Here is a 55448-nt window from a genome sequence, read left to right on the forward strand (position 1 = left end):
ACGATCTCGGCGGCGTGCATGACGCGATGCCCTATCTGGTGCAGCAGAACAGGCGGGTCGGCGGCGAGCCAATCCAGTCGGTCGCGTGGCCGTCGCATCCGATCATCGCCGGCGGCCAGCATGTCGTCGTCGTCGGCGGCGGCGATACAGCGTCCGACTGTGTCGGCACGGCCTTCCGCCAGGGCGCCGTGCGTGTCACCCAGCTCGACATCCGCCCGCAGCCGCCGGAGAAGGAAGACAAGCTTTCGGTCTGGCCCTACTGGGCGACCAAGATGCGCACCTCGTCTTCGCAGGCCGAAGGGGCGGAGCGCGAATTCCAGGTGGCGACGCTCGAATTCATCGGCGAGGAAGGCCAGCTGACCGGCGTCAAGTGCTGCGAGGTCGACGACAAGCGCAAGCCGATCGCCGGCACCGAATTCGTCATTCGTGCCGATCTCGCCTTCATCGCCATCGGCTTTGCCGGGCCGGCTGCGGCCGGGGTGGCGAAGGAATTGGACGGTGAGATGAAGATCGCCACCGACAGCCGCCGCTCCAGGAATGTCGAGGCCAATGACCGCGACTACAGGACCAGCGTCGACAGGCTGTATGCCGCCGGCGACGTGCGTCGTGGCCAGTCGCTGGTCGTCTGGGCGATCCGTGAGGGCCGCCAGGCGGCACGCTCGATCGACGAGGCACTGATGGGGTCGAGCGTTCTCCCTCGTTAGGGATTGATCGCCGTCGTCGTGTCGGTTGCCGCCGCCGTCGTCGCCGGCCCCGTCTTGGGCGGCCAGGAGAAATCGTCGGCGCGGCCGGGCGAAGGCGAATTACGGTGACAGTGCTGGACTGCACCCCGTAAGTGAGACACGGGAATTGCGGTGACAGGTTTGGACTGCACCCCGTAATTCTACATCAGCCCGACGAAGAGCGCTAAACGTGAGGGATATGTGTTTATTGGATCTCCTAAGCCTCCCAAGGTGAGTTGCATAGCGGTTGGCTTAACCGTTGCTGTTCTGGCGGTTGGCGCATCGTTCTTGGCACCTATGAACGTGCTTGCGGGCGCGGCCGAAGCTCAAGCGGCGTATAGCGCCCAAAATTATGGCGAGGCTTTCACGCAATGGAAGCTGTTGGCGGAGCGAGGGGATGCCGCCGCCCAGTTCAATCTCGGGATCTTGTACGCACACGGGCAAGGAGTTGCGCAAGATAAGACGCTCGCTGTGTTCTGGTGGCACAAGGCTGCCGACGCAGGGAACCCGGATGCCGCTTACTATCTTGGCTCTTGTTATGCCATTGGCGCGGGGGTTGAAAAGGACTTTTCGATGGCAGCGCACTGGTTCGGCGAAGCGGCAGAAAAGGGGCAGGCTCAGGCTCAAAGCCAGTTGGGCAATTTGTATTGGCAAGGTGACGGTGTCGCGCCCGACAATCGGCTGGCATTCAACTGGTGGTCGAAGGCCGCAGCAGTTGGTGTCGCTGAAGCTCAGTACAATGTTGCGGATTCCTATGCTGCAGGACGAAGCGTTGCCAAAGACGACAACCAAGCATTCGTATGGTTCAGCAAGGCGGCGAGCCAAGACTATGCTCCTGCTCAATATGAGCTAGGCGTGATGTATTCAAAGGGCATTGCCGTAGCTGTGGATGAAGTCAAAGCGGCTGCCTGGCAACGCAAGGCAGCCGAGCAAGGATACGCGGTTGCGCAAACGGTGTTGGGGGCTAGGTATGCGCAAGGTGCCGGGGTAGCTCAAAGTGGCCCCGATGCGATCATCTGGTGGCTCAAAGCCGCAAATCAGGGAAATGCCGATGCTCAACTGAGTTTGGGATTCGCCTACGCCACGGGAAAAATTGTGCCTAGAAACGAGGTAACTGCCGTCGCTTGGTGGCGTGCAGCCGCTGAAAAGGGGAATGTCGACGCGCAGTTCAATCTTGGATTTCTGTACTACAACGGTGTAGGTGGTCGCCCTGACTATACTCTTTCCGCGCTCTGGCTCGATAAAGCAGCAAAGAATGGCAGCACAAAAGCGCAATTCTACCTTAATATTATGAAACAGAAGGGCATTTTGTAGGGAATTACGGTGACAGTGCGCTTTTATTCTGCTCGCCGGAATCTGTAATGTCGGGCGTGTCAGCACGCAGCCGCTAAATTATGGATTGATCGCCGTCGTCGTGTCGGTTGCCGCCGCCGGCCCCGTCTTCGGCGGCCAGGAGAAATCGTCGGCGCGGCCCGGCGAAGCCACGGATGCCTTGCCCTCGACCACCAGCCTCTCACCTGGCAGGTCCGGATTTGCCTTCGCTGGCGGGGCCGCGCCAAGCAACTCGGAGCCGCCGTCGAGTGCCGGATCGCTGAGCAGCATCGGCGCGGTGCGGTCGATGACGATGGGTGCCGCGGCAGGCGCCGGCGCCTCGACAGGGGCGCCCGCCGGAGCGGACGGTGTAACCACGCTTCCCGGCGCGGTCAGGCCGAGGATCTTCAGCAGCGGTTTTTCGGTATAGAAAGCGAGCTTGCGCTTGCCCGCCCTCGAGACGTTGATGCCGTCATCGGCGCGTAGCCGCACCGGCTGGCCGTTGATGTCGGGGCCGCTGGTGACGAAAGCACCGTTCTCATCGACAAAGCCGTCCCAGACGTCGACGAATTCACCGCCATGGCTTTCAGCGGCCTGATGATAGATGTCGTTGAAGGCCAGCATGTCGGAGGTCATCTTCGGCACCCGGAACGCCGGCATGCCGACCCATAGGAAGGGTACCTTTGCCTCCGCGATAGCTTTTCCGAACGCTTCGTTCCGGCGCTCATATTCCTTGGTCCAGGTTTCAGAGCGGGGCTGCTCGCGCACGTCGCCCACCTTCATCTGCTGGCGGTCGTTGGAACCCAGCATGACGATCACGGCGGCAGGTTTTTCGGTCTCGATCAGCGATTTGATCTGTTCGGGCCAGTTGTAGAAATCATCGCGCACGAAGCCGGACGAGCCATTGCTGCGAACGACGATCCTGACGCCGGTATTCTCGGCAAAGGCGGTGTCGAGGCCTTCGGCGAGGCCGGCCGCCATGAAGTCGCCGACCACCAGGACGGTGCGGGCGTCCGGTGCCTTGTCGACCACCGGGATTTCCGGTTCCGCGGGCGGTCGCGGGGCGCGGGGTTTTTTCGCCTTGGGCCTGGGCCTTGCCTTCTGGATGTCCTGCGGCGGCTCGATGCGCTCGCTGCGGCGCGGGAACAGAAGGTCGCGCAGCGACCAGCCGCGGTTTTGCTGCTCCTGCGCCATGGCCGGCGCGTGAAAGGCGCCAGCCACACCGACGGTGAGCACGATCACGGCCAGGATGAGCACCGGCATGCGACGAACAAGCCCTGCGATGCGCGCAGCCGAAGCCAATCGTTTCCTCCATCCCTTGGCGCAGCAAATGCCGCGCCAACCAGATTGCTACAGTGTCCTTTGCGCGCCCGAAAGGCCGCGCGGCACCGCAGGCGGCTCTATTTCTGCCGGAGCCACTTCAGCACTTCCATGCTCGGGTAACCGTCCTGGGTCAAGCCGGCCTTGGCCTGGAAGGCCAAGATGGCTGATTTCGAGCCGTCGCCGATCTTGCCGTCGAACTTGCCGTCATAAAGGCCATGTTGGGAAAGCCGCTGCTGCAGCTCCTGCCTTTCCTCGAAGGTGAGCTTGGTGAAAGGCCGCTTCCAGTCCTGCACGAGACCGCTGGAGCCGGCGATTTCGTCGGCAAGAAGGCCGACGGCCAGCGCATATTTGTCGGCGTTATTGTAGGCTTTGATGACCGTGAAATTCTTGATCATCAGGAAGGCCGGCCCGTTGCGGCCGTCCGGCACCTTCAGCGTCGCCTTGTCGGAGCCGTTCTTGAACGGCTTGCCGTTGGCCCTGACCACGCCGAGCGCCTGCCATTGCGACAGTGTTTTCGAGCCGCCGGGAAGCTTTCCAGCGGGCAAAGCAACCTCGTAGCCCCAGGTTTTGCCGGCCTGCCAGCCATTCTTCTTCAACAAGTTGGCGGAGGTCGCCAGCGCATCGGGGATCGAATTCCAGATGTCGCGTTTGCCATTGCCGTCCATGTCGACGGCATAGTGCAGATAGCTGGTCGGGATGAACTGGGTATGGCCCATGGCGCCGGCCCAGGATCCGCTCAGATGGCTTTCGTCGATATCGCCGGTCTGCAGGATCTTCAGCGCGGCGACCAGCTGGGTGCGGGCGAATTTCGCCCGCTTCGGATCGGCATAGGCCAAGGTCGCCAGCGAGCGCACGACATTGCGCATGATGTCGTCGCGCTTGAGGATCTCGCCATAGTTCGATTCCATCGACCAGATGGCCAGCAGGATGTAGCGGTTGACACCGAACCTGGCCTCGATCCGGTCCAGCCACGGCTTCCATTTCCTGGCCATCTGCTGGCCGACGGCGACCGACTGGTCATGGACGCGGTTGTCGAAATAGTCCCAGGCAGGGGCCGTGAATTCAGGCTGCGTACGCGCCTTCTCCAGCACCACCGGATCGATATCCCTGATGTTCCTGAAGGCCTGGTCGTAGAGGGCGCCGGAAACGCCGCTCTGCACGGCGGTGGCGCGGAAGCCGGCGACCCACTGCCGGAAACCGGCATCGGCGAAAGCGGGGCCAGGCATCAGCAGAGCGAGCGATAGGCTGGCTGCCGCCATGACGCTGGTAAAAATTTTTGCGGCATTGCGAACGGACATCTTTTCCTCCTTCTCTGTCTCAGGAAAGACCATTCATCGCCGAACCAGGTTAGGAATTAGTTTACCATAGGCGCCACCGGGAACGAAAAGACGCTTCGAAGCTTTACCGGTGGACATTCCTCTCAGTTGCCCAGCAGTCCCGAATTCCGGCGTGAAAATGTCTTGGAACGGGGATTGCGGAGCTGGCCCTCAAACGGATAATTGAAAGCATGAAGAGAGTTCGCAAGGCAGTCTTCCCGGTCGCCGGTCTCGGCACACGGTTTCTCCCGGCCACCAAGGCTGTCCCCAAGGAAATGCTGACCGTCGTCGACCGGCCGGTGATCCAGTATGTGGTGGATGAGGCACGCGAGGCCGGCATCGAGCATTTCATCTTCGTCACCGGCCGCAACAAGGCCGTCATCGAGGACCATTTCGACATCCAGTTCGAACTCTATGACACGCTGGCCCAGCGCGGCAAGGACGACCAGCTCGCCCGCCTGCAACGGCTGCAGCCGGCGCCGGGGCAGACCAGTTTCACACGCCAGCAGGTGCCGATGGGACTTGGCCATGCCGTCTGGTGCGCCCGCGAGCTCGTCGGCGACGAGCCCTTCGCGCTGTTGCTGCCCGACATGATCATGCAGTCGGAGAAGAGCTGCACGAAGGCAATGGTCGAGCTCTACGAGGAGACCGGCAACAACATCATCGCGGTGCAGGAATGCGCTCCCGCCGAAACCCACAAATACGGCATCGTCGGCCGCGGCGAGGACACGCATCACGGTTTCCGCATCACCGAGATGGTGGAAAAGCCGAAGGCCGGCACCGCGCCGTCCAATCTTTACATCAACGGCCGCTACATCCTGCAGCCGGAGATCTTCAAGATCCTTGAAGGCCAGGAAAAAGGCGCCGGCAACGAGATCCAGCTCACCGACGCCATGCTGAAGCTGGAAAAGCAGCAGCCTTTCTACGGCTACCACTATCGAGGCCGCACGTTCGACTGCGGATCGCCGGAAGGTTTTGTCGAGGCCAATGTCGCCTTCGCGCTGTGGCGCAGCGACATGAACGAGAACATGGCCGGTGTGATCCGCACGCTTCTCGATGAGATGAAGCCATCCGAGCGCCGCGGCGCCGCATCTTAAGTCGATGTCGATGTTCAGCCGGTCCGCGGAGGGCCGGTCTGATCTCAACGCACGTTTGGCACGCAAGTCCTCAGCGCTGCACTTTCACGCCGAGGAAGATGCTGTTGGCGGTGTAGTCCCGGCCCGGCAGATTGCTGGTCAGCTTCTCGGTCCTCACCCTTGTGGTGAGGCCGGCGTAGCGGTTCAGCCACCAGGTCAGTCCGGCCTCGGCGCTCAACACCCTGTCATGGCCATCGATGCCGATGTAATCACGCCAGTCGAGGCCCAGAGCCGCATTGGCGGTGAGGTTGGCGCGAATCTGGCGTTCGCCGGTCAGGCGACCGGAATAGAGGATGTCGCCGCTTTCGCCCGATGTGGTCGTGGGCTCGACGGTGGTCCGCCCGGTCAGGCCGATCGTGGTGCCGCGCTCCGGTGACCATTTGAGGTCGGCGTTGACGGTGGCACCCGAGATCGCATCAAGGTTTTTGTCGTCGATCGCTTCCCTGAGCCAGCCGGCCGAGAATTCGCCCGACAGCTTCTCGCCCATGTCGAGTGCAAGGCCAGCGCGGGCGCCGAGCCGCGTCGACGAGCGCTCGAAGCCTTCATTGTCGATGCGTTGATCATAGGTCCGGCGGCCGACCTCGATTTCAGTGAACGGGGTCAGGGCAGGGGAGATCTCGTAGCCGGTGCGCAACGTCGCTGTGTAGAGTGTGGAGTCCTGATCCTTCTGCGACAGCGAGGTGCCGTCCGAGAGCTTGGCGTCGCCGTAAAAATCGTGCGAGACCGCGCCGGTTAGCGTGTACTGCATCTTGCCGAGATGCTTTTCGACGGCGAGGCTGCCATCGATGGTCTGCCGCAGCGGTTGCTTGCTGACGCCGGCAATGGCGTCCGGTGATGATGCCGATTCCGGCACGGCCTCGTAGCCGAGCTTGGCGATGGCGCGCAACTCATTGTCGAGGTCGACATTGAGCTGGCCTTCGATGCGCCCTTGCGCGTCGTGAACCGGGTAACCCGACACGGTCTCGCGAAAAAGGCCATAGCCGTCGATCGTGGCTGAGTTCTCGCGCCAGTCGGAGGCGGCGGAAAAGCGCAGCGCTGTCTCGGACAGCAGCGCCGACGTGCCGGCACTGCTCGAATCGCCGTTCGAGGTGGCGGTCAGGCCCTGTTCGATCGTCGGCCGGATGACGAAGGAGCCCCATTTCACGCCGGTGGCGGCAAACGGATCATCCTCCGGTTTCTTCTTCTGGCCTTCGATGGCGTCCGTGCGCTCCGCGCCTGGGTCGAGCTTCTGCCTGTCGGCACTGTCGATGGTGAGGGCGCGGCGGTTGGCCGTGTCCGCATCGGTGTCTTCACCATCGGTGGCGTCCGTCGTGGAGGCGGTGATGTCGGAGGTGTCGGCCGTCGATTTCTTCTTCTTTTTCGACTTGTCGGCAGCCTTGTCCTTGGCCTGGTCAGCAGCATTCTGCCCGGCAGTCGATGAGCGGCGGCGAGGCTTGGGCGGCGCCGCGATGTCGGCGGACGTGTCGTCAGTGGCTGCCGGCGGGTCGAAAAGGCTGCCGGTCGCGGTGGCGTCGCCAGTGTCGGCGTCGTCTGGCACGGCACCGGCGCTGGCCGGCAGATAGGTGCGGGCCGGCGCATTGTCCTGCGCGGCATTGGCCGGCTGTTGACCCTGCGCTGCCAGGGCCAGCTGTCTCGCCTTGCGCTGCTGGTCGGACAGGATCGCCGATTCCGAAACCTCGCCGCGCAGTTCGGTTTCCTGGGCATGGAGCGCAGTCGGGCGCAGCAAGGCAAACATGCTGGTTGCCAGCAGCAAGGCGCAGACCGCCTTGCCCTTTCTTCCTGTCGAATTTTCTGGCTGGGCCCCGGACATCGCCACCACTGCTTGCGCGGCGCACGCGCGCCATACTTACCGAACCGTAAATGGGGATGGTTAACGGAGGGTTGAGGCGGCGGCCCGTCAACCAGCTGAAGCGCTGATTTCCAAAGGGATTCATACCGCCTGCGTTAAGCTTTTGGTTTTCGCGCCTGCCGTCGTCAAAACCACCGCGCACGTTCGGGCAACATGCCTTGGGCCATTTCTGTTGGACAGCGCGCCGGCAAAGCGCTAATCGCATCAGCCATGCATGCGGGATCCCTGGATAAGAAACCTTCGGACAGGCAAGCCTCGATCGCTTCGGCGCTGAGGACGGTGGCGACAGAACAGGCTGGGGTTGCAGCCCTTGCCGAGGCCTTGGAGAACGGATTGGCCGCGCCTTTCGCGCAGGCGGTCGAGATGATCTCCGGGATTGAAGGCCGGCTCATCGTCACCGGTGTCGGCAAAAGCGGCCATATCGGTTCGAAGATCGCGGCGACGCTGGCCTCGACCGGCACGCCGGCTTTCTTTGTCCATCCCGCAGAAGCCAACCACGGCGATCTCGGGATGATCGCCAGGGACGACGCCATCATCGCCATGTCGTGGTCGGGCGAAAGCAAGGAACTGATGGGCATCGTCGCCTATTCCAGGCGCTTCTCCATCCCGCTGATCGCCATCACCGCCGGAGAGACATCGGCGCTGGCGCGGGCGGCGGACGTGGTGCTGTTGCTGCCGCGCGCGCCTGAAGCCTGCCCGCACGGCTTGGCGCCGACGACATCGACGCTGCTGCAACTGGTGATGGGTGACGCGCTGGCGATCGCGCTGCTCGAAGCACGCGGCTTCACGCCGGATCATTTCCGCACCTTTCACCCGGGCGGCCAGCTCGGCGCCAACCTGACGCAGATCCGCGAGATCATGCATGTCGGCGACAGGCTGCCGCTGGTGGTTGCGGGCACCGGCATGCATGACGCGATCCTGGAACTGTCGCGCAAGGGATTTGGCTGCGTCGCGATCACCGACGCAGACGGTGCGCTGGTCGGCATCATCACCGATGGCGACATCCGCCGGCACATCGGCAGCAACCTGCTGGCGATGACGGTGGATCAGGTGATGACAAAAGGCCCGAAGACCGCGACGCCGGACACGCTGGTCGCAACGGCGCTGCAGACGATCAACAATTCAGCCATCACCAGCCTGATGGTGGTGGAGGGCCGGAAACCAGTCGGCCTCATCCACCTGCACGACCTGCTGCGTATCGGCGCCGCCTAAGGTGTGCTGATCTTAAGGTGATGCCGGCCTGCAAACGACGGTTTCCTGCGCTTCCGCTGCTCACGTACCCAAAGTACGCTCCGCTCCGGTTCTCGGAACCCACCGTTTTCGACTCGGCCTGACCTGAATCTCAACACACCTTGTCCAAGCGGTGGGTTTCAAGAATTCAGACAGCCTCGACGGTCAATTCCAGATCCGTATCGGCCGCGCCCGTCACGCGCACTTGCGTGCCGGCCGGCAAATCCGGGCCGGAGACACGCCACAGCGTATCGCCCAGCTTGATGCGCCCGCGTCCGTCCCGGATCGGCTCGGCAAGTGTCGCCATCCTGCCGACCATTTGCGCGCCGCGCCGGTTGAGCAGCGGCTGGTCGGTCGGGTCGTTGCGGCTGCCGACCAGCTTCTTGCCGACATAGGCCGAGACCAGCGACAGCGCCAGGAAGGCGAGGACCTGGACCTGCCAGGTCCAGAAGCCGGCGTCCCAGACCAGCAGCGACACGGCGCCGATGATCAGCGCGGCGATGCCGATCCACAGCATGAAGATACCCGGCGCGATGACTTCCATCACCAGCAGGATGAAACCGAGTACCATCCAGTTCCACGGGCCGAGTTCGGAAACGATGCGGTCGATCATTGGTTTCGACCTCAGTTGTCGGTTGGGCGAACGACCGGCGGGCGCGCGGCCTGCCTCTGCGAGCCGGTCGTGCCTTCGCTGCGGAAGACTTCCTTGGCGATTTCGCCAATGCCGCCGAGCGAACCGATCAGCGACGATGCCTCGAAGGGCATCAGCACGATCTTGCTGTTGGTGGCCGTGCCGATCCTGCCAAGCGCTTCAGTGTATTTCAGCGCTACGAAGTAGTTCAGCGCCTGCACATCGCCTTTGGAGATCGCTTCCGACACCACCTGGGTGGCGCGGGCTTCCGCCTCGGCCGAACGTTCGCGCGCCTCGGCATCGCGGAAGGCGGCTTCCTTGCGGCCCTCGGCCTCGAGGATCTGCGACTGCTTGAGGCCTTCGGCGGCAAGGATCTGGGCACGCTTGTTGCGTTCCGCGGTCATCTGCCGGCCCATCGATTCGATAAGGTTGGCCGGCGGGTTGATGTCCTTGATTTCGACGCGGGTGATCTTGATGCCCCACGGGTGGGCTGCCTCATCGACGACACGCAGCAGGCGCTCGTTGATGGCGTCGCGGTTCGACAGGAGTTCATCGAGATCCATCGAACCCATGACGGTACGGATGTTGGTCATCGTCAGATTGAGGATGGCGTTCTGCAGGCCGGAAACCTGGTAGGCGGCCTGCGCCGCGTTGAGGATCTGGAAAAAGGCGATGCCGTCGACACCGACAATGGCGTTGTCGCGGGTGATGATTTCCTGGCTCGGAACGTCAAGCACCTGCTCCATCATGTTCATCTTGGCGCCGATACGGTCGATGAACGGGAAAATGAAATTGAGGCCTGGGCTCAGTGTCTTGGTGTAACGGCCAAAGCGCTCCACCGTATAATTGTAACCTTGCGGGATTGTCCTGATGCCTTTGATCAGCAGCACCAATACCAGAAGTGCAAGTGCACCAATCGCAATATCGAAACCACTGAAATCCATTTGGCTCTCCCTCAGACGAAGGCCGCACAAGCCATTCTCGCGCCGCCGACTTCACCAAAGACTTAAGTGTATTTCAGATGCGTTACAATCAGGTGATGATGGATTGTTTATAGGGTTGCACTCAGCGGTTGAAGGCAAACAATCTTGCATCCATGTCATCCAGCCCGTTGATCGAAGCCGGGACAATCTCGGAAGCGACCTGCGAGAAGGTGATGCCGTTGCCGCCGTAGCCCATCACCGCATGGATGCGCGGGTGGCGGGGAATGGCGCCGATATAGGGCAGGCCGGTGGTCGTGGTGCCGAACGAGCCGGTCCAGGCAAAATCGGGTCTGGTGTCGAGATGCGGAACTATCAGGCCGAGCTTCTCGGCGATGCGTGTGCTCTTGTCGGCGATCAGCGCGTCGCGCCGCGCTTCGTCGATAAAATCCTCGTCCTCGCCGCCGCAAATGACCCGGCCGTCGACCGTCGTGCGCATATACAGATACGGCTCCGACGCTTCCCAGATGAACGCTGCGTCCGGCCAGAGCTTTCGCGGTTGCGGGCGTGTCGCAATCGCCCATGTCGAGATGATCCGGTGGGCCGCGGCCGGCACGATGTCGACAAGTTCGTAGCCGGTGGCCAGAACAACATGTCGTGCGGTTATGGTCGGGCCATCCCTGGTCGCGACGACAACAGCTTCGGCGCTGTCCTCGATCATTGTGGCTTCGACGGGGGCATAGAAGCGTGCCTTGCGCTCCAGGGATTTCAGCAGCAGCCCAGCCGTCAGCTTGCGTGGGTCGAGGGCGATATTGCCGTGGCCGAGAATGGCGCCTTCGCGGTCGATGCCGAACTTCTCGGCTAGCTGTTGTCGGGTTAAGCAGATGGCGCCGATGCCGGCCAGCCGACGTGCCTCGGCCTCGTCGCGCAGTTCCGGCGGACCAAGCATCGTGCCGGCCAGATAGAGTGACGGCATGCGGCTCAGGCCACAGTTGATGCCGAGTTCGGCAATGCGTCCGGCGAGATTGGAGACAGCGAGCCGCGAGCGTCGCCAGGCCTGCTGGGCCGAGGCTCTGCCGACCATCTTCGAGAGCGTGGAGAGAGGCTGGTCTATTTCGAATGCCACCAGTGCGGTGGTTGCGGCCGTCGAGCCCTTCAGCGGGCCGCGCCGGTCGATGCAGATGACCCGATGGCCATCGGCCGTCAGCGCCTCGGCCATCATGGCGCCGCTGATGCCCATACCGACGACCAGCACATCCGTGTTGACGTCCCGGATCAGGCCGTCCGTCGGCACCGCAGGCGCGCGATAGGCCGACCAGACGGGCTGGCCAGTTCTGAGGTCGAGTTTGCGGGGCATCGCATTCTCCGGAGGCGCGCCTTAACGCCCCGGAGCTTGTGTTGTTCCGGGTTAGACCCAGCCGGACAGTTCGCGCCGCACCATCGCCTCGATCACCGCCATCCCTTCCGCGCTATCGTTGAGGCAAGGTATATGGGCGAAATTTTTGCCGCCGGCATGGTGGAAGGTTTCAGCCGCCTCGCGGCCGATCTCGTCCAGCGTCTCGATGCAGTCGACGGAAAAGCCGGGATTGACGATAGCGATCGACTTGACGCCGTCCTGCGCGAGTTTTTCCACCGTCTTGTCGGTATAGGGCTGCAGCCATTCCTGCGCGCCGAAGCGTGACTGGAAGGTGATGATCAGTTTCTTGTCATCCCAGCCGAGCCGTTCGCGCAACAGCCGCGTCGTCTTCTGGCAATGGCAATGATAGGGGTCGCCCTTCTCGAAATACGGTTTTGGAATGCCGTGATAGGAGGTGATGACCACCTCCGGCTCGAAGTCCAGCGTCGCCAGATGCCGTTCGATCGAGCGCGCCAGCGCTTCGATGTAGACCGGCTCGTCATAGTAGGGCGGCACGCTGCGGATGGCCGGTGCGCGGCGCATCTTCATCAGCGCGCGAAACAGCTGATCGTTGGCTGTTGCCGTGGTCGTCGCCGAATATTGCGGATAGAGCGGAAAGGTAAGGATGCGGTCGCAGCCCTGGTCGACCAGACGCTGGGCAATGCTGGCGGTTGAAGGGTTGCCGTAGCGCATCGCCCAGTCGACGACGACATCAGGCAGGTCGCTCAGCGCTTCGGCCAGCTTTTCGGCCTGGGCGCGGGTATAGGTGCGCAGCGGCGACTCGTTCTTTTCCCGGTTCCAGATCCGGGCATAGTTGGCGCCCGACTTCTTGGGCCGCGTGGTGAGCACAAGGCCATAGAGGATCGGATACCAGATCGCCCTGTTGAGCTCGATGACGCGCGGGTCGGACAGGAATTCACGGAGATACCGCCACATCGGCTTGAAATCGGTGCCGTCGGGCGTGCCCAGATTGACCAGCATGACGCCGATCTTGCCCGCTTTGACCGGCGGATGCCCAGCGGGCAACGGGCCGGGCGCCTTTGCGGCCTTGGGTTCGGCAGGGGTGGGAAGCGTCATAAGGGTTCTCCGGAAGACGCGAACCTAACCATCTTGCGCGCGCATTCAATGCAGCGTCTGGCCGCACCTTAAAGCGGATTGTCTGAATGGATTCAGACGACCCGCTTTAAGCCTTTGTTTTTATGCACCTCGTTCTCCCAAAACCGAGGTCACTTTGGGGCGACATGAATTAGCCCGAAAACAGGACGCCCGTCCGGTTTTCGGACGGGCGGTGTCATTCAGGCATATAGCGGGGCTATTGCGGCGGGATGGTCAGCGTTGCGCCAACAGGAAGCCGGCGCGGCTCATAACCCTTGTTGGCGCCCGAAATGACCTTCCATTTGGCACCGTCGCCATAGGCCTTCTTGGCCAGATCCCAATAAGTGTCGCCGGCAACGATGACATGGCTGGCTTCGGCCGGTGCGGCCTCCGCTGGCTTTGCCGGCTCGGCGGCGGGAGCCGGTGCCGCCGGGGCGGGGGCTGCTTCAGCCGGTTTTGCCGCCTCTGCCGGTGGCGCCGGCGGGGGTGGCGCTCCCTCTGTCGATATGGCCGGGGGCGTGTTGGCGATGTCGCCCGAGTTGGCCGGCAATTCGGGCATTGCCGGTGCCGCATCGGCAGGCTTGGCGGCTTCAGCCGGTGCGGGCGCCGGCGTGGCCGGCGCTGCTTCGGCTGGCTTGGCCGGATCGGTTGCCGGGGCCGCAGGCGCCGCGGCGACGGTCGCGGCTATTTCGGTGATGCGGCCGTCGAGCTTCGGCGTGTAGGGCCGGTGGGCGCCGAGGTAGTCGGCAACCACCTGTTCGAGGCCGGGGCCGTAATCATAGGCGTTCTTGGCCTTGTCGGCGAAGACCTTGTAGCCGTCGCCGCCCTGGCGGACATAGTTGTTGGTGGCGACCAGATAGTCCTTGTCCGGCTTGATCGGCGTCCAGGCGCCGCCTTCCATGACTTCCACCGATCTGACGCGGCCGGCATTGGGCGCGACGGATTTGTCGAAGGAATATTTCAGGCCGGCGACCTGGGGGAAGCGCCCGGCGCCGTCCTCGACCTGGCTGAGGCCGCCCTCGAGGCCGTCCACCAGATCCTTGCCCGAAATCTGGAAGGTCGCCAGCGTGTTCTGGAACGGCAGCACGGTCAGCACCTCGCCCATGGTGACGGTGCCCTTGTCGATCGAGGCGCGCAGGCCGCCGCCATTGGAGATGACGATCTCGACGCCCTGTCCCTTGACGCGGTCGAGGATGGCGTCGGAGACGAGATTGCCCATCGCGCATTCGCGGGTGCGGCAGCTCTCACGACTGCCGTCGATGACGTCGGTGGTTTCCGCCACTTCCTTGTTCTTCAACGCCTCGATCGGCGCTCCAAGCTCCTTGATGCGGGCGAGCACGGCCGGGTCGGGGGTGATCGACTTGTCGAGATAGATCGGGTCGCCGCTGGCCGACATGACGACGCCATTGTCGTCGAACACCACCTTGAACTCGCCGAGATATTTCGAGTAGGACGCCGCCTGCACAACCGGCACCTTGTAGCCGTCCGGATTGTCGACCATCGTCGGGTAGGGGCCTTCCGCCTTGGGGTCGGTGTTCGACAGCAGCGAATGGCTGTGGCCGCCGACGACGACATCGATGCCCGGGATCTTGGCAATGACGTCGCGTTCACGCCTGTAGCCGATATGGGTCACGGCGATGATCTTGTTGACGCCTTCGCCCTTGAGCTTCTCGACCTCGGCGGTGATCGACTTGACGTCATCCTCTATTGCGACGTTGGGTCCGGGGGAAGCGAGGTCCGGCGTGTCGTTGGTGATCGCGCCGATGATGCCGATCTTCTGGCCGCCGACCTCGACGACAACAGATGGCTTGACGCGGTCGCCGAGCTTGGATTGCGCGTTGGCCTTCACATTGGCGCCGAGCACCGGGAACTTGATCATGTCGAGGAACGGCGCCAGGGCCACTTCGCCGTCGTCGAATTCATGGTTGCCGAGCGCCATGGCATCGAACTTCATGTCGTTGAGGAATTCGCCTTCGACCTTGCCCTTGTAAGTGGAGTAGAACAGTGAGCCCTGGAAATTGTCGCCTGCGCTGAGCAGCAGCACGTTCTGGCCTTCCAGCTTCTTGCGCTCCTGGGCGATCGCGGTGATCAGCCGGCCCGCGCCACCGATGCACTCGCCCTTGGTTTCCTCGTCCGCCGAGCAGGTCGATTCATATTTGTTGTTGCCTTCGATGCGGCTGTGCCAGTCGTTGATATGCAGGATGTTCAGCGTGTAGTCGGCAAAGGACGCGCCGGCCGACAGACCGAGGGCTGAGGCTGACAGGGCTGCAATGGCGGCAAGCTTCTTCATCTTCGTCTCCCGGAAAGCTGATCAGAGGCCACTAGCGCTCTTGCTTGACTGGAACATAACAGCCGGCGCTTCGGCCATGTTCCCATCGCGTTCTGGATGACGCAAGCGGAATCCGGGACCCTTTGCCGGCATAAAAAAGGACGGCGGCCAACCGGCCGCCGTCCTTGGAAAACGAATGGTCGTGGGTTCAGACGCGCCTTGTCAGCACGAAATTCTGACCGCTGGAGCTGGTGCAGTTGAGCTGGCTTGTCGACACCATCAGGCAGTTGAAGCTGACCGCGGTCTGGCGGATCAGCGAGGTGCCGTTGATCTGCACCGATGTGGCGCCTGTCATCGTGTAGCTGCCGTCGGCAAGCTTCTGGCCGGTGTCGGTGGCCACCGTCGTGAAGGTACCGCCGGCGAAGGTCGACAGGCCGGTGCCTTTGGCGTCGATCCAGGAGCCCTCGACGCCTTTCGGCGCCGCTGCCATCGGCGGTTCATCAGGGCCGCTGGTCGCACAGGCGGCGAGCATCGTCGCAATGGCACCCGCCACGCTCATCGAAAGAATTTTGCGCGCAATGATCATGTGAAAATCCTCTCCTCTCGCATCGGCCCGAAAATCGGAATCGATTTTCGACAAGCACGAGGCGTGCATCCAAGTTTCCAGAGCGACATGCGTCATGAATGCGTGTCGTTGTGGTCCGCATCCCTTCAATCGCCCGATTTCCGGGCGATTGCAAGGCGGTGAGGCAGGTAGGCGGTGCTGCTATCGCACAAGGATGTTGCGGAACTGCCACGGGTCGTTCCGGTCGAGGTCTTCCGGGAACAGGCCGGGACGGTTATCGAGCGGCGTCCAGTCGGTGTAGTAGCCCTTGACCGGTCCGAGATACTGGGACTGCACTTCCAGGCACCGCCTGTAGTCCATCTCGTCGGCTTCGACGATGCCGGCCTCGGGGTTTTCCAGCGCCCAGACCATGCCCGAGAGCACCGCCGAGGTGACCTGCATGCCGGTGGCGTTCTGATAGGGCGCCAGCTTGCGCGCCTCGGCGAGTGACAGCTGCGAGCCGTACCAGTAGGCATTCTTGTCGTGGCCGTAGAGCAGCACGCCGAGTTCGTCGACGCCGTCGATCAACTCGTTCTCGTCGAGCACATGATGCACCGGCTGAGGCTTGCCGGCGGCGCCGAACATCTCGTCGAGCGACAGCATCGCGTCGTTGCAGGGATGATAGGCATAGTGGCAGGTCGGGCGGTACTGGACCTTGCCCTTCTTCGAACGCACGGTGAAGAAATCGGCGATCGAGATCGCCTCGTTATGCGTCACCAGCAGGCCGTATTGCGCGCCGGGAGTCGGACACCACGAGCGCACGCGCGTGTTGGCGCCCGGCTGCTCCAGATAGATGGCTGCCTTCGAGCCGTGCCTGTGCTTCTTGGCGTTCTTCGGCATCCATGTCTCGTGTGTGCCCCAGCCAAGTTCCGCGGGCTGCAGGCCCTCGGAGATGAAGCCTTCGACCGACCAGGTGTTCCAGAACACATCCATCGGTTTCGGCTTCTTGGCGCGCTGGGTGTCACGTTCGGCGATGTGGATGCCCTTGACGCCGGCCTTCTTCATCAGCTTGGCCCAGCCCTCGCGGTCGTCCTGCGCGGGCTCCGAGAATTCCAGGCCAAGATCGGTGGCGAGATTGACCAACGCCTGCTTGACGAACCACGAGACCATGCCTGGATTGGCGCCGCAGGTGGAGACCGCCGTGGCACCGCCGGGCTTGTCGTGCTTTTCCTTGAGCAGCGACTCGCGCAGCGCGTAATTGGTGCGGCTGGCGTTGTCCGCCTTGGCGTCGAAATAGAAGCCGAGCCACGGCTCGACGACGGTGTCGATGTAGAGCACACCGAGCTTGCGGCAGAGCCGCATCAGGTCCACCGAGCCGGTATCAACCGACAGGTTGATGCAAAAGCCCTGGCCGCCGCCATTGGTCAGAAGCGGGGTCAAGAGCTTCTTGTAGTTCTTCTCGGTCACCGCTTCCTGGACGAAGGCGATGCCGCGCTCGTCGAGCAGCTTGCGGTCGGTGTCGCGCGGGTCGATGACCGTCATGCGCGACTTGTCGAACTGGAAATGGCGTTCGATCAGCGGCAGCGTTCCCCGGCCGATCGAGCCGAAGCCGATCATCACGACAGGGCCGTTGATCTCACCGTAAACGGGCCAGTTTTCATTCGCCATTTTATCGAGCACTCCTTCAAAACCCAGGAAACTGGGAAAACATGCGCAAAACCGGGAATTTTTGCCCGGCGGCCATGCGCTACATCACAGATCATTGTCACAAACCAGCGAAAAGCGCCAACCAGCGGCTAGCTGCGTTGGCTACGTGGTTAAGGCTGAAACCGTGGATGAGTGGCTCTATCCGAACCGAAGTTAGCTCATTCGCCAAGCGCAAGCGACGCGCCCCGTCCGTTCAACGGATTTTTGCCCTCGGCGCAGCTGTGGACGCCCGAACGACTAACTCCACGGGCAGAACGACTTGGCGGGGCGGTTGGTTGTCAAGAACCATGCGGGCGGCGAGCCTGCCTTTTCCGATCACGTCTTGCGCGACAGTCGTCAGCGGAGGTGTGGTGCGCGCGGATTCAGCAGTGCCATCGAAGCCAATGACCGACACGTGGCCCGGCACCTCTATGCCGCGACAAACCGCCTCGTCGAGTATTGTGATCGCCTGCCAATCCGACATGGTCAGGATCGCGGTTGCTTCAGGCACATTGTCGAACACCACCGCTCCAGCAGATGGATCGCCGGGCGTCGTCTCGATAATCGGGACATCGTCGATCGACAAGTTCGCCTCCGCCAAGCCCTGTTTGAAACCGTCAAGCCTTTCGTCATCGAGTGAGAAGCCGGCAAGAAGCGGGCGCTTTGCCTGTCCGGGCATGTGCACAATGGGAGGGCCTGGAGTTCTCCGTATGGACAGGATGGCAAAATGTCGGTGTCCCAGCCCGGTCAGATGCCGGACGGCAGCGACCGCGCCCCTCCTGCCGTCGATCTTTATCGAATTGATGTCGGGACCTGCGTCGCTTTCGAGAATGACGAAGGGCATACGCCGTCGTTGTGCCGATGTTATGAGGCCGATATCCGCGCTGTGACCAAGGATGAAGCCGTCGACCAGGGCCTCGCGGATATTGGCGATGCGCGTGTTGTCCGTGCCGTTTACAAGACTGAGCGCCGCTCCGGCCTCGTCGCAGGCGAGCGAAACGCCTAACACCAACTCGCGGAGATAGGGACTTCTGAGCACGTCGGCGATGGCGTAGGCACCAGGCGGCATGAACCCGATGGCATTGAACTTGCCATCCCGCAGCAATCGTCCCTTTGGATCGGGGCCGCCAAATCCGAGCGCTCGCGCGGCCGCTTCGACACGTTGGCGCAACTCAGGCCTGACCAGTTCCGGCCGGTTGAAGACGTTGGAAACAGTGCCCCGGGAGACACCGGCAGCCTTGCCCACGTCGGCTAGCGTTGGCATTGCGATTCACCCATTTCCCTTCAGTTAGACCATTTTTTGGAGCGCTCCAAGAATTTTGTTGACTCGAAAGTGGAAAGGGCGGATCGTATCACTTGGAGCGCTCCAAGTATGTGTATCTGGCATTTTCGCGACTGAAACATCGAAGATCGTCAAATGGCTTGGTCCCAACGGCCACGCCCAGGGAGGGTGTTATGGCAGAAACCAATGTTTTTCCCGCCTCGCTTATCGGTAAGACTTTCGACTGCGTTTTCGGCCCGTTCGTACCCCGGCTGACGTTTTTCTCGCCGGAAGAACTACATGTGCATGCGTCGATCGGAGCCACCAAAATTGACGAGGTGGTCAAGATCGACATGACCAGCGTACGCCCGAACCTCGTGCTCATGAGCTGGACGGAGCAGAGCGGCAACTTCATCGTGCAGTTGCAGGATCATGAGAAAGGGATCGTCCACAATTATGCGCGGCTGGCCGACGGGCAGCTCTTCTGTGCCCAAGGCGTCATTCAAGCCGTTGCGCCTGCGTGACGCTCCCGCGTCGGGGCCCGGCAGAGTGCGGCATCGACCGGCATACTGCTGTTTCCTAGTTGAAGTACTTCGGATTACGATCTGCTGAATTGCCGTCATCGATTTCCCTATTGAAGGAGGAAAGTGCGATGGAACTCGCTTACGACAGTCATCTGCTTGCCCGAATTCTGCTGAGCGTCGCGACCGTGGGCTACGGTGTGGTGACGATCAAAGCCGACCTCAACGCCACCCACGCCACCAATCCGCTGTGGACTCCGCACGCCCGGTTTCACGTCGTTTGGCAGGTGCTGAGCTACACCGGAGTCGCGCTGATTGCGCTGGGGCTTATCTGGATTGGAGGCCCACTCCAAGCCGAGCGGCTCTATCTCGCCGGGGGATTGGGCGTCGCCATGTATGGAGCGTTCTTCGTGGCCATGCTCTCACGACCGATCTATGGCGGCGTGCTCTACGACGAGAACGGCTACCTGCCATTCCGACCGCCGTTCGGACCGGCGGGTTGGCGGTGGGATGTCAACGTCACCGTCTTTACCGCGATGTCCGCGATCCTGCTGCTGGGCTTGGCCGCGATTTAGGACAGCGCCAGCCCCCCGAGCCGGTCGACCAGCCGATCGCGGTCTGCGGTCAGGCCCTTGTAATCGAGCTGGGCGAGATCGAGCGCTTCGAGCTGGGCGGCGAAAGACGCCGCGAGCTTCGCCCGATCAGGGTGCCTGGCCAGCACGGCGAGCGGGTCGAGATGGATGCGGATGGTGAACAGGATATCGCGTGAAACAGGCAGTTTGCGCAGGGTCTGCCGCTCGACGCGGATGAAGGCATGGGCGTCGATGTCGCCATCGGGAAAGCGCGACGGCCGGTTGGTGGCGCGGTCGATGCGCTGCAGGTCGGAGAGCGGATGGTAGAGCGCGTTGTCGGACTGGATCGACCAGTTGTAGCGCTCGACCGCCTGCCCCTGGAGGCCATCGAACATCCGGTTGATGAGTTCCGCCGGACGCGTGCCCGGGCCGAAACCCGGCACCGGCGCGTGGATGTCCTGCAGCGGCTTGCCGAATTTTTCCAGGAGCGACCAGGACGAGGGAAAGCAAAGCGAGCCGGCAACCAGCCGCCAGCCGCTGTCGCCACGGCGCATCAGGATGAGGTCTTCCTGGACGAGCTGTGAGGCCTTGGCCAGCGGCGCATCGGCAAGGGAAGCAGGCAGTCGGTTCGCCGCGCCCGCCACCTCGACGCTTGATCCGCCGAGCCGATGGGTTTCGGGGAACCTCTCCAGGAGATGCGCAGCGAGCAAGTCGAGCACTTCCTGCTGGGCATCGCGCGTGCCGTCCTCCTCGACGAAAACTCGCTCTGGGATTTCGGCATAGAGCCGGTGCTTCTCGGCGAGATACGGCAGCAGATGGCCGTCGACCTCGATCCAGTCCGCCGGATCGAGCGGCTTCAGCCCGATACTGAACAGTTTCGACGAGCCGTCATAGGGCGTGTGGGTGGGGAGCGTATGCTCTGGGGGTGTGTGAGTGGGCACAGTCGTCCTGTTTCAGGTCAGTCTTGCGGGGATCAGTCCGCGTAGCGAATTGCCGACGAACAGGGTCCTGGCGGATTTCAGATCGTCCAAGCTGTAGATCGCTTCGCGGGCGCGGCCTTCATCCAGAAGCTGCGCGCGCAATACACCAGGCAGCAGGCCGCAGTCGAGCCGGGGCGTGGCCAACACGCCGTCGCCGAGATCGGCAAAGACATTGGTGATCGTGCCTTCACAGATCTCGCCGCGCTCGTTGGCCATAAGCACCTCGTCGGCCTGGGTGATGAGGTGTTCGGCGCGGGCACGCGTGTAGAGCTGCCGTCGGCTGGTCTTGTGGCGCAGCAGCGTGTCGTGCGAATCGAGCCTCGTCCGCGCCAGCCGCAGCATCCAGACCTTGTCGGCGGCGACCGGTTCATAAGGCTGCGCCGAGGCCGCCACCTCACCATCGTGCGACAGGACGAGCCGCGTGCGAATGGCAACGCCGGAACCGCTGACCGCGCTGCTCAGCGCCTCGCCGACCTTGCCTGGATCGCAGCGGAAGCCGAGCTCCGCCGCCGAGCCATAGAGGCGCGCAAGATGGCGATCGAAGCGCAGGAAGCCCGGGCCGGGTTCCCAGCGCATGGTCTCGATCAACTGAAAGTCGGCGGTGTTCCCGTCGCGAAGCGCGCTTTCAGCAGACACTCCTGATACTCCTCCTGCGCCGTCGAATCGAAGACGACGCCGCCTCCGACATTGTAGACGGCCTCGCCGCCCGAAAAGAGCGAGATGGTGCGGATCGCCACGGAAAAGCGCATCGGGCCGCCGGGCGCGATCCAGCCTATGGCGCCGCAATAGGCATCGCGGGGCGTGCCTTCCAGATCGCGCAGGATCTCCATGGCACGGATCTTAGGCGCGCCGGTGATCGAACCGCAAGGAAACAGCGCCGCGAAAATCTGGCGGATAGAGAGACCCGGCAGCAGTTTGGCCCTGACGTCGCTTACCATCTGATGCACGGTCGGGTAGGTCTCGATGCGGAACAGCGCCGGCACGTCCAGCGTACCGACCTCGCTGATCAGCGAGATATCGTTGCGAAGGAGATCGACGATCATCCGGTTTTCGGCCTGGTTCTTCTCGTCATTGCGCAGGAAGATCTTCTGCCGTTCGTCCTCGGCTTTGGTGGCGCCGCGCGGCGCCGTGCCCTTCATCGGATGCGTCTCGATCATGCCCTCGGCGTCGATCTCGAAGAACAGTTCAGGCGAGCGCGACAGCACGATGGGTTCACCGAGCGCGATCAGCGCGCCATATTTCACCGGCTGACGTTCCGTCAATGCATCGAAGGCGGCCAGCGGCTCGCCTGACCATTGCGCATGCACGGGAAAGGTCAGATTGCCCTGGTAGCAATCACCTTGCCGGATGTGCTGGTGCAGCCGCGAGAAGCGTTTTTCATAATCCTCCGGCGACCACGTCGCACGGGCGTCGAAGATCGGGCCGTTGGTCGCCGTGGTGTCGCGCGGCGGCACCGCCTCTTCGACCGGGGCATCGAAAACCCCAAGGCACACGAGTGGTGCCCGGCGTCCATTCGGCAGCAGGGGAACGAGCTTGGGTTCGAGCAGGTAGCCCGCCTCATACGAGAAATAGCCGGCAAGCCATTTGCCTGCATCATGCGCGGCTTGTGCTGCTTCCAGAGCCGGTTCGAAATCCTCTGCTTCGTGCGCCACGATGATATCGGCCGGCCGGTCGAAAACGAGCTGGCGCGCGCTTTTGTCATTGCGAAAAATTGCGGCGGGCAGGGACATGGGCACCGAATGCTGCGGTCAATGAAGCATCAACCGCTCTATATGGGGTGCCGCCCGCGCGCAATCGAGGGAACGGCACGCTGCCTCTTAAAGCCGACCTTTGGGCCAACTCAGGAACCAAGAGCAAACGGCGACGCCGATATGGCGCCGCCGCTTGCAATCTTCAGGTCTCGCCTGGCGATCAGCTGTTGCTGGAGGTTCCGGCTGTTGGAAACTGCTTGGCGAATTCCTTCTCGTTGCCGGCTGCGATCAGCTTGGCCTGCTCGATCCAGCGTTCGCGCGCGATGCGGCCGTCGAAATTCATGACGTCCTCGATCCGTTTGATATCGGCCGCGGTCCAGGACGCGATCTGCGCGAAGCTGGTGACGCCTTGCGCCTTGAGCAGCTTCTCGTTGACCGGACCGATACCGATCAGCCGGCGCAGATTGTCGGGCTTTCCGGATGCTGGGCCGGCTGCTGGCTTGGCTGTTGCAGACTTGGTTGTTGCAGGCTTGGCTGTTGCAGGTTTGCTCGTTGCAGGTTTGCTCGTTGCGGATTTGGCTGGAGCCGAGGTTTTGGTGGCGGCGGGTTTCGCCGCCGGCTTGGCAGGGACCGCCTTGCCAGGGACCGCTTTCGCAGCGGCCGGTTTGGCCGGCGCCGGCTTTGTGGCGGCGGATTTGGCCGTCACGGGGGTCGACATCAGGGCCGCCGGCGCCTGGCTTGCCGGCTTTGCCGCGCTGCTTCCGGCGGCAGGTGCGGCCGGCGCTTCACGCAGCCGGCGCTCGAGGTCGGCGCGGGTCTTGCCGCATGCATCGAGTTCGCCGGTCAGGCGGTCGCCGTCGGTGCGCAGCCTGTCGCGTTCGCTGCGTGTACGGTCGAGGTCGCCGCGCAAGCTGTCGAGTTCACCGCGCAGGCGCCCCCAAAGGAACCAGCCGACCAACACGCCTATCAGGAACGCCAGGACCACGTAGAAAAAAGTGCCCATTGTCTCTCTCCAGTCAGATCCGTCTGCCGTGGGTCATGACCTTCGGCGAAGGACTACTCTTGGTGGTTCCGCGGTAAGCAGAACAGCCGGCTTCGGTTCGAGCTGCGGCGATCGGCTTTGCTTGCCCATGGCCAACGGCCGTTGTCGCGTTCGCCTGAGCGACACGGCCGGCTGAGATTTCTCCTCGCCGATCCGCATGCGCTCCGGCTGAGCTTGGAGCGAAGGCTATCATAGAGCTTGTGGAAAGCTATCGGAAAACTTCGGTGGAGAGTACTTCAAGAACAGATATTTAGGGTGATAGTAGAGCTGTCCCAACATGCATTCCGGCTAAACTGTTAGAGCGATGCCTGAGGGACGCGTTTCAAGCGTCGAGCGCTTCCAGCTCGTCGATCAGGCCGCTGATGACGCCAAGTCCGATCTGCCAGAAGGCGGGATCGGTGGCGTCGAGCCCGAAGGGCGCCAGAAGCTCGGAATGATGTTTGGTACCGCCGGCGCGCAGCATTTCGAAATACTTGTCCTGAAAGCCGCGCTCGGCGTTCTGGTAGACCGCGTAGAGCGAGTTCACCAGGCAGTCGCCGAAAGCATAGGCATAGACATAGAAGGGTGAATGGATGAAGTGCGGGATGTAGGTCCAGAACACCTCGTAGCCTTCGCGCAGCTTGATAGCGGGACCCAGACTTTCGGCCTGCACTTCGAGCCAGAACTGACCGAGCCTGTCGGAGGTCAGTTCGCCGTTCTTGCGTTCGGCATGCACCTTGCGCTCGAATTCATAGAAGGCAATCTGGCGCACGACCGTGTTGATCATGTCCTCGACCTTCTGGGCGAGCATGGCCTTGCGCTCGCGCCGGTCGGTGGTCTGGTCGAGCAGCGAGCGGAAGGTCAGCATCTCGCCGAAGACCGATGCCGTCTCGGCCAGCGTCAGCGGCGTCGAGGCCATCAGTGCGCCCTGGCCGCCGGCCAGCACCTGATGCACCCCATGGCCAAGCTCGTGCGCCAGCGTCATCACATCGCGCGGCTTGCCCATGTAGTTGAGCAGGACATAGGGATGCGCCGACGGCACGGTCGGATGCGCGAAGGCGCCAGGCGACTTGCCGGGCCGCACCGGCGCGTCGATCCAATTGCGGTCGAAGAAGGTTCGCGCGATCTCGGCCATGTCGGGCGAAAAGCGCTGATAGGCGGACAGCACGGTGTTCCTGGCCTCGTCCCAGCCAATGATCGCCTGGGGCGTATCCGGCAACGGCGCGTTGCGGTCCCAGTGGTTCATCACCTCCATGCCCAGCCAGCGTGCCTTCATCGCGTAATAGCGGTGCGACAGGCGCGGATAGGCATCGCGAACGGCGGAAGCCAGGGCGTCCACCACGCTGCGCTCGACGCGGTTGGCGAGATGGCGTGAATCGGCGATGTCCTCGAAGCCGCGCCAGCGGTCGGATATCTCCTTGTCCTTGGCCAGCGTGTTGGTGATCAGCGTGAAGGTGCGCAAATTTTTGCGGAAGGTCGTGGCCAGCGCCTCGGACGCCCGGCGGCGCACCTCGCCGTCGGCGTCCTGCAAACGGTTCAGCGCCGGCTCCAGCGTCAGTTCCTCGCCGTCGATGTCGAAGCGAAGGTCGGTCATCGTCTCGTCGAACAGGCGGTTCCAGGCGCCGCGCCCGGTGATCGACTTTTCGTGGAAGAGCTGCTCGACGCGGTCCTCAAGCTGGTAGGGCTTGTCCTTGCGCAGATCGAGCACCCACGGCCGGTAGTGACCGAAGGCGGGATCGCCGGCGAGCGCGCCTTCGATCGACGCATCGTCGATCAGGTTGAGTTCGAGCGCGAAGAACAGAAGGTGCGCGCTGGCGTCGGTCATCTTCTCCTGGACGTCACCATAGAGCTTGGCGCGCTGGGGATCAGCGGTGTTTCCGGCATAAACCAGACCCGCATAGGAGACGATGCGGCCGATCAGTTCCTCCAGCGCTTCGTAGGCGACGAGCGCCTCGCCCAGCCTGCCGGCGCTGCCGCGCTCGGCCTCGGCGGCCAGCGTGCCCTTCCAGCGGCTTTCGAAGCTGACCGCGTCAGTGGCGGCCTTGGCGATGTCGCGCTTCAGTTCTGGCGCGTCCATGCCGGCATAGAGGTCGGCAAGGTTCCATTCCGGCAGGTCGCCCAGCTCGACCGCGCCCTGACCGGACGCCGGCGCCGCCAGCCGCCGTGCGGAACCCATGTGGCCAGAATCCTTATGCATTGCCGACACCTTCCGTGGCCAAGGTTCAAGGAGAAACGAGAAGCCGGTCAAATCCTAAGGAATTCATTCACCGGGTTTTTTGAAACCTTATTTAGAACCCTGTGCCAAGATGGTCCACAGGGCAGGATTCCTCGGGCGGGCATAGTCGTATCAGTCATGACAGGTTCCATACTCATAGTCGATGACGATCCGGTGCAACGCCGGCTGCTCGAAGCGGCGGTGACGCGGTTCGGCTACAGCGCAATCGTCGTCGACGGCGGCGCGGCCGCCCTCGATATCCTCGATGGACCCGGCGCCCGCGAGGTGTCGGTGGTCATCCTCGATCTGGTCATGCCCGGTCTCGATGGTATCGGCGTGCTGAAGGCGATGCGCGAGCGCGACATCAACGTGCCGGCCATCGTGCAGACCGCGCAGGGCGGCATCGAGACCGTGGTTTCGGCGATGCGTCATGGCGCCTTCGATTTCGTCGTCAAGCCGGCTTCTCCCGACAGGCTGCAGGCGTCGATCGGCAATGCGCTCAAGGTCGAGGCCGTCGAGGGCGAGGTCAAGCGCACGTCGCGCCGTCGCGGCGGCCTCCTGACCTTCAAGGACATGATCACGCACAGCCCGGCCATGGACAGGGTGATCCGTCTTGGCCAGAAAGCGGCGGCATCCAACATCCCGATCCTGATCGAGGGCGAGTCCGGCGTCGGCAAGGAACTGGTGGCGCGCGCCATCCAGGGCAGTGGCGACCGCCGCTCGAAACCCTTCGTCACCGTCAATTGCGGCGCCATCCCCGACAATCTGGTCGAATCGATCCTGTTCGGCCATGAGAAGGGCTCGTTCACCGGCGCCACCGACAAGCACACGGGCAAGTTCGTCGAAGCGCATTCGGGCACACTGTTCCTCGACGAGATCGGCGACCTGCCGCTCGACGTGCAAGTCAAGCTGTTGCGCGCGGTCCAGGACGGCGAGGTCGATCCGGTCGGCGGACGATCGACCGTCAGGGTCGACATCAGGCTGATTTCGGCGACGCACCGCAACCTCCTGCAGCAGGTCAAGGACGGCAAGTTCCGCGAGGATCTGTTCTATCGGCTGAACGTCTACCCGATCTTCGTGCCGCCGCTGCGCGACCGCCGCGACGACATCCCCTATCTGGTCACCCATTTCATGGAGAAGGTGGCGCCGGCCGACCCGCACCGTCGCCTGCAAGGTATTTCGGCGGCAGCGCTCGCCGTGCTGCAAGCCTATGACTGGCCTGGAAACATCCGGCAGCTCGAAAATGCCGTCTTCCGGGCCTCGGTGCTTTGCGAAGGCGATGTGCTTTCCGCCGAGGACTTCCCGCAGATACGGGCGCAAGTGGAAGGCACCGTCAACCTGGATATGGACGGCGATGCGCCGGCGCCCTCCCAGTCTTTGCAGGAGCGCGATGACGAAGCCTTGCCCGGCGAGGGCGGCCCAGCAATCGCGTTCGATCCGCCGGCAAGGCTGCAGCCTCGCTTCGGCACGTTGCGGGCGCTCGACGAGCGCGGCAATGTGCGGGCACTGGCCGATGTCGAACTCGAGATGATCAAGCTTGCCATCGATCACTACAACGGACAGATGAGCGAAGTCGCCCGCCGACTCGGGATCGGTCGCTCGACGCTCTATCGCAAGCTCAAGGAACACGGCATCGATCCGGAGACGGGCCGCGTAGACCGGCTCGCCTCCTAAGGGCGATGCCGGGCTGAGCTTGGGAATCCGGCTTGCCACAAAGGCCGACGCCAGCTTGCAATGCCACAGCAGGCCTTGTATCGCCGTTTCGGCGGCATTGTGGCTGTGTCATGGACAGCTCTGTTCACGCATTAAGGCTAACGGTAACAGATCGTGTTCGGGCCGAAGGCGGAAATCTGATCTAAACCAGCGGTTTACCAAGAAACCTTGTGAACAATTTTTGACGGGATATCGCCACGGTGTTACCGCATTTCGGCTTCAATAAGCGATGATTAACCATTAGGATCGATATTCGGGTGTGCTAATGCCACATCCGTTTGGACAAATCCGGGGACAAACGGCAGCCTGCAAGGCCTTTTGATTTGAACAGAATCGAACGACACACAAACAGGCGGCACCATCATTTGAGCGTCTGGCCGAAGTGGCTGGCAGTGTTGGTTGTCGCTTTTGGTTTTGTTGCCGCGGCTGCGAGCGGAGCCAGCGCCGAAACACGGTCGCTGAAGCTTTATCATCTCCACACCCACGAGAAGGCCGAGATCGTCTACAAGCGCAACGGCCGCTACGTTCCCGAGGGTCTCAGGAAGATCAACATCATTTTGCGCGACTGGCGTCGCAACGAGCCGACCAAGATGGATCCGCGCCTGCTGGATCTGGTCTGGGAAGCGTATCGGGAAGCCGGCGCCACGGACTACATCCAGGTCATCTGCGGCTATCGCTCGCCGTCGACGAACTCGATGCTGCGCGGCCGCAGCAGGGGCGTCGCCGAGAAGAGCCAGCATATGCTCGGCAAGGCGATGGATTTCTACATCCCCGGCGTGCCGCTGAAGAAGCTGCGCAACATCGGTCTCAAGATGCAGGGCGGCGGCGTCGGCTACTATCCGTCATCCGGTTCGCCGTTCGTCCACATGGATATCGGCAATGTGCGCCATTGGCCCGGTATCAGCCGGCAGGAACTGGTCAGCCTGTTCCCCAACGGCAAGACGCTGCATGTGCCGAGCGACGGCAGGCCGCTGCCCGGCTTTGAGCAGGCGCTCGCCTCCTACAAGGCGCGCAAGGGTTCAGGCTCGCCGGCCATCGAGATGGCCAGCGCCGGCGGCAGCGGCAAGAAGTCAGGTGGCTTCCTGTCGGCATTCTTCGGCGGCGGCGACGACGAGGCCGAAGACAGCGCCGATGTCCAGACCGCTTCGGCGGCCCCCCCGCCCAAGGCGAGAAACCTGAAGCCGGCAGCGGCAGCCAAGACCAGCAACCTCCCGGGCATTGCCATCGTGGCGCCGGAGAATGCGCGGCGCGCCGAGATTCCGCAGGTGGCCGAGCAGCAGGCTCCGGAGCCGGAAGAGGACACGCCGGAGACGATCATCGCGGCATTGCCGGCCCGAAGCGTTCCGCTGCCGGATTTCGCACCGCGGCCAAAAGCCGATGTCGGCGCTCAGCAGCCTGAGAATGTTCCTTTTGCGATGGCGGAGGCGACAGCCACCACCGAGCAGGCCGTGGCGACCGCGCATGCGCCGGCGAGCGTTCCTTTCGGCGTGGCCGATGCAACGGCTTCGGCTAATCCGGCCCAGGTCGCGGTCAACAACATACCGTTGCCGACATGGCGTCCCGACAATTCGCTGCCGGCCGCTCTGGCTGCGCCGCCCAGCAAGGATGTGCTGATGGCGCTGGCCGAGACGGCTGATCAAAGCAAGACGGCGACCGATGCGTTCTCGGTGCTGCCGACGGCGCGGCCCGAGATGGCCCAGCCGGATGCGGTCAAGCCGGATGCGGTCAAGGCCGTGCTCGACGAGGCCAATGCCCAGGTCGGTGCGGCCGATTACCAGCTTGCTTCCTTGTCCGGATCCGAGCCGCGTTCGGCGTTCAACGATCCAGGCACCAACGCCGCATCGCCGCGCGATGCCGTCGTTGCCCGCCCAGTCGGTTCCGATCCGGCCGCCGCGATCGGCGCCGGCGTCAAGACGACCCGCAAGGAATCGAGAGCCACCGCCCGCGACCTGAAGCCAGGCCCCAAGGCCATGGTGGTTGCAGCCGCACCGCAGGCCGCCCGCTGGGCATTGACCAGCGGCGAGCATGTCGCCACCGTTTCAAGCGCGACGACGGCGCCGGGCTACGCCTACAGCATCGTGCACACGCCGCCCAGCGAGGTCTACACGGCCGGCTTCCAGCCGAGCAGCCAGGTGGCCGATGCCAACCGCTTCACCGGCAACGCCGTCAAGTTCATGTCGGTAGCCCGCTTCCAGACCAAATGACGGCAAATCAATCGACAAAGCCGCGCCGGGCAACCAGCCGGCTTTTTGCTGTTCAGCGAACCGGGCCAGCCTGCACGGTCACGCTCGGCTGAACTTCTCGTGAAGCCGGAACGGTCGGCCTATTCCCCGGGTTAACACAGGTTCGTTCAAACCCGGGGAGATCCATGAAGAACATCCTATTGGCATCGGTCATCGCATTGGCAACCGCTTCGGCGGCCATCGCCCCTACGCAGGCCGAGACCATTGTCGTCAAGACTCATGACCATATGCACATGAAGAAGCACTGCCGGACCAAGGTGGTCACAAGCTGGAAGCATCACCACAGGGTGGTTGAAAAGGTTCGGGTCTGCAGCTGATCCGGTTCGGAGCCGATTGGCAAACCCGGTCGACGCGAGTCGGCCGGGTTTTTTCATGCCGTGGCCGAAGCCTTATTTCGCAAGCTTGCTCGCCGCGCGCGCCAGGGCTTCGATCTCGTCCCACTTGCCGGCCTTGACGAGGTCGTCGGGCGCTACCCAGGAACCGCCGACGCAGACCACGTTGGGCAGGCTTAGATAGTCGGCCGCGTTCTTGGCCGAGATGCCGCCGGTCGGGCAGAATTTCACATCGGCGAGCGGTGAGGCGAAGGCCTTCAGCGAAGCGATGCCGCCCGACTGCTCGGCCGGGAAGAATTTGAGAAAGCGCAAGCCGGCTTCGCGCGCGGCCATGATTTCGCCGGGCGTGATGGCGCCGGGCAGCAGCGGAACATCGCTGCCGGCGGCTGCCGACAGAAGCTCGCGGGTGATGCCGGGGCTGACGATGAAGCGCGAGCCCGCGGCAGCCGCCTCTTCGAACTGCCTGGCATCGAGAATGGTGCCGGCGCCGACGATGGCGTCCTCGACTTCCCCAGCGACCCGCCGGATCGCTTCCAGCGCGTCGGCGGTCCTCAGCGTGATCTCGATTGCCGGCAGGCCGCCGCCCGCCAGCGCGCGCGCCAGCGGCACGGCATTGGCGACATCGGAGATCTTCAGCACCGGGATGACCGGCTGGCCGTTGAGGAGCGACAGAAGTTTTTCGGTCTTGCTGGGCATGTGTCTCTCCGTGGCGTGGACAATTCAACCGATTAGCAGAAGGCCGTTTTCCTGTCCACGAAACCGGCCGTGTCGCGATGTCACGTGTCGCCCATGCTCGCCAAGCTTGGCTCACAAAGGCGGCTGCCAGCTCGGCGGTGGTGTCGGCAGTTTTGTGCCGGCAGCTTTGTCAGGATAGGAATTTTTTCTTGACTCCCTGATCTCAGCTATGGTATAAATTCGCCTATGGTGCAGATTTGCGCCCGTGACCTCCGAACAGAATGCTTGCTTTGCCTTGAATAGGCTTTCGTGAGCGTCTAGTGGCTTCGGCAATGACATCACTTCCACCCTTCCGCGTCGCAGCGCTCTACCGGTTTGCCCGGCTCGACGCTTTCGAAGAACTGCGCGCGCCGCTCGCCGCCTTCTGCTGCGGGCGCGGCATCAAGGGCACGCTGCTGCTGGCGCATGAAGGCATCAACGGCACCGTCGCCGGCAGCGAGGCGGCAATTGCCGAACTGATCTTGTATCTCGAAGCCATCGAAGGGCTGGCGGGCCTCGAGGTCAAGTACAGCGCAGCCGCGGACATGCCGTTCCACCGCATGAAGGTGCGGCTGAAGCGCGAGATCGTTACCATGGGTGTCGATGACATCGATCCTTCGAAAAGTGCCGGCACCTATGTCGCGCCGGCCGACTGGAACGCTCTGATTTCGCAGCCCGGCACTGTCGTCATCGACACGCGCAATGCCTACGAGGTGTCGATCGGCACATTCAGGGGTGCGATCGACCCGGCCACCGCAAGCTTCCGCGAGTTCCCGGCCTGGGTGGAGGCGCACCGGGGGGAACTCGAAGGCCGCAAGGTGGCGATGTTCTGCACCGGCGGTATTCGCTGCGAAAAGGCTACCGCCTATGTCAAATCGCTCGGCTTCGAGGATGTCTTCCATCTCAAGGGCGGCATTCTCAAATATCTCGAAGAGGTTCCGGCCGAACAGAGCCTCTGGCAAGGCGAGTGCTTCGTCTTCGACGAGCGCGTTTCGGTGTCGCACGGCCTCGCCGAGGGCGAAGCGGAACTGTGCCGCGCCTGCCGCCACCCGCTGACACCGGGCGACCTGACGTCGCCCAAATTCGCCGCCGGTATTTCCTGCCCGCATTGTTTCGATGCGCGTTCGAACGAGGACCGCCAGCGTTATGCCGAGCGCCAGCGCCAGGTCGAGCTTGCGCAGGCGCGGGGCAGAGAGCCGCATATCGGCTCCTGATCCGGGCATCAAGCTGCTGCAAAGCGGCCGCCTGTCATTGCAATGTCAAGTTTCGGGACCTACGTCTTCGACGTTCGAAACCTGCCCGTTCGGCCGGGCAAATCCTGGAGGCACTGAATGTTCGATCCCAAGAAGCTTCTCGACGATCTGCTCGGCTCGCAAATCCCCGGCACCAGCGGCACCGTCCGCGACAAGGCGGGGCAGGCCGTGCAGATGGCCAAGGACAATCCGCTGGCCGCCGGCGCACTGGCCGCCGTGCTGCTTGGAACTGGTGCCGGTCGTAACGTGACGGGCGCCGCGGTGAAGCTTGGCGGACTGGCCGCCATCGGCGGCCTCGCCTACAAGGCCTACCAGAACTACAAGGCCGGCAACGCACCCGCCGAAGCACCGGCCGCCGGCGAACCGGAATTGCTGCCGCCGCCCAAGGACACCGCCTTCCACCCGTCGCAGGCGCCGCAAGGCGAGGACGAATTCACGCTGACCCTGATACGGGCGATGATCTCGGCGGCGAAGGCCGATGGCCATATCGACGATGAAGAGCGCCAGAACATCGCCGGCAAGCTCAGCCTGGCCGGCATAGACTCCGATGCCGAAAAGTTCCTGATGGCGGAGCTGGCAAGCCCGCTCGACCTCGACACGCTGGTCGCCGGCGCCAAGACCGACGCGCAGAAGCTCGAACTCTACACGGCGTCGCGCCTGACCATCGATCCCGACACCCGCGCCGAGCGTGGCTACCTCGACCTGCTTGCAGGCCGGCTCGGCCTGCCGGACGCGCTGGTCGACCATGTCGAGGCAACGGTTTCGGCGGCCAAGGTGCCGGCCACGGCAGGGACGTCACCCAATCCGCGCTGGTAGGCCAAAACGGCACAGGAGGCGCTTTCCGGGTTAACCTCTCGTTAACCCAGCAAGCGCATCATTCAACACAGTCGGATCGGCTTTTCCTCCTCCCAAGCCCGGTTCAGATCAGGGGCGGTCGCCAATGGCCGCCCTTTTTGTCGGCCCGATCGGATGGACACGCTTGCCATCGCCGCCGTCATTTGCGATGCCTTCCTTTTTCGAGCCAAACCCCGAAAATCAGTCGAGCAAGCGCAGCGCTGCCGGAGGACAACAGCCATGACCGAACAAAGAACCGCCATCGTCACCGGGGCCGGCACGGGCATCGGCAAGAGCGTCGCCACGGCGCTGCTCAAGGCGGGCTGGAACACAGTGTTCTGCGGACGCCGCAAATCCGTGCTGGATGCAGCCGTGGCTGAGGCCGGGCCTACCGACGCCAAGGCCCTGGCGGTTGCCTGCGATATCAGCAAGGGAGGCGAGGTCGACGATCTGTTCGAGACCGTGGCGGCGGCCTTCGGCCGTGTCGACCTGCTCTTCAACAATGCCGGCATGGGCTACAAATCGACGCCGATCGACGAGATACCGGTCGAAGTGTGGAACGATATCGTCGGCGTCAACCTGACCGGTTCGTTCCTGTGTGCCCGTGCCGCCTTCGGCGCCATGCGCAAGCAGAAGCCGATGGGCGGCCGCATCATCAACAACGGTTCGGTGTCGGCCTATGCGCCACGTCCGGGCTCGGTGCCCTACACGGCGACCAAGCATGCCATCACAGGACTGACCAAGACGCTGGCGCTCGACGGCCGGCCCTATGACATCGCCTGCGGCCAGATCGACATCGGCAACGCGCTGACCGACATGGCACAGCCGATGACGGTCGGCGTGCCGCAGGCCAACGGCTCGATATCAGCCGAAGCGGTGATGGACGTTCAGCGCGTCGCCGACGCCGTCGTCCACATGGCCAGCCTGCCGCTCGATGCCAATGTGCTGTTCATGACCGTCATGGCGACCAAGATGCCGTTTGTCGGGCGTGGGTGAGCAGCCCGGTTCGCGTAAGCGAATTCATCGTGCCAGTGGCACGATGAAAGGCCGGCGAACGGTGAAGGCCCGATCCGCCTTTCGGGCGGATCAAAAGGTCCAGTGGACCCTTTTGAAGGGGCTGAACGCCCGAAAGGGCTGAAGGACGCTGCGAAGCAGCGGGGACCCAGCCGGATGGTTTTATTTCCCCGCAAGCGGCACGCCGGGTTTGAAAAGCAGAATGGGCCTGATCTCGTAAACGGCGGTGGGATTGACGCGGCGAAGGTCGCGGGCGATCGCGATGGCCTCGTCTCGCGTGGCGCAGTCGACGACATAGAGGCCGAGAAGCTGTTCCTTGGTTTCGGCGAAAGGACCGTCGATGATCACACCGTCGCCCGGGCCGCGCAGGGTGATGGCATCCTGTGTCGCGCCCAGACGCGCGGACGGTCCAAGCGTGCCTTCCTCATGAAGCCGGGTGTTGATCTTCAGCAGGTCGGCCATAAGTGCTGCATCTTCCTGCGGCGTCAGCGCCTTGATCGCATCTTCCACGTGATAGGCGAGGATTGCGTAGAACATTTGATGTCACCTGCTTTGACCCTGATCCAGGAAGCGTAGCGGTTCCCGACACGCCCGCCCAGCCTTGGCCGTGCGTGTCCGGACAGATCATGACACCATCATGGTCACCCAGCCGCAACCACCCGGAAGAGGCCACCGGCCCGCTTTGAAGCTCACTTCGCCAGGAACACTCCGATCCTGTCCAGCGCGCGCAAGATGTTCTCCTCGGAATTGGCGTAGGAGAGCCTGATATAGCCTTCGCCGAGAATGCCGAAATCGGGACCGCCGATCAGCGCCACGCCGGCCTCGTCGAGCAGCGCCGAGGCGAGCTTCTTTGCCTTCCAGCCGGTCTTCGAGACGTTGGGGAAGGCATAGAACGCGCCCTTGGGCGTGATACAGGAAATGTTGGGCAGGGCATTCAATCCCTCGACCACGATCCTTCGGCGGCGGTCGAAGGCGCGCATCATCTTGTCGACGTCGTCCTGCGGGCCGTCGATGGCCGCGATGCCGGCAAACTGGCTCGGCGCGTTGACGCAGGACCAGCAATTGACCGCCAGCTTGCGCACCTTGTCGTAGAGATGGGCGCCCTTGTCGCCATTCGGCCAGATCGACCAGCCCATGCGCCATCCGGTCATCGCCCAGGTCTTCGACCAGCCATTGAGCACGATCAACCGGTCGCGGATTTCTGGAAAGCCGAGCAGCGAGCAATGCGTTTCGCCATCATAGGTCATGACGTCGTAGATCTCGTCGGAGAGGATGGCGACCTGCGGATGAGCCTCCAGCCCCTTGACCAGTTTTTCGATCTCGGCACGGGGCGTCACGCCGCCGGTCGGATTTGCCGGCGAGTTGAGGATCAGCAGCCTGGTCTTCGAGGTGATGAGCGCCAGTGTCTCCTCGGCGGAGAAGGCAAAGCCGTTTTCCTCGCGCATCGGCACGGGAATAGGGGCTGCACCGGTGAACTCGATCATCGAGCGATAGATGGGGAAGCCGGGGTCGGGATAGAGGATCTCGGCGCCGGGCTCGCCGAACATCAGGATCGCGGCGAACATGGTCGGCTTGCCGCCTGGCAGGATCATCACTGTCTCGGGCGACACCTCGACGCCGGTGGTGGTTAGCGTGCGCCGCACCACCGCCTCGCGCGTTGCCAGCAGGCCATTGGCCGGCGTGTAGCCGTGATGGCCGTCGCGCAGCGCCTTGATCGCCGCCTCGACGATGTGCTGCGGCGTCTTGAAGTCGGGCTGGCCGATGCCGAGATTGACGATGTCGCGGCCTTGTTGGGCAAGTGCTGTGGCCCTCGCGAGCACGGCAAAGGCGTTTTCCTCGCCAAGGCGGTCGAAGGCCGAAATCGTGTGGAGCATTTTTCCCGTCCGTGTGGTTCTTGCTGTTGGGTCGCGTTTTTGTGAGCGTCCGACCGCAAATGTCAAACGGATTGGAGTCTTCGGTGTCGGAAAATCTTGCGGATTGGCAGCCACGCCCGCGTCCGGAGCGCAAAGTCCTGGACGGGCGCACTGTGCGGCTTGAGCCGTTGAGTGCTGAAAAGCACGGTGATGGCCTGTTTGAGGCATCGGCTGTCGCCGATGGTGATACGCGGTTTCGCTGGCTTTTCGACACCGTGCCGGAGACCCGCGCCGATCTACAGCCATGGCTGGAAAAATCGGCTGCGAGCGAAGATCCGCTGTTCTTCGCGGTCATCGACAAGGCCAGCGGCAAGGTCGGCGGACGCCAGACGCTGATGCGCATCGATCCGGCCTACGGCGTCATCGAGATCGGGAACATCTATTGGGGGCCGCTCATCTCGCGCAAGCCGGGAGCAACCGAAGCGCAGTTCCTGTTCATGAAATACATCTTCGACGAACTCGGCTACCGCCGCTACGAATGGAAGTGCAACAACCACAACGAGCCATCGAAGCGAGCCGCCGAACGGTTCGGCTTCAAGTTCGAAGGCATTTTCCGCCAGCATCTCATCGTCAAGGGTGAAAACCGCGATACCGCGTGGTATTCGATCATCGACAAGGAGTGGCCGGCGCTGCGCAGTGCCTATGAGGCGTGGCTCGATCCGGCCAATTTCGATGACGACGGCCAGCAGAAGCGACGGCTCGAGGATTGTCGCGCGGAATTTGGCGCTTAGGAGTTCGCCATTGGCACATACCCACGATCACAGCGGGCACGATCACGGCGCTGGCCATGTGCATGGTTCGACCGACAAGAAGCGCGTGCTGATCGCGGCCTGCCTGACTGGCGGCTTCATGATCGCCGAAGCGTTTGGCGGCATCCTCACCGGCTCGCTGGCGCTGCTGGCCGATGCCGGCCATATGCTCGCCGATTCGATCGCGCTCGGCCTTGCATGGTATGCCTTCCATCTAGCCGGCCGCCCGGCGACCGTTCGCCTCACCTACGGCTTCGGCCGGGTCAAGACGCTGGTGGCCTATACCAACGGCATTGCCATCTTCGTCATTGCGCTGTGGATCGTCTATGAGGCCTGGGGACGTCTGCAGGCGCCGGCACCGGTGCTTGGCGGGCCGATGCTGGCGGTGGCGATCCTCGGTCTGCTGGTGAACATCGGCTCGTTCTTCGTGCTGCATGGCGGCGACCGCGAGAGCCTGAACATGCGCGGCGCCATCCTGCATGTGCTTGGCGACCTGCTCGGCTCGGCCGCGGCCATCGCGGCGGCGCTGGTCATCCTGGCGACCGGCTGGACGCCGATAGACCCGATCCTCTCGGTCCTGGTTTCACTGCTGATCCTCTACACGGCGTGGTCGCTGATGCGGGAAGCCGCCCATGTGCTGCTCGAGGGCGTGCCGCCAAGCCTCGACCGAGATCTGATCGCCAGGGATATCGAGGCGACGATCCAGGGCGTGCGCGAAGTGCATCACATGCATGTCTGGTCGCTCGACGGGACCAGCAACATGGCGACGCTGCATGCCTGTCTCGACGAGGGCGTCGATGCGCATCAGGCGGTGAGTGCCGTCAAGAAGCGGCTTGCCAGCGAGCACGGCATCAGCCATGCCACCGTGGAACCGGAATTCGGCCAGTGCGCCGACGATGGCGACGAGCACGACCATGGACACGAGCATGAAGCGGCTGCATATCACGACCATCATCACTAGGACTGGATCGATCGACGTCGATTGTCCTGCCTCGGGAGTTGCAAAGCCTTGAAAACCAGCTTGATGAATACCCGCTGCCCTGGTGCGGCGTGATGGACCGCGACACCAGGAATGCTCTTATCGCCGCAGTGTGGATCATGCTTCTGTTCGGTATCGGCGCCTACTATCTGCCGACCGTAATGCTGGCTCTCGGCAGCTTTTCGACGGTGCTGGCCGGCGCCTTTGGCGTCGTCTTCGTGCTGGCGTTCTTCTCGGTGTTCTGGCTGCGGGCCCGCAACCAGCGCAAAAACCAGGGTAAATAGGCAAGGGATTTTCGATATGCGCATTCTGATCACTGGCGCCGCGGGTATGGTCGGCCGCAAGCTCATCGCCCGGCTGGCCAAGGACGGCACGCTGCGCGGCCGCAAGATCACGGCGCTCGATTTACACGATATCGTGCCGCCGCAGGCCCCGCGCCTGGATGGCGTCAGCGTCACGCTGCACACTGGCGATCTCGCCGAAGCGGGTGCCACTGAGCGCCTGGTCGCATCGCGCCCCGACGTCGTGTTCCATCTTGCCGGCATCGTGTCGGGCGAGGCGGAAGCGAATTTCGATCTCGGCTACCGCGTCAATCTCGATGGCACGCGGGCCCTGTTCGATGCCATCCGGCTGGCGGGCTTTGCGCCGCGCGTCGTCTTCACCTCGTCGATCGCGGTGTTCGGCGCGCCGTTCCCGGATGTCATTCCCGACGACTTCCATCCGACGCCGCTGACCTCCTACGGCACCCAGAAGCAGATGAGCGAAGCGCTGCTGGCCGACTATACCAGGCGCGGCTTCTTCGACGGTATCGGCATCCGGCTGCCGACGATCTGCGTGCGGCCGGGCAAGCCGAACAAGGCGGCGTCCGGCTTCTTCTCCGGCATCATCCGCGAGCCGTTGAGCGGCCACGAAGCGATCCTGCCGGTGCCGCGCTCGGTCGTGCACACGCATGCCAGCCCGCGCTCGGCGGTGAACTTCCTGATCCATGCGGCAGGGATCGACGGCAGCGCAGTCGGGCCGCGCCGCAACCTGACGATGCCCGGCGTCGCCGTCACCGTCGGCGAGCAGATCGAGGCGCTGGAACGCATCGCCGGGCCGAAGGCGGTAAGCCTGATCCGCGAGGTTCCGGATGACACGATCTGGGCGATCGTCAAGGGCTGGCCGACGCGCTTCGAGGCAAAGCGGTCACGGGAGCTCGGCTTCAGCGCCGAAAAGAGTTTTGACGAGATCATCCGCGCTCACATCGAGGATGAGCTCGGCGGCAAGATCGCGGGTTAAACTCCGAACCTCGTGGCGCCGGCCTATCCGCCGCTCGCCAAACTCGCCGACAGCAGCAGCAGTCCGAACAGGAACACAAACGCCGCGCCGCCGATCTCGACGATCGAGTGGATGCGGTTGCCCATGCGGCCGTCGCCGGCGAAATACACCGCCCAGTTCTTGGCGGTCACCGCCAGTGTCGCCAGTGCCGAGACGGTGATGGCGGTTCCCAGCGACATCGCCAGCACCGACAGCAGGCCGCCGAGCCAGAGGCCGTTGAGCAAGGCGAAGCTCAGCACGATCAGCGCGCCGGAGCAGGGGCGGATGCCGACCGCCGCCACCGCCGTCCACGCCGTGCGCCAGTCGAAGCGGTCGCCCGACAGCAGCGCCGGATCGGGTGCGTGCGAATGGCCGCAGGTGTCGCAGACTTCGCCCGCCGCGTGATCGTGATGATCGTGCGAAGGGCCGTGCGCATGGTCATACGCGTGTAGCGCGTGCGAATGAGCATGCGCCGAATGGCTGTGAGCTGCATGGGAGTGACCGGCATGCGAATGGCCACCATGAGAATGACCCCCATGAGAATGACCGGCGTGAGAATGGCCGGCATGAGCCGCCGACAGGCTGTAGGCCGGGCCCTTGCCGAACAGACGCAGGACGGCGGGGCCGAGTTTGCGCCACAGCAGCCAGGCGCCGAACAGGGTGACGAAGACAAAGCTCATGATCTCCATGAACCAGGCCGCGTCCGTCATCGAGACGGAGGTGCCGCGCAGGACGAAATAGGCGACCCCCATCACCGCGATCGCGGTCAGGCCCTGCAGCAGCGCCGAGACGAAGGACAAGAGGATGCCGCGCCGCAACGCCACCTCATTGGCCACCATGTAGGACGAGATCACGGCCTTGCCGTGGCCGGGGCCGGCGGCATGGAAAATACCGTAGGCGAAGGACAGGCCGACGAGTATCCAGATCTTGCTGCCGTCCTGGCGCATCGCCTTCATCGCCGTTGCCAGCGCGCGGTAGAATTCCTGCTGCCTGAGATTGATCCACATCAGGATATGGGCGAACGGGCCGGTGGTGGGCGCCATGCCGTCATTGACGCCGATGCCGAGCGAACTCTGGGCATGAGCGGCGTCGGCGAAATGCATCATGGCGACAGTGAGGGCCAACAGGCCGAATGCCAAACGCAGGGACGGTTTCGTCACCGGCTTCATCCTTCTGGCTGACAGGTCAGTTCGAGCTTGGTGGCGAAGATCTTGCTCATATCGGTGCCGGTCGGATCGTTGAAAAAGGCATCGGTGAGGGTCTTCTGGTTTTCCTTGATAGCCTCGTCCGGATCCGGACGGACCACCTTGCTGGTGCAGTTCGAGGGCAGGCCTTCAACCGTGATGTTGGAGTCCTCGGTGAAGTCGATCGCCGTGTAGAATGTCGGATCGTAGACGCCGATATCGATCTTGCCGTTGAGCTTGATCGGCACCTTCGGTTCGGACTCGAACAGGATGATCAGTTGATCGTTGTCGAAATTGGCCATCAGATGCGGCGGCGGCGTCATCGCCACGTCCTTGCCGTCAACGGTGACGAGCTGGAAGTAATTGAACTCGGCCAGCGAGGCATGAACGGTGTCGGCGACTTCCTTCAGCTCCTTGTCATCGAGCTTCAGGTCGGAGTTCTTGTCGAACTCCATCATCACGGTCGAGGAAAACAGATCGTCGAAGCGCCAGAGATGACGCAGAGCCTTCACGCTTTGGTGATCCGGGGAGAGAATCACATCGAGGCGGGCCTCGGCGAAGACATGCGGATGCACGTAAGCCGGTCCAGTGGCGGCAAAGCTAGCCGCCAAGGCCGAAGCCAGCATGATTGCGTGCCGTTTCAGGTGCATTCTGGGTCGCGATTCCATAGGCCTCGGAAGAGTTGCCGAGAGTTACCAGAAAGGGGGCGAAATTGGGACCACGAGACTATTGACGCCGGTCAGCCAGCCTCGCGCGTCCTGAACCACTGCACCAGGAAGTCGACGAAGACGCGGACTTTCGCCGGCAGATAGCGGCGGTGCGGGTAGACGGCGAAGATGCCGCCGCCCGACAGGATACGGTCATCCATCACCGCCACCAGCCGGCCGCTCGCGAGGTCGGGCGCGGCGATGAAATCCGGCAGGACGGTAAATCCGAGGCCCGCCACGGCCGCGGCTCTCGCCGTCATCGGGCTGTTGACCTCGACCGGACCGGACACCGAAACGCTCACCGGATCGCCATTGTCGCCCTTGAACGGCCAGTTGTTCAGTCCGCGGCCATTGGTGTCGACGATGCAAGGCATGCGGCTGAGATCCTGCGGCCTTGTCGGCATGCCATGCCTGGCGATCAGTTCGGGGGAGGCGCAGAGCTTTATCGAAAACGGCGCCAGCCGCCTGGCGATCAGCGACGAGTTCTCCAGCCGCGAGATGCGCACCGCAAGATCGAAGCCCTCCTCGACCAGATCGACGAAGCGGTCGTCGAGCTGGATGTCGAGCACGATGTCGGGATGCTGCTTGGCGAAGTCGATCAGCGACTGGCCGATCGGCGCGTCGGCGAAGGTGCGCGGCGCCGACAGCTTGATCCGGCCGCGCACGTCGCCGGAGGATTCACGCACCGCGTCGGCCAGGCTGTCGACCTCGCGCACGATCTCCGAGGCGCGCCGGTAATAGGTATGGCCGGCCTCGGTCATCGAGAACTGGCGCGTGGTGCGGTTGAGCAGCAAAGCGCCGAGTTCGTCCTCCAGCTCGCGCACATATTTCGACAGCAAGGCCTTGGAACGGCCGATCTTGCGCGCCGCCGCCGAAAAGCCCTCGGCCTCGACCACGTCGATGAAGGCACGCATGCGCGTCAGTGTGTCCATGGTCAGGCCTTTCGTGCCGCGTCGAGAAGTTTCCGGCCGAGCCGTATCAGGGCAATGTCGCTGCCGGAAGGGCCAAGCAGCGACAGGCCGAACGGGGCGCCGGCGACCGAGCCGACGGGCAGCGTGATCTGTGGAAAACCAGACAGGCCGGCCAGGCACAGAAGTTGGAGCGCCCGTTCGCGATAGGCCTGGAACTGCTCCGGCGTGCTGTCCACGTAAGGCGCCGGACCAGGCACCGTCGGCAGGACAAGGAAGCCGTTCTTGCCGAGCAGGGCGTTCAGTTCGCCGCGAAAGGTCAGACGTCGCACCTTCTCGGCCTGGGCTGTCCTGTCATCGACGGCACGGCCAAAGCCGAAACGCTCCTCGACACCGGGGCCGAGGCCGCGCTCGCCGCTGGTGATCCATTCGCCATGCACCGCCCAGGCCTCCCTGGCCTGCAGCCGGCGAAAGCACCAGTAGAGTTCATCGGGAGATGAGGAGAAGCGCACTCCCGGCGTCACCGGCGCGCCGAAGACCTTGCCCGCCAGCCCCTTCATTTCACCATATTCGGCAAGCGCCGGTCGGGCGACCAATCCATCCAGCCAATCCAGCGCCAGCGGCCGGTCCAACACGTGCTGGTGCGGATCGCGGCCGAGCAGCAGCTTGCCGACGGTCTCGTAGGTCTCGATGTCGTCGGCGAACCAGCCGAATGTGTCGAGGCTCGGCGCCAGCTTCATCGTGCCGTCGAGCGGAATGCGGCCATGCGTGGTGCGCAGCCCGATCAGTCCGCAAAAGCTCGCCGGGGCGCGGATCGAGCCGCCGGTGTCTGAGCCGGTGGCGATATCGGCCAGCCTGCCCGCCACCGCCGCCGCCGACCCCGATGAGGAGCCGCCGGTGACGCGGTCGGGTGCCGCCGGGTTCACCGGAAACGAAAAATGCGCATTCTGGCCGAACAACGCGAAGGCAAGCTCGTCGGTCTGCGTCTTGCCGACGAAGCGTGCGCCGGCATCGAGGATCATCTGCACGGCGGGTGCGGTGCGCGAGGCTGCGTGGCTTTCGGCGAATTTTTGCAAATTGCCGCAACCGGTGCGGTAACCGGCGACGTCGTAGATGTCCTTGACGGCCAGCCGCAGGCCGGCCAGCGGGCCTAGCTGGGCATGTGCCACTGGCATCTGGCGAAGATCGAGAAAGGCGTTGAGAGGGCCGTGCGTGCCTGTCATCGTTCGATATCCGGATACGGTTGCCGCAACATTGTTCGACGCCAGAAATTTTACAACCTGCGATACGATTTTTATTGATTGTGAAAGTCTTCGCCCTTATATCGCGCTTGCCCAAAGTCGCACGTGCCTGTGGGTGTCCGCCGATCCTCGAATGGTGAGGGAAATCGGTAAGGTAACTGGAGCCAACCCCTCCAGTCGGTCTAGCGGCCAACCGCCAGCCCGAGGACACCTTGAAGCAACGACGGTGCGGGCCTTTCTGGTGTTCTGCCGGTTGTCCAAAAACCGGGGTTACTGAAGAGGCACACCTTCATTGCCGGCAGTGCGGACGGGTCTCCCATCCAAGCCAAGGCAGACAAAGCGAACCGAGGCCGGGCAAGGCCAAGGTTCACCGTCGCGAGACGGCGCTTCATGGTTCCGGGGTCTCCACCGGCTGGTTCCATGGATATCCGTCCCGCCTTTGTCCACCGCGTGTTCGCGAGGCTGACAGCCCGCGTCCCGCAGCCTTATTGCGCGCCGAAAGGCGCTGATGGAGAGACCCCGATGGCCACCCAGCGCATCCTTGACTTCCTCGCCACCCGACGTCCGACCGGTCCCTGCCTCGTCGTCGACCTCGATGTCGTGCGCGACAATTTCCGCGCCTTCGAGAAGGCGCTGCCCGATTCAAAAATCTACTATGCGGTGAAAGCAAACCCGGCGCCGGAAATCCTGCGCCTGCTTGCTGCGATGGGCTCGTCCTTCGACACCGCTTCCGTTGCCGAAGTCGAGATGGCGATGGACGCCGGTGCGCCGGCGGACCGCATCTCCTTCGGCAACACCATCAAGAAGGAGCGTGACATCGCACGCGCCTACCAGCTCGGCATCCGCCTGTTCGCCGTCGATTGCGTCGAAGAGGTCGAGAAGATCGCTCGCGTCGCTCCAGGCGCGCGCGTGTTCTGCCGCGTGCTGACCGATGGCGAGGGCGCGGAATGGCCGCTGTCGCGCAAGTTCGGCTGCGTGCCAGCGATGGCCGTCGACGTGCTGCGCCATGCCAGGGGGCTCGGCCTCGACGCCTATGGCGTGTCGTTCCATGTCGGCTCGCAGCAGACCGACCTGACCGCGTGGGACCGTGCGCTGGCCGACGCCAAGGTGGTGTTCGCGACGCTCGCCGAGGAAGGCATCGTCTTGAAGATGGTCAATATGGGCGGTGGTTTCCCGACGCGCTATCTGCGTGACGTGCCGGCCGCCCAGGCCTATGGCCAGGCGATCTTCTCGGCGCTGCGCAAGCATTTCGGCAATGCCATTCCGGAGACCATCATCGAGCCGGGCCGTGGCATGGTCGGCAATGCCGGCGTCATCAAGTCGGAAGTCGTGCTGATCTCGAAGAAGGCCGCCAACGACAATGTGCGCTGGGTGTTCCTCGACATCGGCAAGTTCGGCGGTCTTGCCGAGACGATGGACGAGGCGATCCGCTATCCGATCGTCACCCCGCATGACGGCACGGAGACAGCACCTTGCGTGCTCGCCGGCCCGACCTGCGATTCGGCCGACGTGATGTACGAGAAGACGCCCTATCCGCTGCCTTTGTCGCTGACCATCGGCGACGAGGTGCTGATCGAAGGCACCGGCGCCTACACGACCACCTACTCGGCGGTCGCCTTCAACGGCTTCGAGCCTCTCCGATCCTACGTGATCTGACGGCGCTTCCTCAGCGCATTTTCGGACGGCGAACCGGACACAACTTCGCCTGAAAATGCGCTGAGAGAGCCGATCAGATCATCCCAGGTGGGCGACTTTCGTCCACCCGGGGCTCGCCTGTGGAACAGATCTCCGCTCGCCAGGGATTACGGAAATGGAAATGTCAGTTGAAATGGAAATGCCAGTTGAAATTGCGGGCCACGCACCGGCCATTGTGATGGTTGCCGAAATCGCCGCCGATGTTGCGGCGCGCGAGGCGTTGCTCGATCGGGCCATGGGGCCGAAGCGCCGGAAAAAGTCGTCGGAGAAGCTGCGGCGCGGCCGGCGGCCCTCGGAAGGGCTGGCCTTCGTCGCCCGCGATGCTTCGGGCGGCGTGGCCGGCACCGTGCGGCTGTGGGATGTCAGGTTGGGTGAGGGCGGTGCGGCCGCGCTGCTGCTTGGCCCGCTTGCCGTCGACCCGTCGCTCAAGAATGCCGGCATCGGCTCGGCGCTGATGCGCCATGCCATCGCCGAAGCGGCGCGTCTCGGCCATGCCGCTATCCTTTTGGTCGGCGATGCGCCCTATTACGCGCGCTTCGGCTTCTCGGCCGAGAAGACCGGTTCACTTGCCATGCCGGGACCCTATGAGCGGCACCGCCTGCTGGCGCTGGAACTGGTGGAAGGCGCGCTTGACGGCGTGCACGGCACGCTGAAGGCGGCCGGCCGCAAGCTGAAGGCGCTGGAACTGATATCGGCGGCCTGACACGAAGCCGGCAGCATTTCATGCAAAAAAAACGCCGCCCGAAAAGGCGGCGTTTTTGCGCTTGGTGGGTGCCGCTTGGGCGGCTGGATGCCTTCAGCCGATCAGCTGGCTGAGCGCCATGGCGACGGTCATGTCGCCTTCGACCTTTATCTTGCCGGTCATGAACGCCATTGTCGGGTTCAGGTCGCCAGCGATCAGCGAATCCAGATCGTCGAGCGAGAGCTTGATGGTGCAGTCGGTGGGTGCATCGGTGTTCGAGACGGTTGCGCCGTCGATGACGATGACGCCGTCGCTGCCGGTGTCGAATTTCACGGAACGATCGAACCCGCTGCTGGCCACCCGCGACTTGATCTTCTCGGCAATCTCCTGAACGCTCACGCTGTTCTCCTTGTCTGGTTGCATCTATCTCGCAACGGCGCTTCGATCCAGCCGAAGCCCATGCCGCGGTTTCGCGATCACGGTCGCTGCCGCATATAGCTTTGGGTTGACGTTTACGTCAACGCGAATTCGGGCGGTTGGTTCCTGCCGTCGCGGCAGGTGAGCCCCGATGAGGCCGGGACTCCGAGCCGGGGCAACTCAGTGTTCCTTGAACGCCTTGGTCATTTCGCTCGCCGTCTCGCTTTTCTTGCGGCGCAGCCAGTTGTCGCGGATTTCGTCCTTCGACAGGAAATTGACCTGGTCGATCAGAACCTCATGCACCAAGGGCGCGCCGACACGCGCGTTGACGGTATCGCGGATTGCGGCGCGGAAGGCATCGAGATCGATGGTCGCCTTGTTGGTGAAGTCGATCTGCGGATTGGAATAGAGGTAGGAATAGACCTGGTCGGTGATCAGCGCTTCGGCCGGAATGGACAGCTTCTTTATCTGCTCGGGTTCGACGGTGTAGACGAGCTTGGTCAGGAAATAGCCGCCGATCTCAGAATCGCGGATCAGCGGCACCGAAATGATGTCGGTCTTGACGTAGTCGAGACCGCCCAGCATCGGCTTCGGCGTTTCGCCGACACCGCGCTCGCCGGCCGCCTGAAACGAATAGAACACGGCGCCGAGGGTTGCGGCGCAGATCCAGACGGCGATGGCGATGACCTTGATCATCGGCTCTTGTCAGTCCCTTGATCAGTCCCTTGCGAAGGCGACGCGGCACTGCGCCGTTGCTTCGGCAGTATCTCCGAAGTGTCGCTTGTGTTCGGCATCATGCCTTCATCCAGCCGAACTCGCCGGCGGAATAGGTGCCGTCGGTCTCGGCGCGCTGGATGGCGTGCCGCAGCAGGCTGGCGACTTCGTTGACCGCGCTGAGATGCGCCAGGATCGCCGCTTCGTTCTTCGCCAGCTTCTGGCGCAGCCGGGTCAGGCCCTCGCGGTGCTGTTCGAGGAATTCGGCTTCGCTGCCGCCCTTCATGGCGCGCGTCAACTCGTAGAGGTAGCGGCTCTTGCGGGCGTTCGACGCCTTGAGATCATAGTTGGTCGCGTTGCGGATGCCGGCGGTCTCTTCCTCGACCACTTCCTCGATGCGACCGATGATGGCGGCGAGGTTGCCGGGCCGCGCGAACGGGATCGGCGCTTCCGACGCGGTCGTGCGTGCTGGCAGATTGGGGGTGGATTCTGAAAAGTCGGCCATGGCGTTTCCCAGTTTAGATCTTGATGTTTGTTTTTATGGTCGTCTCGTCACCGGTCATCGACCCCGCAGCCTTGCGCTGCAATTGGTGGACCAGCGAGGTCGACAGGCTGTTTTGCTGGTCGATCTCGGTCTTTTCCAACCCGCCCGAGACCGGACCGACCGGAACCACGCGCTTGCCTTCGAGATAGTGGTCGGCAAGCATCGACTTGGCGATGCCGATGCCGCCGCGTTCGGCCATCACGTCGGCCACCCGCTCGGCAAGCTGCGATTTCCACATGTCGCCAGCCAGGCCCTTGCCGTAGACGCCCTCGGTGTCCTTTGGCAGCATGTTCTGGATGAAGGTCTGCAGCACCATCGCCTCGAACTTCTTGAATTTGTTGGCCGGGTCGGTTGCAGCGGCGGCCTTGTCGGCGGTGGCGCGCGACAGGATCGAGCCGGCATCGACCGAAGCGGCGGTGTCGAGTGAAAACGTGCCCGCAGCGCCGCCGGCCCGCTTTGCCAGCGCGGCGCGGGCGGTCTCGATATCCGCCGGGTCGGCGGCTCGGGCCACATCCATAACGATGTCGCTGGGTGGAGAAATCGCCAAGAAAGTCCGCCTTTTACCGGTTTTCCTTAGCCAGACCATGCCTCAACAAGCTTGTGGCAGGCTTGCGGGAAGGAGAGGGAGCGGAGTGCGCGGATCGGATCGAAGCTGCCGGCTTCGCGCCATCGGGCAGATTTTTCCATCGTCGCCTTTGGCCGGAAGCTGACGATCAGCTTGGCACCCACGAGCTTGCTTCGATGGTCCGCCGAGGGTGGGATTTCCGCCTCAGCTTCACTCCTTGACCGCCCCCGTCATCGAGGAGACGTAGTGCTCGACAAAGAATGAATAGAGCACCACCACCGGCAGGGAGCCGATCAGCGCGCCTGCCATCAGGGCTCCCCATTCATAGACGTCCGAACGTACGAGCTCGGTAAGCACGCCGACCGGCACGGTCTTGTTTTCGGACGATTGGATGAAGGTCAAGGCGTAGATGAATTCGTTCCATGACAGGGTGAAAGCGAAGATGCCGGCGGAAATCAGGCCGGGCACCGACAGCGGCAGAACTATCTTGGTCAGGATTTGCCAGCGGCTCGCGCCGTCGATCAGCGCGCATTCTTCCAGTTCGAAGGGTATCGAGCGGAAGTAGCCCATCAAGAGCCACGTGCAGAATGGAATGAGGAAGGTCGGATAGGTGAGGATCAGCGCGAACGGCGTATCGTAAAGCCCGAGGTTGAACACCATTACCGACAGGGGAATGAACAGTATCGAGGGCGGCACGAGATAGGCCAGGAAGATCGCCAAGCCGACCTGCCGCGCCCCGGAAAACCTCAAGCGCTCGATCGCATAGGCAGCGAACACCGCCGCCAGCAGCGACAGGAAAGTTGAGGCGGTCGAGATGATGATCGTGTTGAGAAGCCAGCCCGGATAGGATGTGTCGAAGAGCAGATACCGAATATGCTCGAGTGTCGGATTGACGACCCAGAACGGATTGAAATTGGCATAATCCGTCATCTCGAGATTGGGTTTCACTGCCGTGATCGTCATCCAGTAGAACGGGAACAGCAGCACGATGACGAAGATCAGGAGCGGCAGATAAACGGTGACCACGCGCCGGGGCAGGCTCTGGAGATAGCCCATGCCGCCTTCATCCGTGTTCGGACGATTGTTCGTTTCGATCGCGGCCATGTCAGTCTCCACCGCCCTGCTGCCATTTACGACGTTGCAGCCCGAAATAGCTGAAAAGGATCGCCGCTAGCAGGAACGGGATCATCGCGACCGCGATCGCGGCTCCCTCGCCAAGCTGGCCGCCGGAAATGCCGCGCTGGAACGAGAGCGTCGCCATCAGATGGGTGGCATTCACCGGCCCGCCGCGAGTCAGCACATAGATCAGCTGGAAATCGGTGAAGGTGAACAGGACCGAAAAGGTCATGGTGATGGCGATGATCGGCGTCAGCAGCGGCAGCGTCACATAGCGGAACAACTGCCAACGGTTGGCGCCGTCGAGCGTCGCGGCCTCGTAAAGCGATTGGGGAATCGTCTGCAGGCCGGCCAGCAGCGTGATGGCCACGAAAGGAATGCCGCGCCAGACATTGGCAGCGATCACCGAGGCGCGCGCGTTCTCCGGATCGCCAAGGAAATTGATGCGGTGATCGATCAGTCCCATTTCCATGAGCGCCCACGACAGGATGGAGAACTGCGAATCGTAGATCCACCAGAAGGCGATGGCCGAGAGCACCGTCGGCACCACCCACGGCAGCAGGACAATCGCGCGGAAGAACGATTTGAAGGGAAGGTTCTGGTTGAGGATGAGCGCCAGCCAGAGGCCGAGCGCGAATTTCAGGATCGAGGCGCTGATCGTGTAGAGCAAGGTGTTGAAGACGGAGAGCCAGAAGACGGCGTCGCTCCACAGATATTCATAGTTTTCGACGCCGATGAAGATGCCGGGGCGGCCGATGCGGGCATCGGTGAAGCCGAGCCAGACGCCGAGCCCCAGCGGATAGGTCAGGAAGACAAGCAGCAGTGCAGCCGCCGGAAGCATGAAGCCGAAGCCAAGTGCGTTCCGGCTTTCGCTCCAGCGCGACAGAATCCGTGAGAAGATCGAAGGTCGCGGCTGGATAGCAGCTGACGGCACGGCCATGGGTTGGCTCCTGCTGAGGTCTCATTGATAGGCCGGATCGGCCGCGACGCAATCCGAAGCCAGCCGGGCAGCGGCGCTGCCCGGCTGAGCCGGCTCAAACGCGATAATAGCGATTTGCCCGCTTCTCGGCCTCTTCCATTGCCTCTTGCGGCGTGGCCTGGCCGGTCACCGCTTTGGCGAACATGTCGACCAGCACGTAGTCGGCCATGGTTGCCGCCGAGGCATAGCCGAGCGGCCCGGCATAGCCGTTAGGCCGCAGAGTAGCCGAAGCCTTGGCGTAAGCGGCGTTGTTGGGATCGGCAGTCCACACGGGGTTGTTGTCGAATGCCTTCAGTGTCTGGCAGCAATATCCGGCCGAGGAGGTGATCCAGTCCTTCATTTGCGGTTCCTCGAACATGAACTGCAAATACGCCTTGGCCGCGTTGGGGTAGGGCGTGTAATTGAAGATGACGGCCGTGGTCACCTGGAACAATTCGACGGATTTGCCGACAGGACCGATGGGCAGGTTGGTCGTGCGTATGTCCTTGGCGATTTCAGCCAGCTTTGGATCTTTGTCCTTGTTGATCTTGGCCGTGTTGTAGGCGGAAATTCCATTGGCGATCACCCCCAGTTCGCCGGCCAGGAAGGCGCGGTTGTTGTTGACGTCGAGCCAGCTTTCGGTGCCTGGAATGAAGGTCTTGTAAAGCTCCTGCGCGTATTCGATCGCCTTGAGGGTCTCGGGGCTGTTGATCGTTACCTTGCCACTCTCGTCGACCATCTGGCCGCCATGGCTCCACAGCAGCCAATGAGCATAGTTGTTGCCGTCGCCGACGCCATGACCATGCGTGAAGCCGGCCGGATGTCCCTTCGCTTGCAAGGCCTTGCAAAGTTCCAGGAAGCCTTTCGTGTCCTTGGGAAACTCCGAAAAGCCGGCCTCTTTCACCCAGCTTTCCCGATAGACGATGGCATTGCCGATCGTGGCCAGGGGCAGGCCGACGAACTTCCCGTCGCGTGTCGCATATTGCTTAGGTCCCTCGTGCCAGCCGCCATATTTCGAGCCGAGATACTCGCCCAGTTCGCTCACGTCGTGCAGCTTGTCGGGATATTGGTGCGGGTCATCGAACCAGACGAACATCAGGTCGGGGCCGGACCCGACATTTGCCGCGACCGCCGCCTTGGGACGAATGTCCTCCCAGCTTTCCTTGTCGACGCGAACCTCGACACCTGTCGCCTCGGTGAAGCGCTTGGTGTTGGCCAGCCATTGGTCCTCGTCGCCCTGGACGAAGGGCGACCAGCGCAGCAGCCTAAGCTTGGCGCCATCCTCGGGTTTGTATTTCAGTCCGTCCTGGGCAAGGGCCGGAGAGCTGATGAACCGACTCCCCAAGGCACCTGCCGCCGCGCCGGCGGTGGTGCGGATCACGTCGCGTCTGGTGAACTTCATGCTCGTTTCCTCCTGTTTGTTGTCCTTGCCTTGTGGTCCTAACGATCGGTACGTGTCTGGAATCTCTGTCCGGTTTCTCCGTGAAAGAGATGGATGAGGCCGGGCTCGGCCGTAAGCCGGATGGTTTCGCCCGGCGTGAAGGAATGTCGTTCCCGAAAATTCGCGACGATCTCTTCGCCGCCGGCGGTCCGGCCGATGAGCTGCACTTCGGACCCGGTTGGTTCAACCACCGCGACGATGACCGGAATGCCCTGGTCGTCCGACAGCCGCAAATGCTCGGGCCTTATTCCCAGCACCACAGGCTCGCCATTGCGGATGGAAAGTGCCGAGGCCAACGGGACCGAAATCCCCCCGGCACCGCGGAATGAGGGTGAGCCGTCGGTAGCGATCTCGCCCCTCAGCAAATTCATGGCCGGCGAGCCGATGAAGCTGGCGACAAAAAGATTGTTCGGCCGGTCATAAAGTTCCAGCGGCGGCCCTATCTGCTCGACGATGCCGTCATGCATGACCACGATCTTGTCAGCCATGGTCATGGCTTCGATCTGATCGTGCGTGACGTAGACTGTCGTGGTCTTGAGGCGCTGGTGCAGTTCCTTGATCTCGGCGCGCATCTGCACCCTGAGTTTGGCGTCGAGATTGGACAGCGGTTCGTCGAAGAGAAAGACCGCCGGATCACGAACGATCGCGCGGCCCATCGCGACGCGCTGGCGTTGGCCGCCGGAAAGCTGCCGAGGATAGCGCGCCAGCAACGGCACCAGCCCAAGGATTTCGGCCGCGCGGCGCACGCCTGCATCGCTCTCCGGCTTGGAAACTCCTTTGAGCATCAGCGAGAACGCCATGTTCTCGGCAACGGTCATGTGTGGGTAGAGCGCATAGTTCTGGAAGACCATGGCGACGTCGCGCTCCTTGGGCGCAACGTTGTTGACGACACGTTCGCCGATCGCGATCTGGCCGCGTGAAATCTTTTCCAGGCCTGCGATCATTCTGAGAAGGGTTGATTTTCCGCAGCCTGACGGCCCGACCAGAGTGACGAACTCGCCGTCCTCGATGTTCACGCTGACCCCGTGCAGGATCTCGACAGCGCCGAATGATTTATAGACTTCGCCAATTGCGACAGACGCCATCGATCCTCCCAACAAATTCCCGCGACGTCGTCGAAGGAACAACGCTTCCGCTAGCGACAGCCCTGGCTCCTCCCAGGCTCACGCTAGGCCGAAACGGTAGCGCTACCAAACCGGGCTGTAAAGCGTTTACGGGAAAGCCGAACCTTGGAGGGTCCGCTTCGCGCCACACAATCCTCCCAGCTACTCCTGCGTCCGCTTCTGCGCGATCAAGTCCAGCCGTCTGCGGTCGCAGCGTTCGCGTTCGTCGCGGTTGCGCACGTCCTTGTAGGCGCGCTCCGACTGGCGGCGATAAGGCTGGCTTCCTGCCTGGCGCTCGCCAGGTCGCCTCCTGGCGTACGGCCGCCTGGGCGATGCGATAAGCGGCCGTAGTGATATTCCGGATCGAATGGCCCTTTTCGTAAGGGGCAGTCATTCCGGAACGATCCTTCCCGCTTAGTTAGAATTCCACGTTGAGCTTTGCATTGAAGCCGTTCTGCTGGACGGCGGAGCCGAACTGACCCTGATAGGCGACGCTGAGGGTTGCGGCATCGGTCAGGTTGAGATCGAGCCCTGCTTCGATGGCGGCACTGTCCTTTGCGATCGGTACGCCAGCGATTGTGAAGGCATCACCGGCAGAGAAGGCATGTGCTGGTCGGTATGATGCTGCCATAGGCATGGCGCCAGCCCAGCATGCCGCGCGCTGTGGCATCGATGGCGCCGAGCGTGAAGCCGGCGGAGGCTCTGAGACCAAGCGTGGTGAAGGTGGCGTCGGTGGTCTGGCTGGCGCTGGTCAATGCTGCCGCGCCGCCCTTTTCCGTTAATCGTGCCATCGAGCGTAAGGTTGTCACGCACTGCTATCTGGTCGCTCACGCCCGTGGCCGGATTTCCAGCGGTGCCGGCACTACCCAACTCGTAATCGAGGATGGATCGGCCGACAGCTCCAGATTGCCATCGACCGTCAGCGTACCCCACGAGCGCGCCCTTTCGGGCGCTCGGGTTTCAGCGCAAGGCCGACGACCATTTGCACCAAATGATTTCGGAGCGAGCGCTGCCCGTCCACGGTGTAGAGCGTGCTGCCAAAAATGCGCGAGAAGGTGGCTCGGTTGGAGACGTTGAAGAAGCTCGACGCGCTGATGTGCCAGTGCAGTTGGAGGGGGGACACGTCTTCACGGAAAAGGCCATCCGTGCGCCCGCGCCGGCAAATCGCTTCAAGCTTTTGAATAGCCCCTGCGTTCAACAGCCTGATCAGTTCAGACTGTTCGAGATACACGCCATGATGGATGTTTTCGATCATCACGATCCTGATGAAATCCGGATGGCGGCTGTGGTGATCGAAGGTGAACTCAGCGAGCCGCTTCAGTGCCTCGACAGGCGACAGATGATCCAGCTCCAGCTCCTGCTCGCCCGTTCGCACCTGCCGGTAGGCTTCCTCGAGGACGCGGCCGTAGAGCCGCTCCTTGTCGCCGAAATAGTAGTAGATCATCCGCTTTGACGTGTGCGTCTTTGCCGCGATCTCGTCGATGCGCGCGCCCGACAGGCCGTTTGCGGCAAACTCGGTCATCGCCACCGCGAGTATGTTCTTTTGAACGCCGGCGGGATCCTGCTTCCACCCGCTGCGGCCGCCCGCTGCCACCTTCTCGTTCAGCACCATCTCATCACTCATGTCCGCTCCTCGCAATCGTGGCACCAGCACCTGAGTCTAGCAAATTAACCGAATAGTACAAAGTTGTTGACGAAATTAACTGACTGGTACAAAGTTGCGCTCAGTTCGATTTGGGAGGATCGCTTGGCCTTGTTTGCCGCCACCGCGGAAAAATGGGAGACGTCTCCCAACTCGCGGCGCATATTGGTGGGCTTGCTCGGGCGTGGAATTCAGCTTTCCCGGACGCCGGCAATGCACGAGGCGGAAGGCCGCGCCCAGGGGCTTTCCTGCGTTTATACGCTGCTCGATACCGAAACCATGGGCGAGACTGCGCCCCCTTTGGCCGATCTCGTCACCTTTGCCGGGCACTTCGGCTTCACCGGCTTCAACGTCACGTTTCCCTACAAACAGGAAATCATCTCGCTTCTCGACGAGCTTTCCGAGGCGGCCGAGATCCTTGGCTCGGTGAATACCGTGGTGTTGCGACGCGGCCGGCGCATCGGCCACAACACCGACAAGTGGGGGTTTAAGGAGAGCTTTCGTCACGGGCTGGCCGGCGAAAACCGACGCGAAGTGCTGCTGCTGGGAGCTGGCGGCGCCGGCGCTGCGGTGGCCCAAGCCTTGTTGGAAAGCGGCGTCGAGACGCTGCTGATAACCGACTTGCAGGTTGGTCGGGCCGAAGCGCTGGCGTCTCGGCTCAGGCCGCCCGGAGGCACGCAAAAGGTGGAGGTCGTCTCGGACCTTGCCGTGGCTTCGGCTCGCGCAGACGGCATCGTCAACGCGACCCCGGTCGGCATGGCAAAGTTGCCCGGCATGCCGATTGCCGCCGATCTGTTGCGACCGGAGTGCTGGGTCGCCGACATCGTCTACCTGCCGCTCGAAACGGAACTGCTCAGACAGGCACGGCAACGGGGCTGCCGTACGCTCAGCGGCGAGGGCATGGCCGTATTCCAGGCCGTGCGTGCTTTCGAGCTTTTCACCGGGCTTGCGCCCGATGTTGAACGGATGAAGGCGGCGTTTGCCGCCTTTGGGAGCGTCCGTGACCGAGCCGACACATGACTTGGACAATAGCCAATAGGGAGGAAAGAACATGACTTTCAATGCCACACGCCGGGAACTCCTGGTCGGGGCGGGCGTGCTCGCCACGACGGCAGCCTTTCCCGCACTCGCCCAGGACAAGCCGAAGCTGCGCTTCTCGGCCGTGTTCTCCGAACAGGACATTCGCGCCGACATGATGAAAATGTTCGCCGATGCGATCAAGGACGACTTCGTCTTTGAGGGCTACTACGGCGGCAATCTGTTCAAACAAGGCACCGAGCTCGTCGCCCTGCAACGCGGCAATCTCGAGATGGGCAATATCGCACCGCAGGATATCTCCAAGCAGATCCCGGCATGGTCGATCGTCACCGCCGCCTATTTGTTTCGCGACGCCGCGCATTTGAAAACCTTCTTCGCCGGCGATCTCGGCGCAGAGATGAAGAAAATGGCCGAGGACCAGCTTGGCGTGCGTGTGCTCGGACCGACCTATTTCGGCGCCCGGCAAATCGGCCTCAAGCCGGACAAGAAGATCACGACGCCAGCCGACATGGCGGGCATCAAGCTGCGCATGCCGGGCGGCGACGCCTGGCAGTTCCTCGGCTCCGCACTCGGCGCCAATCCCGTCGCCATGGCCTACGCCGAGGTCTATACCGGGCTGCAGACCGGCGCGATCGACGGTCAGGACAATCCGCTGCCGAATGTGGAGAACATGAAGTTCTATGAGGTCATGTCGCAGATCGTGCTGACCTCGCACCTGGTCGGTTTCGATCTGCTGACCGTGTCGAAGAAGGTGTGGGAGGAGA

General features: G+C 62.9%; 55 protein-coding genes (1 of these 55 running past the window's edge). 20 read left to right on the top strand and 35 right to left on the bottom strand.

Features of this window, described 5'->3' with window-relative positions; all coding sequences use genetic code 11:
- Nucleotides 1-704 (top strand): FAD-dependent oxidoreductase (locus tag EOB80_RS03045; protein ID WP_164762495.1); only part of this gene is annotated, 704 nt, incomplete at its 5' end.
- A 315-nt stretch (nucleotides 705-1019) separates the two neighbouring features.
- Nucleotides 1020-2036, top strand: a complete 1017-nt coding sequence (locus tag EOB80_RS03050) for a tetratricopeptide repeat protein (RefSeq protein WP_127326635.1) — start codon at nucleotides 1020-1022, stop codon at nucleotides 2034-2036.
- Between the two features lie 78 nt (nucleotides 2037-2114).
- Here the strand turns inward: EOB80_RS03050 and EOB80_RS03055 are convergent, their stop codons facing one another.
- Both EOB80_RS03055 and EOB80_RS03060 read right to left on the bottom strand, forming a co-directional pair.
- The gene (locus EOB80_RS03055) at nucleotides 2115-3335 is read right to left on the bottom strand and encodes a DUF459 domain-containing protein (protein ID WP_127326636.1); all 1221 of its coding nucleotides are present in this window, start codon (nucleotides 3333-3335) and stop codon (nucleotides 2115-2117) included.
- A gap of 98 nt (nucleotides 3336-3433) precedes the next feature.
- Entirely contained in the window at nucleotides 3434-4654 is a 1221-nt protein-coding gene (locus tag EOB80_RS03060; protein ID WP_127326637.1) for a lytic murein transglycosylase, read from the bottom strand.
- Between the two features lie 209 nt (nucleotides 4655-4863).
- Here EOB80_RS03060 and galU point away from each other — a divergent pair, with 209 nt between their 5' ends.
- The gene (galU, locus tag EOB80_RS03065) at nucleotides 4864-5769 is read left to right on the top strand and encodes a UTP--glucose-1-phosphate uridylyltransferase GalU (RefSeq protein WP_127270261.1); all 906 of its coding nucleotides are present in this window, start codon (nucleotides 4864-4866) and stop codon (nucleotides 5767-5769) included.
- A gap of 70 nt (nucleotides 5770-5839) precedes the next feature.
- Here galU and EOB80_RS03070 read toward each other — a convergent pair whose 3' ends face one another.
- Complete coding sequence (locus EOB80_RS03070; protein WP_164762496.1) at nucleotides 5840-7618, bottom strand: outer membrane beta-barrel protein; 1779 nt, start codon at nucleotides 7616-7618, stop codon at nucleotides 5840-5842.
- A 249-nt stretch (nucleotides 7619-7867) separates the two neighbouring features.
- Between EOB80_RS03070 and EOB80_RS03075 the strand changes: the two genes are divergently transcribed.
- The gene (locus tag EOB80_RS03075; RefSeq protein WP_127272680.1) at nucleotides 7868-8869 is read left to right on the top strand and encodes a KpsF/GutQ family sugar-phosphate isomerase; all 1002 of its coding nucleotides are present in this window, start codon (nucleotides 7868-7870) and stop codon (nucleotides 8867-8869) included.
- A gap of 166 nt (nucleotides 8870-9035) precedes the next feature.
- Here the strand turns inward: EOB80_RS03075 and EOB80_RS03080 are convergent, their stop codons facing one another.
- The 8 genes from EOB80_RS03080 to EOB80_RS03115 all read right to left on the bottom strand — a co-directional run bounded on the left by EOB80_RS03080 (nucleotide 9036) and on the right by EOB80_RS03115 (nucleotide 18692).
- On the bottom strand, nucleotides 9036-9500 hold the full coding sequence (locus EOB80_RS03080; RefSeq protein WP_127269754.1) for an NfeD family protein: 465 nt from the start codon (nucleotides 9498-9500) through the stop codon (nucleotides 9036-9038).
- A gap of 11 nt (nucleotides 9501-9511) precedes the next feature.
- On the bottom strand, nucleotides 9512-10462 hold the full coding sequence (locus tag EOB80_RS03085; protein ID WP_127269753.1) for an SPFH domain-containing protein: 951 nt from the start codon (nucleotides 10460-10462) through the stop codon (nucleotides 9512-9514).
- A gap of 121 nt (nucleotides 10463-10583) precedes the next feature.
- Nucleotides 10584-11795 (bottom strand): FAD-binding oxidoreductase, encoded by a 1212-nt coding sequence (locus tag EOB80_RS03090; protein ID WP_127326639.1) that lies wholly within the window; start codon nucleotides 11793-11795, stop codon nucleotides 10584-10586.
- A 51-nt stretch (nucleotides 11796-11846) separates the two neighbouring features.
- Nucleotides 11847-12911: a ferrochelatase gene (gene hemH / locus EOB80_RS03095; protein ID WP_127326640.1), complete on the bottom strand. Its 1065-nt coding sequence runs from the start codon at nucleotides 12909-12911 to the stop codon at nucleotides 11847-11849.
- 235 nt (nucleotides 12912-13146) lie between these two features.
- Complete coding sequence (locus EOB80_RS03100; protein WP_127326641.1) at nucleotides 13147-15219, bottom strand: bifunctional UDP-sugar hydrolase/5'-nucleotidase; 2073 nt, start codon at nucleotides 15217-15219, stop codon at nucleotides 13147-13149.
- A gap of 187 nt (nucleotides 15220-15406) precedes the next feature.
- Nucleotides 15407-15784: a hypothetical protein gene (locus EOB80_RS03105; protein WP_127259982.1), complete on the bottom strand. Its 378-nt coding sequence runs from the start codon at nucleotides 15782-15784 to the stop codon at nucleotides 15407-15409.
- A gap of 180 nt (nucleotides 15785-15964) precedes the next feature.
- Nucleotides 15965-17410: a homospermidine synthase gene (locus EOB80_RS03110; RefSeq protein WP_127326642.1), complete on the bottom strand. Its 1446-nt coding sequence runs from the start codon at nucleotides 17408-17410 to the stop codon at nucleotides 15965-15967.
- 232 nt (nucleotides 17411-17642) lie between these two features.
- Nucleotides 17643-18692: a LacI family DNA-binding transcriptional regulator gene (locus tag EOB80_RS03115; RefSeq protein ID WP_127326643.1), complete on the bottom strand. Its 1050-nt coding sequence runs from the start codon at nucleotides 18690-18692 to the stop codon at nucleotides 17643-17645.
- 191 nt (nucleotides 18693-18883) lie between these two features.
- Between EOB80_RS03115 and EOB80_RS03120 the strand changes: the two genes are divergently transcribed.
- Both EOB80_RS03120 and EOB80_RS03125 read left to right on the top strand, forming a co-directional pair.
- A complete protein-coding gene (locus EOB80_RS03120; RefSeq protein ID WP_127326644.1) occupies nucleotides 18884-19213 on the top strand; it encodes a hypothetical protein in 330 nt (109 codons plus the stop codon).
- Between the two features lie 128 nt (nucleotides 19214-19341).
- The gene (locus tag EOB80_RS03125) at nucleotides 19342-19785 is read left to right on the top strand and encodes a hypothetical protein (protein WP_127268297.1); all 444 of its coding nucleotides are present in this window, start codon (nucleotides 19342-19344) and stop codon (nucleotides 19783-19785) included.
- On the opposite strand, the gene EOB80_RS03130 is transcribed toward EOB80_RS03125, so the two are convergent.
- From EOB80_RS03130 to EOB80_RS03150, 5 genes are all read right to left on the bottom strand, one after another.
- Nucleotides 19782-20723: a DUF3445 domain-containing protein gene (locus EOB80_RS03130; RefSeq protein ID WP_127326645.1), complete on the bottom strand. Its 942-nt coding sequence runs from the start codon at nucleotides 20721-20723 to the stop codon at nucleotides 19782-19784. The two genes, EOB80_RS03125 and EOB80_RS03130, sit on opposite strands and share 4 nt — an antisense overlap.
- A 12-nt stretch (nucleotides 20724-20735) precedes the next feature.
- Nucleotides 20736-21398 (bottom strand): aminotransferase class IV family protein, encoded by a 663-nt coding sequence (locus EOB80_RS03135; RefSeq protein WP_127326646.1) that lies wholly within the window; start codon nucleotides 21396-21398, stop codon nucleotides 20736-20738.
- A complete protein-coding gene (locus tag EOB80_RS03140) occupies nucleotides 21347-22492 on the bottom strand; it encodes an aminodeoxychorismate synthase component I (RefSeq protein WP_127326647.1) in 1146 nt (381 codons plus the stop codon). Before EOB80_RS03140 ends, EOB80_RS03135 begins: the two co-directional genes overlap by 52 nt.
- A 181-nt stretch (nucleotides 22493-22673) precedes the next feature.
- On the bottom strand, nucleotides 22674-23456 hold the full coding sequence (locus EOB80_RS03145) for a proton-conducting membrane transporter (protein WP_127326648.1): 783 nt from the start codon (nucleotides 23454-23456) through the stop codon (nucleotides 22674-22676).
- A gap of 361 nt (nucleotides 23457-23817) precedes the next feature.
- The gene (locus EOB80_RS03150) at nucleotides 23818-25650 is read right to left on the bottom strand and encodes a M3 family oligoendopeptidase (RefSeq protein WP_127326857.1); all 1833 of its coding nucleotides are present in this window, start codon (nucleotides 25648-25650) and stop codon (nucleotides 23818-23820) included.
- Between the two features lie 177 nt (nucleotides 25651-25827).
- Here EOB80_RS03150 and EOB80_RS03155 point away from each other — a divergent pair, with 177 nt between their 5' ends.
- The 3 genes from EOB80_RS03155 (at nucleotide 25828) to EOB80_RS03165 (ending at nucleotide 29962) form a co-directional block, all read left to right on the top strand.
- Nucleotides 25828-27363: a sigma-54 dependent transcriptional regulator gene (locus tag EOB80_RS03155; RefSeq protein WP_027038209.1), complete on the top strand. Its 1536-nt coding sequence runs from the start codon at nucleotides 25828-25830 to the stop codon at nucleotides 27361-27363.
- A 404-nt stretch (nucleotides 27364-27767) separates the two neighbouring features.
- Nucleotides 27768-29606 carry a DUF882 domain-containing protein gene (locus EOB80_RS03160; protein ID WP_127326649.1) on the top strand — a complete coding sequence of 613 codons (1839 nt, stop codon included), beginning with the start codon at nucleotides 27768-27770 and terminating at the stop codon, nucleotides 29604-29606.
- A 164-nt stretch (nucleotides 29607-29770) separates the two neighbouring features.
- Nucleotides 29771-29962: a hypothetical protein gene (locus EOB80_RS03165; RefSeq protein WP_127272097.1), complete on the top strand. Its 192-nt coding sequence runs from the start codon at nucleotides 29771-29773 to the stop codon at nucleotides 29960-29962.
- A 72-nt stretch (nucleotides 29963-30034) separates the two neighbouring features.
- Here EOB80_RS03165 and EOB80_RS03170 read toward each other — a convergent pair whose 3' ends face one another.
- Nucleotides 30035-30673, bottom strand: a complete 639-nt coding sequence (locus EOB80_RS03170) for a 2-dehydro-3-deoxy-phosphogluconate aldolase (protein ID WP_127326650.1) — start codon at nucleotides 30671-30673, stop codon at nucleotides 30035-30037.
- A gap of 311 nt (nucleotides 30674-30984) precedes the next feature.
- On the opposite strand from EOB80_RS03170, the gene EOB80_RS03175 reads away from it, so the two are divergent.
- The 3 genes from EOB80_RS03175 (at nucleotide 30985) to EOB80_RS03185 (ending at nucleotide 33774) form a co-directional block, all read left to right on the top strand.
- A complete protein-coding gene (locus EOB80_RS03175; protein WP_127268076.1) occupies nucleotides 30985-31905 on the top strand; it encodes a rhodanese-related sulfurtransferase in 921 nt (306 codons plus the stop codon).
- A gap of 117 nt (nucleotides 31906-32022) precedes the next feature.
- Nucleotides 32023-32760 (top strand): tellurite resistance TerB family protein, encoded by a 738-nt coding sequence (locus EOB80_RS03180; RefSeq protein ID WP_127326651.1) that lies wholly within the window; start codon nucleotides 32023-32025, stop codon nucleotides 32758-32760.
- A gap of 258 nt (nucleotides 32761-33018) precedes the next feature.
- Nucleotides 33019-33774 (top strand): SDR family oxidoreductase, encoded by a 756-nt coding sequence (locus EOB80_RS03185; RefSeq protein WP_127326652.1) that lies wholly within the window; start codon nucleotides 33019-33021, stop codon nucleotides 33772-33774.
- Nucleotides 33775-33954: 180 nt separating this feature from the next.
- Here the strand turns inward: EOB80_RS03185 and EOB80_RS03190 are convergent, their stop codons facing one another.
- Nucleotides 33955-34329, bottom strand: coding sequence for a YciI family protein (locus EOB80_RS03190; protein WP_013529744.1), 375 nt, complete (start codon nucleotides 34327-34329; stop codon nucleotides 33955-33957).
- A gap of 152 nt (nucleotides 34330-34481) precedes the next feature.
- On the bottom strand, nucleotides 34482-35666 hold the full coding sequence (locus EOB80_RS03195; RefSeq protein ID WP_127326653.1) for a pyridoxal phosphate-dependent aminotransferase: 1185 nt from the start codon (nucleotides 35664-35666) through the stop codon (nucleotides 34482-34484).
- 83 nt (nucleotides 35667-35749) lie between these two features.
- Between EOB80_RS03195 and EOB80_RS03200 the strand changes: the two genes are divergently transcribed.
- From EOB80_RS03200 to denD, 4 genes are all read left to right on the top strand, one after another.
- Nucleotides 35750-36436, top strand: a complete 687-nt coding sequence (locus EOB80_RS03200; RefSeq protein WP_127326654.1) for a GNAT family protein — start codon at nucleotides 35750-35752, stop codon at nucleotides 36434-36436.
- Between the two features lie 10 nt (nucleotides 36437-36446).
- Nucleotides 36447-37415, top strand: a complete 969-nt coding sequence (locus EOB80_RS03205) for a cation diffusion facilitator family transporter (RefSeq protein ID WP_127326655.1) — start codon at nucleotides 36447-36449, stop codon at nucleotides 37413-37415.
- 89 nt (nucleotides 37416-37504) lie between these two features.
- Nucleotides 37505-37717, top strand: a complete 213-nt coding sequence (locus tag EOB80_RS03210) for a hypothetical protein (protein WP_027038219.1) — start codon at nucleotides 37505-37507, stop codon at nucleotides 37715-37717.
- Between the two features lie 16 nt (nucleotides 37718-37733).
- Nucleotides 37734-38711, top strand: coding sequence for a D-erythronate dehydrogenase (gene denD, locus EOB80_RS03215; RefSeq protein WP_127326656.1), 978 nt, complete (start codon nucleotides 37734-37736; stop codon nucleotides 38709-38711).
- 23 nt (nucleotides 38712-38734) lie between these two features.
- Here denD and EOB80_RS03220 read toward each other — a convergent pair whose 3' ends face one another.
- The 4 genes from EOB80_RS03220 to EOB80_RS03235 all read right to left on the bottom strand — a co-directional run bounded on the left by EOB80_RS03220 (nucleotide 38735) and on the right by EOB80_RS03235 (nucleotide 42751).
- Entirely contained in the window at nucleotides 38735-39898 is a 1164-nt protein-coding gene (locus EOB80_RS03220; RefSeq protein ID WP_127326657.1) for a nickel/cobalt transporter, read from the bottom strand.
- Nucleotides 39895-40563: a DUF1007 family protein gene (locus EOB80_RS03225; RefSeq protein WP_027161413.1), complete on the bottom strand. Its 669-nt coding sequence runs from the start codon at nucleotides 40561-40563 to the stop codon at nucleotides 39895-39897. Before EOB80_RS03225 ends, EOB80_RS03220 begins: the two co-directional genes overlap by 4 nt.
- Nucleotides 40564-40652: 89 nt before the next feature.
- Entirely contained in the window at nucleotides 40653-41552 is a 900-nt protein-coding gene (locus EOB80_RS03230) for a LysR family transcriptional regulator (RefSeq protein ID WP_127272432.1), read from the bottom strand.
- A 2-nt stretch (nucleotides 41553-41554) separates the two neighbouring features.
- Complete coding sequence (locus tag EOB80_RS03235) at nucleotides 41555-42751, bottom strand: amidase (protein ID WP_127326658.1); 1197 nt, start codon at nucleotides 42749-42751, stop codon at nucleotides 41555-41557.
- Between the two features lie 540 nt (nucleotides 42752-43291).
- Between EOB80_RS03235 and odc2 the strand changes: the two genes are divergently transcribed.
- Together odc2 and EOB80_RS03245 are read left to right on the top strand one after the other, a co-directional pair.
- Nucleotides 43292-44425 (top strand): ornithine/lysine decarboxylase, encoded by a 1134-nt coding sequence (gene odc2, locus EOB80_RS03240; RefSeq protein ID WP_127326659.1) that lies wholly within the window; start codon nucleotides 43292-43294, stop codon nucleotides 44423-44425.
- Nucleotides 44426-44597: 172 nt separating this feature from the next.
- A complete protein-coding gene (locus EOB80_RS03245) occupies nucleotides 44598-45167 on the top strand; it encodes an N-acetyltransferase (protein ID WP_127326858.1) in 570 nt (189 codons plus the stop codon).
- A gap of 93 nt (nucleotides 45168-45260) precedes the next feature.
- Here the strand turns inward: EOB80_RS03245 and EOB80_RS03250 are convergent, their stop codons facing one another.
- The 12 genes from EOB80_RS03250 to EOB80_RS03295 form a co-directional block, all read right to left on the bottom strand.
- Complete coding sequence (locus EOB80_RS03250; RefSeq protein ID WP_013529756.1) at nucleotides 45261-45545, bottom strand: SCP2 sterol-binding domain-containing protein; 285 nt, start codon at nucleotides 45543-45545, stop codon at nucleotides 45261-45263.
- A 198-nt stretch (nucleotides 45546-45743) separates the two neighbouring features.
- Entirely contained in the window at nucleotides 45744-46259 is a 516-nt protein-coding gene (locus tag EOB80_RS03255) for a hypothetical protein (RefSeq protein ID WP_127270032.1), read from the bottom strand.
- A gap of 97 nt (nucleotides 46260-46356) precedes the next feature.
- Nucleotides 46357-46782, bottom strand: a complete 426-nt coding sequence (locus EOB80_RS03260) for a hypothetical protein (RefSeq protein ID WP_127270030.1) — start codon at nucleotides 46780-46782, stop codon at nucleotides 46357-46359.
- Between the two features lie 13 nt (nucleotides 46783-46795).
- Nucleotides 46796-47407 carry a rod-binding protein gene (locus tag EOB80_RS03265; RefSeq protein ID WP_164748967.1) on the bottom strand — a complete coding sequence of 204 codons (612 nt, stop codon included), beginning with the start codon at nucleotides 47405-47407 and terminating at the stop codon, nucleotides 46796-46798.
- Nucleotides 47395-47550, bottom strand: coding sequence for a hypothetical protein (locus tag EOB80_RS34430; protein WP_164748966.1), 156 nt, complete (start codon nucleotides 47548-47550; stop codon nucleotides 47395-47397). The genes EOB80_RS03265 and EOB80_RS34430 overlap by 13 nt, the downstream gene beginning before the upstream one ends.
- Before the next feature lie 46 nt (nucleotides 47551-47596).
- Nucleotides 47597-48490 (bottom strand): carbohydrate ABC transporter permease, encoded by an 894-nt coding sequence (locus tag EOB80_RS03270; RefSeq protein ID WP_127271704.1) that lies wholly within the window; start codon nucleotides 48488-48490, stop codon nucleotides 47597-47599.
- A 1-nt stretch (nucleotide 48491) separates the two neighbouring features.
- Nucleotides 48492-49442 carry a sugar ABC transporter permease gene (locus EOB80_RS03275; protein WP_127326660.1) on the bottom strand — a complete coding sequence of 317 codons (951 nt, stop codon included), beginning with the start codon at nucleotides 49440-49442 and terminating at the stop codon, nucleotides 48492-48494.
- A 94-nt stretch (nucleotides 49443-49536) separates the two neighbouring features.
- Complete coding sequence (locus tag EOB80_RS03280; RefSeq protein ID WP_027038230.1) at nucleotides 49537-50862, bottom strand: ABC transporter substrate-binding protein; 1326 nt, start codon at nucleotides 50860-50862, stop codon at nucleotides 49537-49539.
- Nucleotides 50863-50900: 38 nt separating this feature from the next.
- A complete protein-coding gene (gene ugpC, locus EOB80_RS03285) occupies nucleotides 50901-51986 on the bottom strand; it encodes a sn-glycerol-3-phosphate ABC transporter ATP-binding protein UgpC (RefSeq protein ID WP_127326661.1) in 1086 nt (361 codons plus the stop codon).
- Between the two features lie 436 nt (nucleotides 51987-52422).
- On the bottom strand, nucleotides 52423-52635 hold the full coding sequence (locus tag EOB80_RS35950; protein ID WP_348629491.1) for an autotransporter outer membrane beta-barrel domain-containing protein: 213 nt from the start codon (nucleotides 52633-52635) through the stop codon (nucleotides 52423-52425).
- Nucleotides 52592-52795, bottom strand: a complete 204-nt coding sequence (locus EOB80_RS35955; RefSeq protein WP_348629492.1) for an autotransporter domain-containing protein — start codon at nucleotides 52793-52795, stop codon at nucleotides 52592-52594. Before EOB80_RS35955 ends, EOB80_RS35950 begins: the two co-directional genes overlap by 44 nt.
- A gap of 128 nt (nucleotides 52796-52923) precedes the next feature.
- Nucleotides 52924-53616 (bottom strand): TetR/AcrR family transcriptional regulator, encoded by a 693-nt coding sequence (locus tag EOB80_RS03295; protein ID WP_127326662.1) that lies wholly within the window; start codon nucleotides 53614-53616, stop codon nucleotides 52924-52926.
- A 192-nt stretch (nucleotides 53617-53808) separates the two neighbouring features.
- On the opposite strand from EOB80_RS03295, the gene EOB80_RS03300 reads away from it, so the two are divergent.
- Complete coding sequence (locus tag EOB80_RS03300) at nucleotides 53809-54666, top strand: shikimate dehydrogenase (RefSeq protein WP_127326859.1); 858 nt, start codon at nucleotides 53809-53811, stop codon at nucleotides 54664-54666.
- Nucleotides 54667-54697: 31 nt separating this feature from the next.
- Nucleotides 54698-55448: the 5' portion of a TRAP transporter substrate-binding protein DctP gene (gene dctP / locus EOB80_RS03305; RefSeq protein WP_127326663.1), read on the top strand. The gene runs 236 nt beyond the window's last position; only the first 751 of its 987 coding nucleotides appear in the window; its start codon is at nucleotides 54698-54700; the stop codon falls past the right edge of the window.

Source organism: Mesorhizobium sp. M7A.F.Ca.MR.245.00.0.0 (assembly GCF_003997415.1).
In the GTDB taxonomy this organism is placed as follows: Bacteria; Pseudomonadota; Alphaproteobacteria; order Rhizobiales; family Rhizobiaceae; genus Mesorhizobium.

What these genes read in the sequence shown, in the direction of transcription:
- EOB80_RS03050 (WP_127326635.1), top strand. Translation starts at nt 1,020, where the DNA reads ATGAACGTGCTTGCGGGCGCGGCCGAAGCTCAAGCGGCGTATAGCGCC.
- EOB80_RS03060 (WP_127326637.1), bottom strand. Translation starts at nt 4,654, where the DNA reads ATGTCCGTTCGCAATGCCGCAAAAATTTTTACCAGCGTCATGGCGGCA.
- galU (WP_127270261.1), top strand. Translation starts at nt 4,864, where the DNA reads ATGAAGAGAGTTCGCAAGGCAGTCTTCCCGGTCGCCGGTCTCGGCACA.
- EOB80_RS03070 (WP_164762496.1), bottom strand. Translation starts at nt 7,618, where the DNA reads ATGTCCGGGGCCCAGCCAGAAAATTCGACAGGAAGAAAGGGCAAGGCG.
- EOB80_RS03075 (WP_127272680.1), top strand. Translation starts at nt 7,868, where the DNA reads ATGCATGCGGGATCCCTGGATAAGAAACCTTCGGACAGGCAAGCCTCG.
- EOB80_RS03080 (WP_127269754.1), bottom strand. Translation starts at nt 9,500, where the DNA reads ATGATCGACCGCATCGTTTCCGAACTCGGCCCGTGGAACTGGATGGTA.
- EOB80_RS03085 (WP_127269753.1), bottom strand. Translation starts at nt 10,462, where the DNA reads ATGGATTTCAGTGGTTTCGATATTGCGATTGGTGCACTTGCACTTCTG.
- EOB80_RS03090 (WP_127326639.1), bottom strand. Translation starts at nt 11,795, where the DNA reads ATGCCCCGCAAACTCGACCTCAGAACTGGCCAGCCCGTCTGGTCGGCC.
- hemH (WP_127326640.1), bottom strand. Translation starts at nt 12,911, where the DNA reads ATGACGCTTCCCACCCCTGCCGAACCCAAGGCCGCAAAGGCGCCCGGC.
- EOB80_RS03100 (WP_127326641.1), bottom strand. Translation starts at nt 15,219, where the DNA reads ATGAAGAAGCTTGCCGCCATTGCAGCCCTGTCAGCCTCAGCCCTCGGT.
- EOB80_RS03105 (WP_127259982.1), bottom strand. Translation starts at nt 15,784, where the DNA reads ATGATCATTGCGCGCAAAATTCTTTCGATGAGCGTGGCGGGTGCCATT.
- EOB80_RS03110 (WP_127326642.1), bottom strand. Translation starts at nt 17,410, where the DNA reads ATGGCGAATGAAAACTGGCCCGTTTACGGTGAGATCAACGGCCCTGTC.
- EOB80_RS03115 (WP_127326643.1), bottom strand. Translation starts at nt 18,692, where the DNA reads ATGCCAACGCTAGCCGACGTGGGCAAGGCTGCCGGTGTCTCCCGGGGC.
- EOB80_RS03120 (WP_127326644.1), top strand. Translation starts at nt 18,884, where the DNA reads ATGGCAGAAACCAATGTTTTTCCCGCCTCGCTTATCGGTAAGACTTTC.
- EOB80_RS03125 (WP_127268297.1), top strand. Translation starts at nt 19,342, where the DNA reads ATGGAACTCGCTTACGACAGTCATCTGCTTGCCCGAATTCTGCTGAGC.
- EOB80_RS03140 (WP_127326647.1), bottom strand. Translation starts at nt 22,492, where the DNA reads ATGTCCCTGCCCGCCGCAATTTTTCGCAATGACAAAAGCGCGCGCCAG.
- EOB80_RS03145 (WP_127326648.1), bottom strand. Translation starts at nt 23,456, where the DNA reads ATGGGCACTTTTTTCTACGTGGTCCTGGCGTTCCTGATAGGCGTGTTG.
- EOB80_RS03150 (WP_127326857.1), bottom strand. Translation starts at nt 25,650, where the DNA reads ATGGGTTCCGCACGGCGGCTGGCGGCGCCGGCGTCCGGTCAGGGCGCG.
- EOB80_RS03155 (WP_027038209.1), top strand. Translation starts at nt 25,828, where the DNA reads ATGACAGGTTCCATACTCATAGTCGATGACGATCCGGTGCAACGCCGG.
- EOB80_RS03165 (WP_127272097.1), top strand. Translation starts at nt 29,771, where the DNA reads ATGAAGAACATCCTATTGGCATCGGTCATCGCATTGGCAACCGCTTCG.
- EOB80_RS03170 (WP_127326650.1), bottom strand. Translation starts at nt 30,673, where the DNA reads ATGCCCAGCAAGACCGAAAAACTTCTGTCGCTCCTCAACGGCCAGCCG.
- EOB80_RS03175 (WP_127268076.1), top strand. Translation starts at nt 30,985, where the DNA reads ATGACATCACTTCCACCCTTCCGCGTCGCAGCGCTCTACCGGTTTGCC.
- EOB80_RS03180 (WP_127326651.1), top strand. Translation starts at nt 32,023, where the DNA reads ATGTTCGATCCCAAGAAGCTTCTCGACGATCTGCTCGGCTCGCAAATC.
- EOB80_RS03185 (WP_127326652.1), top strand. Translation starts at nt 33,019, where the DNA reads ATGACCGAACAAAGAACCGCCATCGTCACCGGGGCCGGCACGGGCATC.
- EOB80_RS03190 (WP_013529744.1), bottom strand. Translation starts at nt 34,329, where the DNA reads ATGTTCTACGCAATCCTCGCCTATCACGTGGAAGATGCGATCAAGGCG.
- EOB80_RS03195 (WP_127326653.1), bottom strand. Translation starts at nt 35,666, where the DNA reads ATGCTCCACACGATTTCGGCCTTCGACCGCCTTGGCGAGGAAAACGCC.
- denD (WP_127326656.1), top strand. Translation starts at nt 37,734, where the DNA reads ATGCGCATTCTGATCACTGGCGCCGCGGGTATGGTCGGCCGCAAGCTC.
- EOB80_RS03220 (WP_127326657.1), bottom strand. Translation starts at nt 39,898, where the DNA reads ATGAAGCCGGTGACGAAACCGTCCCTGCGTTTGGCATTCGGCCTGTTG.
- EOB80_RS03225 (WP_027161413.1), bottom strand. Translation starts at nt 40,563, where the DNA reads ATGCACCTGAAACGGCACGCAATCATGCTGGCTTCGGCCTTGGCGGCT.
- EOB80_RS03230 (WP_127272432.1), bottom strand. Translation starts at nt 41,552, where the DNA reads ATGGACACACTGACGCGCATGCGTGCCTTCATCGACGTGGTCGAGGCC.
- EOB80_RS03235 (WP_127326658.1), bottom strand. Translation starts at nt 42,751, where the DNA reads ATGACAGGCACGCACGGCCCTCTCAACGCCTTTCTCGATCTTCGCCAG.
- odc2 (WP_127326659.1), top strand. Translation starts at nt 43,292, where the DNA reads ATGGCCACCCAGCGCATCCTTGACTTCCTCGCCACCCGACGTCCGACC.
- EOB80_RS03245 (WP_127326858.1), top strand. Translation starts at nt 44,598, where the DNA reads ATGGAAATGCCAGTTGAAATTGCGGGCCACGCACCGGCCATTGTGATG.
- EOB80_RS03255 (WP_127270032.1), bottom strand. Translation starts at nt 46,259, where the DNA reads ATGATCAAGGTCATCGCCATCGCCGTCTGGATCTGCGCCGCAACCCTC.
- EOB80_RS03260 (WP_127270030.1), bottom strand. Translation starts at nt 46,782, where the DNA reads ATGGCCGACTTTTCAGAATCCACCCCCAATCTGCCAGCACGCACGACC.
- EOB80_RS03265 (WP_164748967.1), bottom strand. Translation starts at nt 47,407, where the DNA reads ATGGTCTGGCTAAGGAAAACCGGTAAAAGGCGGACTTTCTTGGCGATT.
- EOB80_RS03270 (WP_127271704.1), bottom strand. Translation starts at nt 48,490, where the DNA reads ATGGCCGCGATCGAAACGAACAATCGTCCGAACACGGATGAAGGCGGC.
- EOB80_RS03275 (WP_127326660.1), bottom strand. Translation starts at nt 49,442, where the DNA reads ATGGCCGTGCCGTCAGCTGCTATCCAGCCGCGACCTTCGATCTTCTCA.
- EOB80_RS03280 (WP_027038230.1), bottom strand. Translation starts at nt 50,862, where the DNA reads ATGAAGTTCACCAGACGCGACGTGATCCGCACCACCGCCGGCGCGGCG.
- ugpC (WP_127326661.1), bottom strand. Translation starts at nt 51,986, where the DNA reads ATGGCGTCTGTCGCAATTGGCGAAGTCTATAAATCATTCGGCGCTGTC.
- EOB80_RS35950 (WP_348629491.1), bottom strand. Translation starts at nt 52,635, where the DNA reads ATGGCAGCATCATACCGACCAGCACATGCCTTCTCTGCCGGTGATGCC.
- EOB80_RS35955 (WP_348629492.1), bottom strand. Translation starts at nt 52,795, where the DNA reads ATGGCACGATTAACGGAAAAGGGCGGCGCGGCAGCATTGACCAGCGCC.
- EOB80_RS03295 (WP_127326662.1), bottom strand. Translation starts at nt 53,616, where the DNA reads ATGGTGCTGAACGAGAAGGTGGCAGCGGGCGGCCGCAGCGGGTGGAAG.